50 protein-coding genes (1 of these 50 running past the window's edge) are annotated in these 57,146 nt (G+C 61.1%); 16 read left to right on the forward strand and 34 right to left on the reverse strand.

What is annotated here, in order from left to right:
* Positions 1–452 (forward strand): hypothetical protein (locus tag J4E42_RS29560; RefSeq protein ID WP_259331712.1); only part of this gene is annotated, 452 nt, incomplete at its 5' end.
* Positions 453–588: 136 nt separating this feature from the next.
* Here J4E42_RS29560 and J4E42_RS24560 read toward each other — a convergent pair.
* On the reverse strand, positions 589–1,485 hold the full coding sequence (locus tag J4E42_RS24560; RefSeq protein ID WP_008043389.1) for a LysR family transcriptional regulator: 897 nt from the start codon (positions 1,483–1,485) through the stop codon (positions 589–591).
* Positions 1,486–1,645: 160 nt separating this feature from the next.
* Here J4E42_RS24560 and J4E42_RS24565 point away from each other — a divergent pair, with 160 nt between their 5' ends.
* Both J4E42_RS24565 and J4E42_RS24570 read left to right on the forward strand, forming a co-directional pair.
* Positions 1,646–2,665, forward strand: coding sequence for an alpha/beta hydrolase (locus tag J4E42_RS24565; protein WP_008032696.1), 1,020 nt, complete (start codon positions 1,646–1,648; stop codon positions 2,663–2,665).
* 261 nt (positions 2,666–2,926) lie between these two features.
* Positions 2,927–4,363: a mechanosensitive ion channel family protein gene (locus J4E42_RS24570; protein WP_207286364.1), complete on the forward strand. Its 1,437-nt coding sequence runs from the start codon at positions 2,927–2,929 to the stop codon at positions 4,361–4,363.
* A gap of 128 nt (positions 4,364–4,491) precedes the next feature.
* On the opposite strand, the gene ycaC is transcribed toward J4E42_RS24570, so the two are convergent.
* The 6 genes from ycaC to J4E42_RS24600 form a co-directional block, all read right to left on the reverse strand.
* Positions 4,492–5,118, reverse strand: coding sequence for an isochorismate family cysteine hydrolase YcaC (gene ycaC, locus J4E42_RS24575; protein WP_008032694.1), 627 nt, complete (start codon positions 5,116–5,118; stop codon positions 4,492–4,494).
* Positions 5,119–5,186: 68 nt separating this feature from the next.
* On the reverse strand, positions 5,187–7,025 hold the full coding sequence (locus tag J4E42_RS24580) for an amidohydrolase (protein WP_008043255.1): 1,839 nt from the start codon (positions 7,023–7,025) through the stop codon (positions 5,187–5,189).
* Positions 7,022–7,612 (reverse strand): antibiotic biosynthesis monooxygenase, encoded by a 591-nt coding sequence (locus tag J4E42_RS24585; protein WP_008032692.1) that lies wholly within the window; start codon positions 7,610–7,612, stop codon positions 7,022–7,024. The genes J4E42_RS24580 and J4E42_RS24585 overlap by 4 nt, the downstream gene beginning before the upstream one ends.
* On the reverse strand, positions 7,605–8,021 hold the full coding sequence (locus J4E42_RS24590; RefSeq protein WP_008043253.1) for a DoxX family protein: 417 nt from the start codon (positions 8,019–8,021) through the stop codon (positions 7,605–7,607). The genes J4E42_RS24585 and J4E42_RS24590 overlap by 8 nt, the downstream gene beginning before the upstream one ends.
* A gap of 1,201 nt (positions 8,022–9,222) precedes the next feature.
* Positions 9,223–10,143 carry a LysR family transcriptional regulator gene (locus tag J4E42_RS24595; RefSeq protein WP_008041152.1) on the reverse strand — a complete coding sequence of 307 codons (921 nt, stop codon included), beginning with the start codon at positions 10,141–10,143 and terminating at the stop codon, positions 9,223–9,225.
* Positions 10,144–10,174: 31 nt separating this feature from the next.
* On the reverse strand, positions 10,175–11,158 hold the full coding sequence (locus tag J4E42_RS24600; RefSeq protein WP_008041153.1) for an MBL fold metallo-hydrolase: 984 nt from the start codon (positions 11,156–11,158) through the stop codon (positions 10,175–10,177).
* Positions 11,159–11,367: 209 nt separating this feature from the next.
* Here J4E42_RS24600 and J4E42_RS24605 point away from each other — a divergent pair, with 209 nt between their 5' ends.
* The gene (locus J4E42_RS24605) at positions 11,368–11,784 is read left to right on the forward strand and encodes a helix-turn-helix domain-containing protein (protein ID WP_008041154.1); all 417 of its coding nucleotides are present in this window, start codon (positions 11,368–11,370) and stop codon (positions 11,782–11,784) included.
* Positions 11,785–12,279: 495 nt separating this feature from the next.
* On the opposite strand, the gene J4E42_RS24610 is transcribed toward J4E42_RS24605, so the two are convergent.
* The 3 genes from J4E42_RS24610 to J4E42_RS24620 all read right to left on the reverse strand — a co-directional run bounded on the left by J4E42_RS24610 (position 12,280) and on the right by J4E42_RS24620 (position 15,226).
* Positions 12,280–13,722 (reverse strand): catalase, encoded by a 1,443-nt coding sequence (locus tag J4E42_RS24610; RefSeq protein ID WP_207286365.1) that lies wholly within the window; start codon positions 13,720–13,722, stop codon positions 12,280–12,282.
* A 72-nt stretch (positions 13,723–13,794) separates the two neighbouring features.
* The gene (locus tag J4E42_RS24615) at positions 13,795–14,619 is read right to left on the reverse strand and encodes an alpha/beta fold hydrolase (RefSeq protein WP_008032867.1); all 825 of its coding nucleotides are present in this window, start codon (positions 14,617–14,619) and stop codon (positions 13,795–13,797) included.
* A gap of 31 nt (positions 14,620–14,650) precedes the next feature.
* A complete protein-coding gene (locus J4E42_RS24620; RefSeq protein ID WP_008032866.1) occupies positions 14,651–15,226 on the reverse strand; it encodes a flavodoxin family protein in 576 nt (191 codons plus the stop codon).
* 407 nt (positions 15,227–15,633) lie between these two features.
* On the opposite strand from J4E42_RS24620, the gene J4E42_RS24625 reads away from it, so the two are divergent.
* Positions 15,634–18,438, forward strand: a complete 2,805-nt coding sequence (locus tag J4E42_RS24625; protein ID WP_207286366.1) for a winged helix-turn-helix domain-containing protein — start codon at positions 15,634–15,636, stop codon at positions 18,436–18,438.
* On the opposite strand, the gene J4E42_RS24630 is transcribed toward J4E42_RS24625, so the two are convergent.
* Complete coding sequence (locus J4E42_RS24630) at positions 18,403–19,887, reverse strand: winged helix-turn-helix domain-containing protein (protein ID WP_008041159.1); 1,485 nt, start codon at positions 19,885–19,887, stop codon at positions 18,403–18,405. The two genes, J4E42_RS24625 and J4E42_RS24630, sit on opposite strands and share 36 nt — an antisense overlap.
* Before the next feature lie 176 nt (positions 19,888–20,063).
* Complete coding sequence (locus J4E42_RS24635; RefSeq protein ID WP_192226551.1) at positions 20,064–21,014, reverse strand: GlxA family transcriptional regulator; 951 nt, start codon at positions 21,012–21,014, stop codon at positions 20,064–20,066.
* A gap of 327 nt (positions 21,015–21,341) precedes the next feature.
* Between J4E42_RS24635 and J4E42_RS24640 the strand changes: the two genes are divergently transcribed.
* On the forward strand, positions 21,342–22,064 hold the full coding sequence (locus J4E42_RS24640; RefSeq protein ID WP_008032862.1) for a pirin family protein: 723 nt from the start codon (positions 21,342–21,344) through the stop codon (positions 22,062–22,064).
* Positions 22,065–22,170: 106 nt separating this feature from the next.
* Here the strand turns inward: J4E42_RS24640 and J4E42_RS24645 are convergent, their stop codons facing one another.
* A complete protein-coding gene (locus J4E42_RS24645; RefSeq protein ID WP_207286367.1) occupies positions 22,171–23,046 on the reverse strand; it encodes a LysR family transcriptional regulator in 876 nt (291 codons plus the stop codon).
* Positions 23,047–23,158: 112 nt separating this feature from the next.
* On the opposite strand from J4E42_RS24645, the gene J4E42_RS24650 reads away from it, so the two are divergent.
* The 3 genes from J4E42_RS24650 (at position 23,159) to J4E42_RS24660 (ending at position 26,588) form a co-directional block, all read left to right on the forward strand.
* Positions 23,159–24,370 (forward strand): YbfB/YjiJ family MFS transporter, encoded by a 1,212-nt coding sequence (locus tag J4E42_RS24650; protein WP_207286368.1) that lies wholly within the window; start codon positions 23,159–23,161, stop codon positions 24,368–24,370.
* A 57-nt stretch (positions 24,371–24,427) separates the two neighbouring features.
* Positions 24,428–25,426, forward strand: coding sequence for an NAD(P)H-quinone oxidoreductase (locus tag J4E42_RS24655; RefSeq protein ID WP_207286369.1), 999 nt, complete (start codon positions 24,428–24,430; stop codon positions 25,424–25,426).
* A gap of 205 nt (positions 25,427–25,631) precedes the next feature.
* Positions 25,632–26,588 (forward strand): alpha/beta hydrolase, encoded by a 957-nt coding sequence (locus J4E42_RS24660; RefSeq protein ID WP_192226543.1) that lies wholly within the window; start codon positions 25,632–25,634, stop codon positions 26,586–26,588.
* A 3-nt stretch (positions 26,589–26,591) separates the two neighbouring features.
* On the opposite strand, the gene J4E42_RS24665 is transcribed toward J4E42_RS24660, so the two are convergent.
* From J4E42_RS24665 to J4E42_RS24675, 3 genes are all read right to left on the reverse strand, one after another.
* Complete coding sequence (locus tag J4E42_RS24665; protein ID WP_192226541.1) at positions 26,592–28,406, reverse strand: ABC transporter ATP-binding protein; 1,815 nt, start codon at positions 28,404–28,406, stop codon at positions 26,592–26,594.
* 167 nt (positions 28,407–28,573) lie between these two features.
* Positions 28,574–29,164, reverse strand: a complete 591-nt coding sequence (locus tag J4E42_RS24670) for a DUF6338 family protein (RefSeq protein ID WP_192226539.1) — start codon at positions 29,162–29,164, stop codon at positions 28,574–28,576.
* Positions 29,165–29,334: 170 nt separating this feature from the next.
* The gene (locus J4E42_RS24675; RefSeq protein WP_207286370.1) at positions 29,335–30,363 is read right to left on the reverse strand and encodes an AraC family transcriptional regulator; all 1,029 of its coding nucleotides are present in this window, start codon (positions 30,361–30,363) and stop codon (positions 29,335–29,337) included.
* Between the two features lie 166 nt (positions 30,364–30,529).
* On the opposite strand from J4E42_RS24675, the gene J4E42_RS24680 reads away from it, so the two are divergent.
* The 5 genes from J4E42_RS24680 to J4E42_RS24700 all read left to right on the forward strand — a co-directional run bounded on the left by J4E42_RS24680 (position 30,530) and on the right by J4E42_RS24700 (position 33,830).
* Positions 30,530–31,381 (forward strand): 3-hydroxybutyryl-CoA dehydrogenase, encoded by an 852-nt coding sequence (locus tag J4E42_RS24680; RefSeq protein WP_008032849.1) that lies wholly within the window; start codon positions 30,530–30,532, stop codon positions 31,379–31,381.
* Complete coding sequence (locus J4E42_RS24685) at positions 31,368–31,970, forward strand: TetR/AcrR family transcriptional regulator (protein WP_008032848.1); 603 nt, start codon at positions 31,368–31,370, stop codon at positions 31,968–31,970. Before J4E42_RS24680 ends, J4E42_RS24685 begins: the two co-directional genes overlap by 14 nt.
* A gap of 38 nt (positions 31,971–32,008) precedes the next feature.
* The gene (locus J4E42_RS24690) at positions 32,009–32,680 is read left to right on the forward strand and encodes a hypothetical protein (RefSeq protein WP_207286371.1); all 672 of its coding nucleotides are present in this window, start codon (positions 32,009–32,011) and stop codon (positions 32,678–32,680) included.
* 188 nt (positions 32,681–32,868) lie between these two features.
* Complete coding sequence (locus J4E42_RS24695) at positions 32,869–33,282, forward strand: VOC family protein (protein ID WP_207286372.1); 414 nt, start codon at positions 32,869–32,871, stop codon at positions 33,280–33,282.
* 119 nt (positions 33,283–33,401) lie between these two features.
* On the forward strand, positions 33,402–33,830 hold the full coding sequence (locus J4E42_RS24700; protein WP_207286373.1) for a hypothetical protein: 429 nt from the start codon (positions 33,402–33,404) through the stop codon (positions 33,828–33,830).
* 9 nt (positions 33,831–33,839) lie between these two features.
* Here J4E42_RS24700 and J4E42_RS24705 read toward each other — a convergent pair whose 3' ends face one another.
* The 11 genes from J4E42_RS24705 to J4E42_RS24755 all read right to left on the reverse strand — a co-directional run bounded on the left by J4E42_RS24705 (position 33,840) and on the right by J4E42_RS24755 (position 45,884).
* Complete coding sequence (locus J4E42_RS24705; RefSeq protein ID WP_207286374.1) at positions 33,840–35,066, reverse strand: RtcB family protein; 1,227 nt, start codon at positions 35,064–35,066, stop codon at positions 33,840–33,842.
* A gap of 66 nt (positions 35,067–35,132) precedes the next feature.
* Positions 35,133–37,883, reverse strand: a complete 2,751-nt coding sequence (metC, locus tag J4E42_RS24710) for a cystathionine beta-lyase (RefSeq protein WP_207286375.1) — start codon at positions 37,881–37,883, stop codon at positions 35,133–35,135.
* 23 nt (positions 37,884–37,906) lie between these two features.
* Positions 37,907–38,563: a glutathione binding-like protein gene (locus J4E42_RS24715; RefSeq protein ID WP_207286376.1), complete on the reverse strand. Its 657-nt coding sequence runs from the start codon at positions 38,561–38,563 to the stop codon at positions 37,907–37,909.
* A complete protein-coding gene (locus tag J4E42_RS24720) occupies positions 38,560–39,156 on the reverse strand; it encodes a hypothetical protein (protein WP_008032837.1) in 597 nt (198 codons plus the stop codon). The genes J4E42_RS24715 and J4E42_RS24720 overlap by 4 nt, the downstream gene beginning before the upstream one ends.
* 17 nt (positions 39,157–39,173) lie before the next feature.
* Entirely contained in the window at positions 39,174–40,010 is an 837-nt protein-coding gene (locus tag J4E42_RS24725) for an amino acid ABC transporter ATP-binding protein (RefSeq protein ID WP_207286377.1), read from the reverse strand.
* Positions 39,997–40,785, reverse strand: coding sequence for an amino acid ABC transporter permease (locus J4E42_RS24730; protein ID WP_207286378.1), 789 nt, complete (start codon positions 40,783–40,785; stop codon positions 39,997–39,999). Before J4E42_RS24730 ends, J4E42_RS24725 begins: the two co-directional genes overlap by 14 nt.
* Positions 40,775–41,509, reverse strand: a complete 735-nt coding sequence (locus J4E42_RS24735) for an amino acid ABC transporter permease (protein WP_207286379.1) — start codon at positions 41,507–41,509, stop codon at positions 40,775–40,777. Before J4E42_RS24735 ends, J4E42_RS24730 begins: the two co-directional genes overlap by 11 nt.
* Positions 41,506–42,717, reverse strand: a complete 1,212-nt coding sequence (locus tag J4E42_RS24740) for an aminotransferase class I/II-fold pyridoxal phosphate-dependent enzyme (RefSeq protein WP_207286380.1) — start codon at positions 42,715–42,717, stop codon at positions 41,506–41,508. Before J4E42_RS24740 ends, J4E42_RS24735 begins: the two co-directional genes overlap by 4 nt.
* Positions 42,714–44,132, reverse strand: coding sequence for an FAD-binding oxidoreductase (locus J4E42_RS24745; RefSeq protein ID WP_207286381.1), 1,419 nt, complete (start codon positions 44,130–44,132; stop codon positions 42,714–42,716). The genes J4E42_RS24740 and J4E42_RS24745 overlap by 4 nt, the downstream gene beginning before the upstream one ends.
* Positions 44,129–44,980, reverse strand: a complete 852-nt coding sequence (locus J4E42_RS24750) for a transporter substrate-binding domain-containing protein (RefSeq protein WP_207286382.1) — start codon at positions 44,978–44,980, stop codon at positions 44,129–44,131. The genes J4E42_RS24745 and J4E42_RS24750 overlap by 4 nt, the downstream gene beginning before the upstream one ends.
* 61 nt (positions 44,981–45,041) lie before the next feature.
* A complete protein-coding gene (locus tag J4E42_RS24755) occupies positions 45,042–45,884 on the reverse strand; it encodes a transporter substrate-binding domain-containing protein (protein ID WP_008041181.1) in 843 nt (280 codons plus the stop codon).
* Between the two features lie 254 nt (positions 45,885–46,138).
* On the opposite strand from J4E42_RS24755, the gene J4E42_RS24760 reads away from it, so the two are divergent.
* Positions 46,139–47,008 (forward strand): LysR substrate-binding domain-containing protein, encoded by an 870-nt coding sequence (locus J4E42_RS24760; protein ID WP_008032824.1) that lies wholly within the window; start codon positions 46,139–46,141, stop codon positions 47,006–47,008.
* 8 nt (positions 47,009–47,016) lie between these two features.
* Here the strand turns inward: J4E42_RS24760 and J4E42_RS24765 are convergent, their stop codons facing one another.
* Together J4E42_RS24765 and J4E42_RS24770 are read right to left on the reverse strand one after the other, a co-directional pair.
* The gene (locus J4E42_RS24765; protein WP_008032823.1) at positions 47,017–47,232 is read right to left on the reverse strand and encodes a molybdopterin-binding protein; all 216 of its coding nucleotides are present in this window, start codon (positions 47,230–47,232) and stop codon (positions 47,017–47,019) included.
* 764 nt (positions 47,233–47,996) lie between these two features.
* Positions 47,997–48,191 (reverse strand): hypothetical protein, encoded by a 195-nt coding sequence (locus J4E42_RS24770; protein WP_008032821.1) that lies wholly within the window; start codon positions 48,189–48,191, stop codon positions 47,997–47,999.
* A 233-nt stretch (positions 48,192–48,424) separates the two neighbouring features.
* On the opposite strand from J4E42_RS24770, the gene J4E42_RS24775 reads away from it, so the two are divergent.
* Entirely contained in the window at positions 48,425–48,634 is a 210-nt protein-coding gene (locus tag J4E42_RS24775) for a hypothetical protein (RefSeq protein WP_207286383.1), read from the forward strand.
* A 157-nt stretch (positions 48,635–48,791) separates the two neighbouring features.
* Here the strand turns inward: J4E42_RS24775 and J4E42_RS24780 are convergent, their stop codons facing one another.
* The 5 genes from J4E42_RS24780 to J4E42_RS24800 all read right to left on the reverse strand — a co-directional run.
* The gene (locus tag J4E42_RS24780; protein ID WP_207286384.1) at positions 48,792–50,435 is read right to left on the reverse strand and encodes a fatty acid--CoA ligase; all 1,644 of its coding nucleotides are present in this window, start codon (positions 50,433–50,435) and stop codon (positions 48,792–48,794) included.
* Between the two features lie 32 nt (positions 50,436–50,467).
* Positions 50,468–52,246 (reverse strand): acyl-CoA dehydrogenase C-terminal domain-containing protein, encoded by a 1,779-nt coding sequence (locus tag J4E42_RS24785; protein WP_207286385.1) that lies wholly within the window; start codon positions 52,244–52,246, stop codon positions 50,468–50,470.
* 7 nt (positions 52,247–52,253) lie between these two features.
* Positions 52,254–54,773, reverse strand: coding sequence for an RND family transporter (locus J4E42_RS24790; RefSeq protein ID WP_192418268.1), 2,520 nt, complete (start codon positions 54,771–54,773; stop codon positions 52,254–52,256).
* 16 nt (positions 54,774–54,789) lie between these two features.
* Complete coding sequence (locus J4E42_RS24795; RefSeq protein WP_207286386.1) at positions 54,790–55,866, reverse strand: YCF48-related protein; 1,077 nt, start codon at positions 55,864–55,866, stop codon at positions 54,790–54,792.
* 97 nt (positions 55,867–55,963) lie between these two features.
* On the reverse strand, positions 55,964–57,146 hold the 3' portion of the coding sequence (locus tag J4E42_RS24800; RefSeq protein ID WP_008032811.1) for a DUF1329 domain-containing protein. It continues 176 nt past the right edge of the window; only the last 1,183 of its 1,359 coding nucleotides appear in the window; its start codon lies beyond the right edge, outside the window; its stop codon occupies positions 55,964–55,966.

Genomic DNA, 57,146 nt, shown 5'->3' on the forward strand with positions numbered 1-57,146 from the left:
ACGGTGGCGGCGGCAACGGCGGTGGCCACGGCGGAAGTGGCAGTGGCGGCAATGGCGGCAGCGGTCACGGTGGAAACGGCGGCGGCAATAGCGGCAGCGGTCACAGTGGCAACGACCATGGCTCGGGACATTCCGGTAACACCGCCTCATCCGGTCGCAGCGGCACCCATGCCGAACCGGGAGACGATCACGGCGTTCACCACGCCGGTGAAGTCGGCCACAACCGAGGGGTTCATCACGCCGGTGAAATCGGTGACGACCACGGCGTTCATCATGCCGGTGAAGTCGGCCACAACCGCGGCGTTCATCGCGCCGGTGAAATCGGTGACGACCACGGCGTTCATCGCGCCGGCGAAATCGGCGATGACCACGGCGTTCATGTCGGCGGTGAACCGGGTGACGACCACGGCGTGCACGTCGGTGGCGAGCCGGGTGATGACAAAAGGTCCTGATCACCGCTGATATCAAGAACACCCTAAATCCAGTGTGGGAGTGAGCCTGCTCGCGATAGCAATCTGTCATTCAACATTAATGTGTCTGACACACAGCTTTCGCGAGCAGGCTCACTCCTACAGGGATCGCGTGGACCTAGAGTCCACCCTCGGTCTGATCCAGCCGCTCGCGCAAAAACTCGATCAACGCCTGCACCGGTCGCGAACTCTGGCGATGCTGCGGGTACACCGCCGACAACGTCAGCGGCTGCGGGCGAAACTCATCCAGCACCGGCACCAGCCGCCCATCCTTCAACGCCGCCCCGACAATGAAGGTCGGCAGGTACGTGATCCCCATCCCGGCAATGGCCGCATCCCTGAGCAACTCACCGTTGTTGACCCGCATCCGCCCGGTCACGTTGACCGCCAGCGGCTTGCCCTGCCCTTCAAAACGCCATTGCACCTGGCGGCCATGGCCATACGGCAGGCAGTCGTGCGTGTGCAGGTCCTCGGGTTTACCCGGCGTTCCGCGCTCGGCCAGGTAAGCCGGGCTGGCGCAATACACCCGCTGGATCGAAGCGATGCGGCGGGCGATCAGCGTCGAGTCTTCAAGGATGCCGATGCGCAACGCCAGGTCGTAACCCTCGCTGAGCAGATCCACCGGGCGGTCGCTCAAATCCACTTCCACCGTGACATCGCGATAACGCTGCAAGAACACCGGCAGCAAACACCCCAAATGTGCCACCGCAAACGACAACGGTGCGCTCACGCGAATGGTGCCGCGCGGTTCGGTGGTCTGGCCGGCGATGCCCTGCTCCACCTGCTCGACTTCGCTGAGCAAGCGCAACGCCGACTCGTAATAACTCTGGCCCAGCGGCGTGACGTCCAGGCGCCGCGTGGAGCGGTTGAGCAACCGTACGCCCAGGCGTTCTTCGAGTTGCATCAAGCGACGGCTGACGAACTGCTTGGACAGGCCCAATTGATCGGCGGCCGAGGTGAAGCTGCCGGAGTCCATGACCTGGCAAAAAATACGCATATCTTCGAACGGGTTCATTGTCACTTTCCGGTTGACAGTTAAACGCTTTATAGCCGCTTTTTCCCTTTCGAGCACCCTATTAATCTGTGTCCACGGTGTTGCTGAGGCCTGAGTCCCAGCGCAGCAGCAACCTGACCCTTAGGTAACCAATCTCTAATTAATTAAAAAGGATTTGCTCATGAACCTCGTCAAAAAAACCCTGACCGCTTCCCTGCTCGCCCTCTCCGTCGGCAACGCCTTTGCCGCTGGCAGCCCAGGCGTTGAACACAACACTCAAGCCTTCCTCGAAGCCCTCGCCGCCGGTGGCGGTAAACCGCTTGAGCAGTTGAGCCCGAAAGACGCCCGTGCGGTGCTGACCGGTGCGCAAAACTCGGTCAAGGTTGATCTGTCGGGTGTGGACGTCAGCGATCGTGCAATCAAGGTCGATGGTCAAACCATCAACCTGAAAATCGTGCGCCCGGCCAAGGTCAAAGGTGAGTTGCCGGTGTTCATGTTCTTCCACGGTGGCGGCTGGGTGCTGGGCGATTACCCGACTCACCAACGCTTGATTCATGACCTGGTGGTCGGCTCCGGTGCCGTCGCGGTGTATGTCGATTACACGCCGTCGCCGGAAGCGCACTACCCGACCGCGATCAACCAGGCCTACGCCGCGACCCGCTGGGTGGCCGAGCATGGCAAGGACATCGGCGTCGACGGCAAGCGTCTTGCGGTGGCCGGTAACAGCGTCGGTGGCAACATGGCTGCGGTCGTGGCATTGATGGCCAAGGAACAGAAAGCCCCGGCGCTGCGCTTCCAGTTGTTGATGTGGCCAGTGACCAACGCACAGTTCGACACCGGCTCGTACCAGCAATTTGCCGAAGGCCACTTCCTCACCAAAGGCATGATGAATTGGTTCTGGGACAACTACACCACCGACCAGGCCGAGCGTGCGCAGATCCACGCCTCGCCGTTGCAGGCCAGCGCCGAACAGCTCAAAGGCTTGCCGGCAGCGTTGGTGCAGACCGCCGAGTTCGACGTGTTGCGTGACGAAGGCGAAGCCTATGCCCGCCACCTCGATGCGGCCGGTGTGCCGGTCACGGCGGTGCGTTACAACGGGATGATTCACGACTTCGGCTTGCTCAATCCGCTGAGCCAGATTCCGGAAGTGAAAGCGGCGGTGCGTCAGGCCGCGCTGGAACTCAAGACTCATCTGAACTGAGTTCCCACGCCCCTCCCACGGTCATCGTGCGAGGGGCTTTTCTGTAGGAGCGGCCGGGCGGCGCTCCGTTTGCCGGCGAAGGCGCCCTCAAATACGCCTTCGCCGGCAAGCCTGGCTCCTACAAGGGATCGGGTTTACGCAGGTCAAACTGTAGGAGCCGGCTTGCCGGCGATGGCGTCCGTGAGAGCGATGCAGGGTTTGAGATCGCCTTCGCCGGCAAGCCGGCTCCTACAAAAAAAATCAGTCTTCCGGAGTTCTTCCATGTCCCTCATCTACGGTCATCTGCTGTCCTGGAGTGCGCTGTTGCTGGTCATCGACGCCGTGCTCTGGCACGTAGCGCCGTTCAAGCATCGCGTCACGCGGGTCGGTGTGCGCCTCGCGTTGTTTGTGATGTTCAGCGCGCTCATCATCAACGCCGGCGTCAGCCCGTTGCAGGCGCCGCTGTTGGCAGACGACCGCGTGGCGCAACTGGGCGCGACGGCGCTGGGGATTCTCTGGTGGCTGTACGCCGCACGTGTACTCACCGAAGTCATCGGCCTGCTGCTGATGCGGCGCATCGGGCACAGCGGGCGGTTGCTGCAGGACGTCATCGGCGCGCTGGTGTTTCTGATCGCCATCGTCGCCGCAGCCGGGTACGTGCTGGAGTTGCCGGTGAAAGGTCTGCTGGCGACGTCCGGGGTGGTGGCAATCGTCGTCGGCCTGGCGTTGCAAAGCACCCTGAGCGATGTGTTTTCCGGGATCGTGCTCAACACCACCAAGCCGTATCAGGTGGATGACTGGATCGTGATCGACGGCGTCGAGGGCAAAGTGCTCGACATCGATTGGCGCGCCACTCACCTGCTGACCAGCGCCGGCAGTACGGCGGTGGTGCCGAACTCGGTGGCGGCCAAAGCGAAGATCGTCAACCTGAGCCGCCCCGGCAACATGCATGGCGTGTCGATCAGCATCCAGGTGCCCAACCACATCCGTCCGCGTCGGGTGCTGGAGGCACTGGACCGCACGCTGCAAGGCAGCAGCAGTCTGCTGCTCAACCCGGCGCCGAAAGCCGTGCTGAAAGAGGCCGGCGAAACCATGTCCGAATACGTGGCCAGCGGGTTTATCGCCGAACTCGGCAAGAAAAGCGAAGTGCGCAATCAACTGTTCGACCTCGCCCATCGGCACCTCGAAGCGGCAGGTATTTCCCGACAGCTCGACGGCGTGATCGAACCGACATCCCGCGCGCGGTCCTTGCTGGACGAGGTGAAAGTCTTCCGTTCCCTGAGCGAAGACGAACGCGACCGAATGGCCCATTCGATGGTCGCGCAGCAGTACGCGGCAGGCCAGGTGGTGCTGGAACTGGGAGAAGTGCCGGACAGCCTGATGGTCATCGCCACGGGCGTGGTCAGCGCGACAGTACCGGACGGCGCCGGGCAAACCGAGGCCGGGCGCATGGGGCCGAGCGAGGTGATGGGTGAACAGAGCATCCTCACCGATACACCGTCGCAGGCCACGTTCACCGCGTTGACCTCGTGCATCATCTACCGGATCGACAAATCCCTGACCCGCAGTTGCATGGAACAGCGGGTTGAGGTGGGTCGGGCGTTGAACAAGTTGCAGGCGGTACGGCAGCAGAACAGTCGGTTGGCGCTGCTGGCCAAACCGGTGCCGATCAAGAAAGGTGGATTCCTGAGCTGGCTGCAAAAACGCCAATCGGTGTAACACCTCGCACATTGTAGGAGCCGGCTTGCCGGCGATAGCGCCCGTGAGATCGCCATCGCCGGCAAGCCGGCTCCTACAAAGGCACAAAAAAATGCCCGCAGATCGCGGGCATTTTTTTGGCTGCGGACTTACTTCGAAGTCAACACCGAGTAGCTGTTCATCAGGTTGCGGTAGTTGGGAATACGCGGCGACAGCAGATTCGCCAGGCCTTCCATGTCGTTGCGCCAGTCGCCCTGCAACTCGCACGCAACGGAGAACCAGTTCACCAGTTGAGCACCGGCGGCGGCCATACGCGCCCACGCAGCTTGTTGCACGGTTTCGTTGAACGTACCCGAAGCATCGGTCACCACAAACACTTCAAACCCTTCGGCCAGCGCCGACAGCGTCGGGAAGGTCACGCAAACGTCAGTCACCACACCGGCGATGATCAGTTGCTTGCGGCCGGTGGCTTTGACGGCCTTGACGAAATCTTCGTTGTCCCAGGCGTTGATCTGGCCTGGACGCGGGATGTACGGCGCGTCCGGGAACTGCTCTTTCAATTCCGGCACCATTGGGCCATTCGGGCCGTTTTCGAAGCTGGTGGTGAGGATGGTCGGCAGTTTGAAGAACTTGGCCACGTCGCCCAGGGCCAGCACGTTGTTCTTGAATTCGTTCGGCGAGAAATCCTGAACCAGCGAAATCAGACCGGTCTGGTGATCGACCAACAGGACAACGGCATCGTCTTTGTTCAGGCGTTTGTACGGAACGTTGCTCATGTGAAACTCCTCGATGGATGGGTATTACGTCAGGCACCGACACGCGGGTCGGCGCTTTTTTTTGATCGTCAGAACGCGAAGCACGAGCAGCCGAAGGCGCCCCAGAAACCGGCGAAATCGCTGACCGGCGCGTTCGACAACCGCGCCTTTTCATGACTGTGGGAATGCACCCCGCACGGCCCGCTGCAATGGTGAACCTGCGCCTGCATCGGCGACGTCGGGCGCCAGTGACCCGGCACCTTGACCACCGGCGACCAGTCCGGCAGCACCGGCACACTGGCCGGGCCGAGTTTTTCGAAATCACCGGCGGCGTACACCACCTTGCCGCCGACCACGGTCAACACCGACTCGATCCACTTGATCGCTTCTTCGTCAACGCTGAAAAAGTCCGCGCTCAGGGCTGCGACGTCAGCCAGTTGGCCGACTTTGATCATGCCTTTCTTACCCTGCTCGGAAGAGAACCAGGCGCTGCCGTGGGTGAACAGTTCCAGCGCGGTCTGCCGGGACAGCCCCTCGGCGTGCAGCTCCAGGCCACCGACGGTGCGACCGCTGACCATCCAGTACAGCGAAGTCCATGGGTTGTAGCTGGACACCCGCGTCGCATCGGTGCCCGCGCCAACCGGTACACCTTCGGCCAGCATGCGCTTGATCGGCGGCGTCGCTTCGGCAGCCTTGGCGCCGTAACGCTCGACGAAATACTCGCCCTGAAACGCCATGCGATCCTGAATCGCGATACCACCGCCCAGCGCCCTCACCCGCTCGATGTTCTGCGGCGTGATGGTTTCGGCGTGATCGAAAAACCATGGCAAACCATTGAACGGAATGTCGCGGTTAACCTTCTCGAACACGTCGAGCATGCGGCTGATGGATTCGTTGTAGGTGGCGTGCAAACGGAACGGCCAGCGCTGCTCGACCAAGTGGCGGACCACCGGTTCCAGCTCGTCTTCCATGGTTTGCGGCAGGTCCGGACGCGGTTCGAGGAAGTCCTCGAAATCCGCCGCCGAGAACACCAGCATTTCCCCGGCGCCGTTGTGGCGCAGGAAATCATCGCCCTGATGCAGGGTCACGCTGCTGGTCCAGTTCTTGAAGTCGGCCAGCTCTTCTTTCGGCTTCTGGGTGAACAGGTTGTAGGCGATGCGGATGGTCAGTTGCTGGTCCTTGGCCAACTGCTCGATCACCTGGTAATCGTCCGGATAATTCTGGAAACCGCCACCGGCATCGATGGCGCTGGTCAGGCCGAGACGGTTGAGTTCGCGCATGAACTGGCGGGTCGAGTTGACCTGATACTCCAGCGGCAACTTCGGCCCCTTGGCCAGGGTCGAGTACAAAATCATCGCGTTCGGGCGCGCGACCAGCATGCCGGTCGGCTCACCGTTCGCGTCGCGCACGATCTCGCCACCCGGCGGGTTCGGCGTATTGCGGGTGTAACCAGCCACGCGCAACGCGGCGCGGTTGAGCAGAGCCCGATCATATAGATGCAGGACAAATACCGGCGTATCCGGCGCCGCCTGGTTGAGCTCTTCCAGGGTCGGCATGCGCTTTTCAGCGAACTGGAATTCGTTCCAGCCACCGACCACGCGCACCCATTGTGGCGTTGGCGTGCGGTCAGCCTGATCCTTGAGCATGCGCAGGGCGTCGGCCAGCGACGGCACACCTTCCCAGCGCAGTTCGAGGTTGTAGTTCAAACCGCCACGGATCAGGTGCAAGTGCGAGTCGTTAAGGCCGGGGATGACACAGCGGCCCTTGAGGTCGATGACCTGGGTGCCGGAACCGCGCAGGGCCATGGCTTCGGCATCAGTGCCGACCGCGACGAAGCGGCCATCGCTGATGGCGACGGCACTGGCGCGTGGGTTTTCACGGTCAACGGTATGAAATTGGCCATTGAACAAAATCAGGTCGGCGTTCATCGCGTTTCCTTGGGCTGAGTGGAGGGGGACAGCCAAGGCGCGAACAAACGCGTCGCCATTGGCATGAACAGGTACACCACCGAGACGACGATGGTCAGCGTGATCAGGAACGTGGCGACCACGTAATTGGACAGGAACGCGTTAAGCCGCAACAGCGGGCCCCAGATCAGCGGCACCAGCAAGGTATGCGGCAGAATCACCAGCAACGTCACCACGGCCTGCTTCCAGCGCGGCGGCGGCGAACCGGTTTCAGCCTGCGGCGCGAACCAGAATTCTTTGACCGGGTTGACCTCGGTCTGGTCGCCATCGGCGAGCATCGGCGTGGCTTCGTTGACCAGTTCCAGCCGTTGCGGCGAATCGAGCCAGTGCTGCATCGCGTCGGTGGAGCAAAAGCGCAGCACGCAGGTGTACATGTCGAGGCCGGCGCTCTTGCCGCGCATCACATCCACCCCCAAGTGCCCTTCCTGCTGCCCGGCGATGCTGACGATGTTGCGCAACCAGGCTTCGTAGGGCACTTCAAAACCGGCTTTGACCCGGTGCTTGATTACCAGGGTCACGACTTCCTCGAAACGATTGGATTCAGGCATAACGCAAAGCTCCGGCGAATCGGACATTGAGCGCCAGCCGTCCCGGCCCGGCGATAAAAAGGCTGGTGAACAGAATCAACAGCAGCCAGCCGAACTGCCCTTCCTCGAGGCTCCATTGCGGGTGCACAACCAGCAGCGCGATCCACAACACAGACAAAACCGGCAGGCACGCCAGGCGCACCAACACCCCGGCAATGATCAGTAGCGGGCACAGCACCTCGGCAAAAATCGCCAGCATCAGCGTGACATTCGCGCCAAGGTGGAAAGGGTCTTCGATGACTTGCAGTTGAGCGTTGTAGTTAAGCAGCTTGGGCAAACCGTGCACCCACAGCAGAAACAAACCACCGCTGACCCGCAAAAAAAACAGCCCGATATCCTGGGCCCGTTCATCCCATTGCGAAGCGTTCATGGACTACCTGCACAAATGAAAAACCATCGGCGTCAAAGCGCCGGGACCTCATTCGATAGTGCCGGTGTGGGGGCGGGGAAAATTGAATGTACGTGCTCTTTTTCACGGCATCACACAGCCCCTGTAGGAGCCGGCTTGCCGGCGATGGCGGCCTGATAGCCGACCTATCTTTTATTGATGTACATATCCATTCCTGCGGTAACGGCTGCTATTGGTTTCGCCCTTACGGCGAGTCACTTGCAGAAGCGGCAAGTAACCAAGCGCTCTTGCCCCTTTCGTTCGGTGGCTCGCTAATGCTCGCCATGCCCTCGCTCCGGTCCTGCTCCGTGGGCCCGCCGCCATCGGCCATCCATGGCCGGGGGCGGCTAACCCGGCATCCATGCCGGGTTGCCCACTGCGCAGAACCTGCGCTCGGCCTCTCGAGGGGGCGCTCAGATCAAAAGCTGAAGGCGAGCTAACGCTCGACCTGATGAGTGGTGAAAAGCGAAAGCGTACGCCGATTTCCTGTAGGAGCCGGCTTGCTGCGGGCGGCGTTCCGACGATAGCGGTGGGTTGGGTACATTCGTGGGTGAAGGGTCGGCTGGAAACACGCCATCGCCGGCAAGCCGGCTCCTACAGAGGGTTGGGTACATTCGTGGGTGAAGGGTCGGCTGGAAGCACGCCATCGCCGGCAAGCCGGCTCCTACAGGGGATTGGGGACATTCGTGGGTGAAGGGTCGGCTGTCAGGTCGTCATCGCCGGCAAGCCGGCTCCTACAGGAGATTGGGGACATTCGTGAGTGAAGGGTCGGCTGTCAGGCCGCCTTCGCGAGCAAGCATCGCTCCTACGAAGAGCCAAGCAACGCACCCGCTTTTCACCACTCATCAGGCCGAGCGTTAGCTCGCCTTCAGCTTTTGATTTTGATCTGCCCGCCCCTTCGGGAGGCCGAGTGGAGGTTCTGCGCAGTGGGCAGCCCGGCATGGATGCCGGGCTAGCCGCCCCCGGCCATGGATGGCCGATGGCGGCGGGCCCACGGAGCAGGACCGGAGCGAGGGAACACCGAGCCTTAGCGAGGGGCCGGACGCCGGGGCAAGACTTTTTGGTTCCTTTTGTGGCGTTTGACAAAAGGGACTCGCCGTAAGGGCGAAACCACCAGCAGCCGTTACCGCAGCAATGGATATGTACCCCCAAAAGAAAATGGTCGGCCCAAAGGCCGCCACGTTCAACCCGATACAGGCAAAGGCCTGGACATAAACTCACTGATCCGCGACCGCAACCACCGCTCCGCCGGATCATTGTCATGCACCCCACTCCAAGCCATCGAAAGCTGCGCAGCATCAATGGGAAACGGTGGATCCTCAGCCCGCAACGCACACCCCTCAACCAGCGCACACGCCGCATAATCCGGCACCGTCGCAATCATCTCCGTGCCGGCCAGCAACGCACGCAACCCACTGAACTGCGGAACACCCAACACCACCCGACGACTGCGGCCAACCTTGGCCAGATCCAGATCGATATTGCCGCTCAGGTCGCCAGAGAACGACACCATCGCATGCGGTCGCTCGCAGTATTCATCCAGCGTCAGCAACCCCGGTCGCTTGTCCCCACGCAGCACCTTGCAGGGGATGTCGCGCAATTTCTTGCACTTCGCATTCGCGGGCAAATCCGTGGTGTAACTCACCCCCACAGAGATCTCTCCCGAAGCCAGCAATGCCGGCATCAGCAAATAGTTCGCACGCCGCACCACCACAACAATCCCCGGCGCCTCTTCTTGCAGTTGCCGCAACAACGGCGGAAACAAACCGAATTCGGCGTCGTCCGACAAACCAATGCGGAACACATCGCAGCTGCTCGCCGGATCAAATTCCTTCGCCCGACTGACCGCCCCGGAAATCACATCCATCGCCGGCTGCAATTCCTTGAGAATCGCCAGCGCCCGCGTTGTCGGCTCCATGCCACGGCCATTACGCAACAGCAACGGATCGTCAAACAGATCCCGTAACCGCCCCAGCGCCGCACTCACCGCCGGTTGGCCCATGAACAGTTTTTCAGCCACCCGGGTCAGGTTCTTCTCGAACATCAAGGCCTCGAAAATCACCAACAGGTTCATGTCGACGCGGCGCAGATCGTTACGGTTCATAGGCACGGCTCCCTTGTGAATGCGTCGGACTTTACTCGATCAGCGGCACTTTCGCCGCACGTTTATAAGGACCGTATTCGACCGGTACCCATTGGAAATGTTTGCCCTCAGCGGCGATATGGCCAATGCCCGGAAACGGCAAATGCGCTGCCGTCACCCAGGTTTTACCGGCGGCTGCATCGCTGAACACCTTGGCGCGGCTTTTGATCGCTTGCTGACTGTTGACGTCAAAGCCGATCGAGACTTCCGGGTGCAAGAACTGCACCGCGAGGTTATGCACCAGATCGCCCATGAACAAAATGCTCTGCCCTTGAGAGGTGAAGCGGTACGTCGTGCTGCCCGGCGTGTGCCCGGCTTCCAGCGTGGCCTCGACCCCCGGCACAGGCGACTGGCCGGCGTCGAACGTCTTGAAACGTCCCGCCGCGACGTACGGTGCGGTGGAGTCCTGGGCGATTTTGAAATACGGTTTGGCGCCCTCGGGAGCTTTGGCCAGCGCCTGAGGATCAAGCCAGTAATCGGCTTCGGCCTTCGCGGCGTAGACCGTGGCGTTGGCAAAAACCGGTTTCTGCTGGCCATCGACCAATCCGCACACATGGTCCAGGTGCAAGTGAGTCAACAGAATCGTGTCGACCTGCGAAGGCTCGTAGCCGGCGGCTTTCATGTTGTCCGAGAGCATGCCCGCCGTCGCACCGATGCATTGACCGGCGCCGGTATCCACCAGGATCAATTGCTTGCCGGTGTTGATCAGGAAGGCGTTGAACGCAGTCTGCACCCCCGGCGTTTCAATCGAGCGACGGGCCAGCAGTGCGCGAATCTGGCTTTGGGTCAGGCCCTGGAGCAGTTTGGGCGACAGGTCGTTGTAGCCGTCGAACAGCGCCGTCACCTCAAAGTCGCCCACCGCCAGGCGGAAGTAGCCCGGCACCTGAGTGCCGACCTGTGCCGGTGCCTGAGCCGAGGAGATTCCGGACGCCAACGCCACCGCGAGGCCCAACGCGCCAACCAGAGAATGTTTCATGCCGTCACCCTTGATCAAGTCAGAAGAGCGGCCATGCACAGGCCCGCCACAAGACGTCGATCATGCCTCGCCCGGCACCGCAAAAATTGCAGCCATGTGCTGAGTCAGCGCTGTTGTTCACCACTGCGCATCGGCGAAATTAACAACGTTTAACTCGCCTGCCAGAGCCCCGCGACCAAGAATGAAGCTCACCGAAACGGACATTTGTCATGGCTCATTCTCAGCAAAACGTCGCCCGCGCGACTGCCACTGAAACGCGAAAGAAAACCACCGGCGGCCTGACCCCGTGGCGCGAAAGCCTGGTCAAGCAACTGATCCTCGAACGCCTCGGTGAAACCGTCGAAGTCACCGAACTGGCACGCGCCTGCGCCCTCTCGCGCAGTCATTTCTCCCGTGCATTCAAGTGCAGCACCGGCCTCTCGCCGCAAGACTGGATTCGCCACCAACGCATCGCCCGTGCCAAGCAACTGATCCAGAACACCGACCTGAGCCTCACGCAAATCAGCCTCGAATGCGGTTTCTGCGATCAGGCGCACTTCTGCCACATCTTCACCCGCAGCGAAGGCATCAACCCATTCGCCTGGCGCTGCCGAGCCGTGCGCGCGCTTCCACGCGTCAACCTGTAGGAGCCCGGCTTGCTGGCGATGGCGATTTCATGGGCGCCATCGCCGGCAAGCCGGCTCCTACAGGGATTGTGGGGGTGTTCGGGGATTGAGGATCGACACAAAACCTGTAGGAGTCGGCTTGCCGGCGATGGCGATTTTACGGACGCCATCGCCAGCAAGCCGGCTCCTACAGGGATTGTGGGGTGTTCGGGATTTGGGGATGACGCAAAACCTGTAGGAGCCCGGCTTGCTGGCGATGGCGATTTTACGGACGCCATCGCCAGCAAGCCGGCTCCTACAAGGATTGTGGGGTGTTCGGGATTTGGGAATGACGCAAAACCTGTAGGAGCCCGGCTTGCCGGCGATGGCGATTTCGTGGACGCCATCGCCGGCAAGCCGGCTCCTACAGGGATTGTGGGGGTGTTCGGGGATTGAGGAATGACGCAAAACCTGTAGGAGCCGGCTTGCTGGCGATGGCGATTTCATGGGCGCCATCGCCGGCAAGCCTGCTGCCTTTTACCCTAACGGCACCAACCGCTCCAACGCCTCGGCCACGCCAAATCCGTACGCCGGATCGGCCTTGGTGCAGTTGTCGATATGACGCTGGCGGATTGCCTGCGGTACGCCGTTCATGGCGCGTGCGGTGTTGTCGAACAGCAACTGCTTACGCACCGGATCGAGCAGTCGAAACAGGTTACCCGGCTGTTCGTAATGATCCTCTTCCAACCGATGATCATAATGCTGGGCAAAGCCTTCCAGCGGCAGCGGCGGCTCGGCCAGTTCCGGCGAGTCCTGCCATTCACCGACACTGTTCGGGAAGTAACTGGCGGTACCGCCGAGGTTGCCGTCGGTGCGCATGGCGCCGTCGCGGTGGTAGCTGTGCGCCGGGCAGCGCGGCGCGTTGACCGGGATGTGGTTGAAGTTCACGCCGAGGCGATAACGCTGGGCATCACCATAGGAAAACAGCCGCGCCTGGAGCATGCGGTCCGGTGAAAAACTCACGCCCGGCACCACGTTGGCCGGCGAAAACGCTGCCTGTTCGATTTCGGCAAAGTGGTTTTCGGCGTTGCGATTGAGCTCCATGACGCCCACTTCAATCAGCGGGAACTCAGCGTGCGGCCAGACCTTGGTCAAGTCGAACGGGTTGTGCCGATAGTTGAGCGCCTGTTCTTCCTCCATCACCTGAATGCACAATTTCCAGCGCGGGAAGTTGCCCTGCTCGATGACTTCATAAAGGTCGCGCAGATTGCTTTCGCGGTCCTTGCCGACCACCGCTTCGGCCTCCGCGTCCGAGAGGTTTTCGATGCCTTGCTGGCAGACAAAATGAAACTTCACCCACACCCGTTTGTTGTCGCGGTCGATCAGGCTGAAGGTGTGACTGCCGAAGCCGTGCATGTGACGGAAACTGGTGGGAATCCCGCGATCGCTCATCACGATGGTCACCTGGTGCAGCGCCTCGGGCAGCAGGGTCCAGAAGTCCCAGTTGCTGGTGGCGTTGCGCAGGCCGGTGCGCGGGTCGCGTTTGACCACGTGGTTGAGGTCGGAGAAACGCAGCGGGTCGCGGAAGAAAAACACCGGCGTGTTGTTGCCGACAATGTCCCAATTGCCTTCGTCGGTGTAGAACTTCACCGCGAAGCCACGGATATCACGCTCGGCATCCGCCGCGCCGCGTTCGCCGGCCACCGAGGAAAAACGCACGAACAGCGGCGTTTCCTTGCCCACCGAGCTGAAGATGCTGGCTTTTGTATAACGAGTGATGTCATGGGTGACGGTGAAGGTGCCGTAGGCGCCCGCACCCTTGGCGTGCATGCGCCGCTCCGGGATCAGTTCGCGGTCGAAGTGGGCGAGTTTTTCCAGCAACCAGATGTCTTGCAAGAGCGCCGGTCCACGGGGGCCGGCGGTCTGGATATTGAAGTTGTCGGCCACCGGTGCCCCGGTGGCGTTGGTCAGCTTTTTCATGGTCAGGTTCTCGAAGGATTCGGCTCATCAGGAGCGAGAACGGCGCGGATCTACGCCCGCGCCGTGGGCACATCAACCCTTGAGGAACGCCAGCAGATCAGCGTTGAGCTGATCCTTGTGGGTATCAGTCAGGCCATGGGGCGCGCCGGGGTAGACCTTCAGCGTAGACCCCTTGACCAGTTTTGCCGAAGCAATGCCGGCGGCCTCGATCGGCACCACCTGGTCCGCGTCGCCATGCACCACCAGCGTGGGGATGTCGAATTTCTTCAGGTCTTCGGTGAAGTCGGTTTCGGAAAACGCCTTGATGCAGTCATAAGCGTTCTTGTGGCCGGAGGTCATGCCCTGCATCCAGAACCAGTCGATCATGCCTTGCGACGGTTTGGCGTCCGGTTTGTTGAAGCCGAAGAACGGACCGCTGGCGAGGTCGATGTACAGCTGCGAACGGTCGACCAGGGACGCCTGACGAATACCATCAAACACCTCGATCGGCAGGCCACCGGGGTTGGCTTCGGTCTTGAGCATCAGGGGCGGCACCGCTGAAATCAGCCCGGCCTTGGCCACGCGCCCGGTGCCGTGGCGACCGATGTAGCGCGCTACTTCACCACCGCCGGTGGAGAAACCGAACAGCACGGCGTCTTTCAGGTCGAGTCGTTCGATCAACTGCGCCAGGTCATCGGCGTAGGTGTCCATGTCGTTGCCGGTCCACGGCTGACTGGAACGGCCATGGCCGCGACGGTCGTGGGCGATCACCCGGTAGCCTTTGGAGGCGAGGAAGATCATCTGCGATTCCCAGCTGTCGGCGTTCAGCGGCCAACCGTGGCTGAAGACGATGGGCTGGCCGGTGCCCCAATCCTTGTAATAAATCTCGGTGCCGTCTCGGGTGGTGAACGTGCTCATGCGATGTTTCCTCAGGAGGGTTGGGGGTGATTCAAACCGGTGAGTGGCTCAGGCGTTCAGCCAGCCGCGCCACGCGTTCACCCAGGTGCGCGGCGGTGCAGCGATCTTCCGGGGGCGGTGCGAATTCGGGGGACTGTTCGACATTCGACTGCGCCATGGCGCCCAGCGAACTGCCGAGGCGATTGAGCTGCCCGTCGAACACGCCGGTGCCGGAGCGTGCCGGCAGCAGGTCGAGGCCGACCCAGATCATCGAATGCTGCGCGGCGAACACCGCCATCTGCAGCAAGGTGTTGAGTTTGTCGCCACACAGGCAGCCGGAATTGGTGAAGCCCGCCGCGAGTTTGTCGCGCCAGGGTTGGGTCAGGTAGAACGCCGCCGTGGCTTCCATGAACCCCTTGAAGCGTGCCGAGGCGCTGCCCATGTAGGTCGGCGCACCGAAGATGATCGCGTCGGCGTTGTGCAAACGGTCCCAGTGCTGGTCCACGTCCTCGACCGAAATCAGCTGGCAGGTACTGCCCAGGTGCCGTTCCACACCTTGGGCCACGGCTTCAGCCATGACCCGTGTGTGCCCGTAGCCACTGTGATAGACCACCACCACGTTGCTCATTCCGGCGTCCTCATGACAAATAAATCCCTTTTCACAACACGGCCCCCCCTGTAGGAGCCGGCTTGCTGGCGATTGCGATGTACCCATCGCCGACAACTTCGGCTGAAATACCGCAATCGCCAGCAAGCCGGCTCCTACAGTTTGAGCAGTTGCGGTGCTGGAGTTTTGGGCGTAGACCGGACGCAGGACGAGTTAAACGTTGTTAATTTTCCCTGGCGCGCCAAAAGCCCCGGCGCCTTCTACACAAGCGCCGCGCCCAGTAAAAACGCAAAGAACAGGGAGGATCGTAAACCGGCAGTCCAAGTGAACACCCGGCAGTCAGTTGGCCAGCGCATTGCGCGAATGAACAAACCTGACGAATATGCTCGGTAACCGCGTACCAGACGGCTGCAAGCAGGAGTGACCCGTTGACCCTTTCCCCCGAACAGGCCATCCATTTCGGCCCTTACCGGATCTATCCCGGACAACGCCTGGTGATGGAGGCCGACCAGCCCCTGCGCCTGGGTCGGCGTGCCATGGATATTCTGTTGATCCTTCTGGAACACGCCGGAAATGTGGTCAGCAAACAGGAACTGATCGCCGGGGTCTGGCCCAAAAGCGTTGTCGAAGACATCAACCTGCGGGTGCACATGGCGGCGTTGCGCAAAGCCCTCGGCGACGGCCAGAACGGCCAGCGTTACATCGTCACCGTGGCCCAGCGCGGCTACAGCTTTGTCGCGCCGTTCTCTTTGGAGCACATCGAGCAACATCCGGCGAATGAAGCCCCCGCACCGAACGGCCACAACCTGCCCGTGCGACGTACACGCATGATCGGTCGCCAGTCTCTCGTCGACAGCCTGGTGGTCCAGTTGTCACGCCAGCGTTTCATCACGCTGGTCGGCCCCGGCGGCATCGGCAAAACCACCGTGGCCCTGCGCGTTGCCGAGCAATTGATCGGGCGCTACCGCGATGGCATTCGTCTGCTGGACCTGGCGCCGATCAACGATCCATCGATGATCAGCGCGCATCTGGCGACGCTGCTCGAACTGTCGTTGCATGACACCGACCCGATGAGCGGCCTCCCCGCATTTTTGCGCGACCGGCAGATGCTGCTGGTGATCGACAACTGCGAACACCTGCTCGACGCCATCGCCGTGTTGAGCGAAAGCATCCTGCGCGCCGCGCCCGACGTGCACATTCTGACCACCAGCCGCGAGAGCCTGCGGGCCGAAGGCGAGTTCGTTCAACGTCTTGAGTCACTGGACTGCCCGCCGCCCATTGCCGTGCTCGACCGCGCGCAGGCCCTGAGCTTTTCGGCCTTGCAGTTGTTTGTCGAACGGGCGATGGCCAGCCACGACAGTTTCGAACTGCGCGATGACGAGCTGCCGCTGGCGATTGAAATCTGCCGGCGCCTGGACGGTATTCCCCTGGCGATTGAACTGGCGGCGGCGCAAGTCGGCGGCCTCGGCGTGGGCGGCTTGCTCACGCAACTGCAAGGCAGTTTTCGCCTGCTCACCCAAGGCTGCCAGACCACCTTGGGTCGCCATCAAACCTTGCGCGCCACGTTGGACTGGAGTTTCGAACTGCTGAGTGCCTGCGAACAAACCTGCCTGCGCCGACTGAGCGTGTTCAGAGGCGGCTTCACCCTGGAGTCGGCAGCAGCAGTGATCGTCGGCGAACATATCGAACCCTGTGAGGTGTTTGGCTCGATCACACAACTGGTGGCCAAGTCGCTGCTGAACGTCGAGGTCGGCGACGAAGAAGTGTTCTACCGCCTGCTCGACACTACGCGCAGCTACGCCCTGGAAAAACTCGACCAGGCCGCCGACCTGCCGGGCACCCGCGAACGCCACGCCGAGCGTTGCCTGGCCTTGATGCATCAGGCCCAGCAGGACTGGGAGCTGATCGCGACGGCGACGTGGATCGAGCGTTATGCACGCAGTCTGGAAGATATTCGCGCAGCCCTCGATTGGGGCTTGGACGCACAAGGGCCGCAGACGTTGGCGATCCGCCTGACCGCGACATCGACGCCGCTCTGGCAGGAAATGTCGCTGCTCAAGGAGCACGGCGTGTATGTGCGCAAGGCGCTGGCCCTGCTGGATGCCGCGCCCGAGCCCTGCCCCCGGCTGAAAATGGCCCTCAAACTGGCCCTCGGCAGCGCCTGCTACCACACCCAGGGCGGCACGGCGGAAACCGTCGAGGCCTTCGTCAGCGCCAGAACGCTGGCCAGGCACTGCAACGACGTGGCCGGTCAGTTGCGTGCGGTGTCCGGGCACATGGCGGTCAACCTCTGCTGTGCCAACTATCAAATGGCCCTGGAGCAGAGCCAGCAGTTCGACCGGTTGGGGTTGCACGGCGACGAAGTGTTGTCCCTCAGCACCCACCGTTTGCGGGTGCTGGCGCTGCACTTTGCCGGGAATCAGGAACAGGCGCGGGTGAATGCCGAAGAGGTGCTGCAGCGCATGGCCCAGAGCGGCCACCTCAACCGCTTCACCCACGGTTTTGGCGTGCAGTACGACCAGAGCGTCGCCGCCCTGACCATTCTGGCGCGCATCCTCTGGCTGCAAGGCCGGCCGGAACAGGCGTGGCGCACCGCCCGGCAAGCGCTGGACATCGCGATGCAGATCAACCACGGCACGTCCATCTGCTACACCCTGGCGCTGGCCGGTTGCCTGATCGCCCACTACAACGGCGACACCCGCACCGCGCGCGAACTCTTGCGACTGCTGCTGGAACAAGCGCAAAAACACTCGGTGCTGCTGTTCTACACCTGGGCCATGCACTACGCACAGGTCATCGATCACACCGAGCTGCGCTCCTCCCTTCTGCCCGGCGAGGGGTTGATCAAGGACATCATGGTGACGCTGGACACCGGTTTCGTCGATGACGACTTGTCACAACGGGCGGATACCGGCATGGCGGGCTGGAACACGGCGGAGATCCTGCGAGCCAGGGCTGAGGCGCTTCTGGCGCAAGAGTGCCCGTTGAACACCGACGCGGCCGAGGCCTTGCTGATCAGGGCCTTGAACGTCGCCAACCATCAGGGCGCCCTGGCCTGGGAACTGCGCAGCGCTACCTCGCTGGCACAGCTTTGGCAGCGTCAGGGCCGGCACCGACAAGCCCATACGCTGTTGGCGCCGATCTACAACCGGTTCACCGAAGGTTTTGCCACACCGGACCTGACGAAAGTCCGCCGGTTACTCGATGAGTTGCAGCGCCACTTGCCCGCTTGATACCCACCGCGCCCGGCTGATGTAGCGGGCGTAACGCATTTCAACGGTACGCAATTCACCACTGCCCTCGAGTTTCTCCAGGGCGTAGGTGCGGGTGGTGTTGAGGAAACGGTAGCGGGCCAGTCCGCCGCCCTGCTCCAGCGATAGCAACGATTTGAGCGCCAGACTTTCCACCCCTTCAATCAAGCGGGCAGGCAGCAATGCCGCGCAACTGATCACGCCAATGGCGGTATCCAGCGTAAAGGCCATCTTGAACACCGACAGACGCTGCAACACGGTTTGCTCCAGCGGGCTCAGTTGCTCATAGCTCCAGTCCAGCGCCGCTTTCAAGGTTTGATGCCGGGGCACGGCGGTGCGCCGGCCCTGGGTCAGCAGCTGAAAACAATTGTCCAGTTGAGCTTGCAGGCCCACCAGCGCCAACGCATCAATCTGCGCCGCCGCCAGTTCGATGGCCAGGGGCAGACCATCGAGCCGGCGACAGATTTCGCGCACGACCTTGAGGTCTTGTTCGCGCAGCACAAAGCCTTGCTGACGAGCACGGGCACGGCTGACGAACAGTTGCACCGCCGAATAGCCCATCGCTTCGGCCACACTGTGCAACGCCGAAGCCGGAGGCACCGCCAGTGGCGGCAAACGCTGGACCGTTTCCCCCTGCGCCTGGAGCGGCTCGCGACTGGTTACCAGGATCGACAGGCGTGGCGCCGCCATCAGCAGGTCCTCGACCAGTGTCCGGCAGCGTTCGAGCAGGTGCTCGCAATTGTCGAGCACCAATAACGCATGACGTTGCGCCCATGTCTCCAGGGTGGTTCCGACGCCCAGCTCAAGCGCCCGGGTCAGATGATCGACCACCTGCGCAGGGTCATCGATCACCGCCAGATCCACCAGCCAGACCCCATCCTGGTAATGCTGCAAGAGCAGTTCGGCGACGCGCAACGCCACGGTGGTCTTGCCGATGCCGCCGGGACCGGTCAGGGTCATGAGGCGCCGAACCGGTAACTGCCGGACCAGACTGCCGACCAGCGAATCGCGCCCGATCACCGGCGACAGGCGCGCGGGCAGGTTGTGTTGAGGTTTCTGAACGGTTTCGATCGAGGCCAGCGTACTCGCCGGCACCCGCTGCACGGCTGCGATAAAGCTATAACCGCGCTGGGGAATGTTGACGATGTAGCGCTGCCCGTCCTGCCCGTCGCCCAGTGCGCGACGCAGCGCGGCGATGTGCACGCGCAGGTTGATCTCCTCGACCACCGAAGTCGGCCAGACGAGTGCGATGAGTTCGTCCTTGCTGACCACGTTGCCCGCGCGCTGGACCAGCACCTGCAAGATATCCAGGGCCCGCCCGCCCATGCGCAGCGGCCGGTCCCCGTCGAGGATCAGCCGTTGCCGCAGGTGAAACGCATAAGGGCCGAATCGCAGCACCGCTTCGTTGTTCAAATCACTGACGCTGTTCATGCAGGTCCACGTGCGCAAACCCTAAGCGGCTCAACGGATTGTCATTTCCATTGCGCGCCAGGCTCGCGCCTCCATTACAAAGAGTTCACGGGTATCTTCGCAGGCCTCGGTGACGGAACAACGACCATGGTGGGAGCGTTACAGCCATCACGGTGCGCAGAACGGACAAAAAGGCACTAGCTGAACTGTTCGCGGTACTGGGACGGGGTCAACCCGAGTTTTTCACTGAACAAAAACCGCATGTGCCGCACACTGCCGAAACCACTTTTGAAAGCCACGGTCTTGAGGGGCAAGTCACTGGTTTCCAACAGATTTCTCGCACAGTCGATACGTGCGCTCTGGAGAAATTCCATCGGCGTCATGTTCACTTCCCGGGCGAACACCCTGGCGAAATGACGCGGACTCATGGTGGCCAGGCCGGCCATGCGCTCGATGCTGAAGGCTTCGTCGAGGTGGTCGAGCACATAATTCTGCACGCGCGTCACCGGTGTTTCGTGAGGGGCCACCGTCGCCATCAACGGACTGAATTGCGCCTGTCCGCCCTGACGTTTCATCACCACCAGCAACACCTTGGCCACGTCCTGGGCGACTTTCTTGCCATGGTCTTCGGCAACCACGGCGAGTGCCAGGTCAATGCCGGCAGTGACGCCGCCGGAGGTGATCAGGTTGCGGTCCTGAACAAAGATCTGATCGGTCTCCACCGTCGCCTTCGGGAACCCCTTGATCAGCCGTTCGGTGTAATGCCAGTGGGTGGTGACACGGTAGCCATCAATCAGGCCGGCATGCCCGAGCACGAATGCGCCGGTGCAGATCGAGCCATAACGTCCGGCCCGCTTAACCGCACCTTTGAGCCAGCCGAGCAACGGCGGGTGTTTTTCGTTGTAGGCCCCGGGGCCGCCCGGCACCAGCAACAGGTCATACGCCTGATCCGCCTGATCGATATGCACATCGGCCTGCACGTTGACACCGTTGGAGGCACGCAACGCGCCGTGCTCGGTGCCGATGGTCGACAACACGTAACGCTCGGCCGGTTCCAGATAACGATTGGCGATGGAAAACACCTCCATGGGCCCGGCCATGTCGAGCAGGAGAAAATCAGGGAACAGCACCATTGCCACGGTTTTCATGGGTTCAAAATCACTGAAATCAAAAAAAGAATACTGGCCGTACACGTAACCCCTGTAGGAGCCGGCTTGCCGGCGATGGCGGTACATCAGCCGATATTGTTAGCGACTGACACACCGCTATCGCCGGCAAGCCGGCTCCTACAAGGTTACGTGCATGGCATGAAGACTGTGCTGTGCATTATGGCCAAGTGCGGGGGGATCAGTCTGCTTATTATTGTCAACCCATACGGGACAGTATTTCAATTTTCATCTACTTATTGCACTACAGGATAAACATTAACCTTCTCCTCACTCGGACGAATCAACGTCCCCACAGGAGATTTCATCATGCTGACCCTTCGCAAAGCTTCCGATCGCGGCTTGGCCAATCATGGTTGGTTGAAGTCGTTCCATACCTTTTCCTTCGCCAACTACCGCAACCCGAAAGAGCAGGGTTTTTCCGACCTGCTGGTGATCAACGATGACCGCGTCGCGGCCGGCAAAGGCTTTGGCCAGCACCCACACCGTGACATGGAGATTTTCTCCTACGTGCTTGAAGGCGCCCTGGAACACAAGGACACCCTGGGCACCGGTTCGGTGATCCGCCCTGGTGACGTGCAACTGATGAGTGCCGGCAGCGGCGTGGCACACAGCGAGTACAACCACTCGGCGACCCGTGGCGTGCACTTCCTGCAAATCTGGATCGTGCCGGACGTCAGCGGCGCCAAACCGCGCTATCAGCAAGAGCATTTCAATACACAGAAGAAACGCGGGCGTCTGCAACTGATCATCTCCCCCGAGGGGAAAAACGGTTCGTTGAAGGTGCGCCAGGATGCGCGGGTGTATGCCGGCCTGATCGATGGCAAGGAAAGCGCCACGCTGGAACTGGCCGCCAATCGTTATGCCTACGTGCATGTGGCGCGCGGCAGCGTCGAACTCAACGGCCTGCAATTGCAGGAAGGCGATGGCGTGCGGGTTCGCGATGAACAGTTGCTGACCCTGAGCAACGGCGTGGATGCCGAAGTGCTGGTGTTCGACCTGCGTCCTCAGGAATTGCCTGAAATGCCGTAATCCTGTGTGAAGTAATCGCCACCTCGCTGCGCTCGATAGCTCCTACAGGGATTTGCGTGTACCTGTAGGAGCTGTCGAGCGCAGCGAGGTGGCGATCTTTCAGCCGTCACTCCCCTGTCCCCGCAAACCCCGCCACAATCTCATCGATCACCACCCGCACCCTCGCGGTATGCCGCAAGTCCTCGTGCGTCACCAGCCATATGTCGTACGGCACCGGCCGTGTGCGTTCCGGCCATAGCCTGACCAGCCCGTCGCGCTCCCCCATGTACACCGGAATTTCCCCGAGCCCGATCCCCGCGGCAATCGCCCGGCGCACCAGCAGACTGGAACTCAGGCTCGAAACGATGCGCCCGCGCCCCAACGGTTCCGAGACCAGCGTGATGTCTTTGTTGCTCTGCAAATACGGCTGATACACCACCAGGTCATGCCCCTCGAACGCCGAACCCGGTGCCGGCACACCGTGGGTGTCCACATACTCCCGGGAGGCAAACAGGCCCACCGGCCAACGCGCGATGCGTCGGGCGATCAGGTCCGGATTGTCTGGCCGGGTGTTGCGCACGGCGATGTCGGCTTCGCGTTTCGACAGGCTCAGAATCTGCGTCGAGGCATCCAGTTGCACGCGCACGTCGGGGTGCTGTGCGTGCAAGCGGGCAATCGCCGGGATCAGGAAGTCGATGGCCATGGAGTCCGTGGTGCTGACCCGAACGATACCGGTCAGCCGGTCGTCGAGCCCTTGAATCTGGCGCTGCATCTCCAGTGCGGAGTGCTCCATTTTCTCCACGGCTTTCAACGCTGCTTCACCGACGGCTGTCAGCGCGTATCCCTCCGAAGTGCGCAGAAACAGCGTCGCACTCAAGGACTTCTCCAGTGCCGTGATCCGCCTCCCGACGGTGGCCTGATCGACCCCCAGCACCCGCGCCGCGCCACGTAACGTCGATTCCCGGCATACGGCCAAAAACACCCTGGCGTCATCCCAATTCATAGGTTTCTCCACTGCTGCATATACGCATCACCATAACGCAAAATCGCTGCGTTATTGCATCAATGAATCTGGATAAGCTGGGCACCATAGATAAACCTGGAGGACGGCTCCCATGCCCAGCACATCAACCACCCCGCGCAGCGCCATCTGGCTGCCTATTTTCGCCGGCCTCTGCGCCAGCCTGGTCAGCATCGGCCTGGCGCGGTTCGCCTACACGCCGTTGATTCCCTCATTGATCCAGGCGCACTGGTTTTCTGCCAGCGACGTGGTGTACCTCGGCGCCGCCAATCTGGTGGGTTACCTGATTGGTGCGCTGATCGGCCATCCGCTGGCCCGTCGGACCTCCAACAAAAGCGCCCTGCGCCTGATGATGCTGGCGGTGACGCTGTCGTTTTTCGCGTGTGGCTTTCCGTTGTCGGTGAGCTGGTTCTTCGGCTGGCGCTTGCTGTCGGGCGTCGCTGGCGGCGCGATCATGGTGTTGGTGGCCGCGACCGTGCTGCCGCATGTGCCGGCCTCCCGCCGAGGGCTGGCCAGTGGTGCGATTTTCCTGGGCATCGGTTTGGGTATCGCCGGCTCCGGGACGATTGTGCCGCCGCTGTTAAGCCTGGGTTTGCAGAACACCTGGTTCGGTCTCGGCGCGCTGGCATTGGTGCTGACCGTCGCCAGTTGGTTCGGTTGGCCGTCAGCCACGCACTCGGCCATCGCGGCACCGTCCGCCGAACCCTCGACGATGCCGACTGACCCGAACGTTTACCTGCTGTTCGCCCAATACGCGTTCATGGCTGCCGGACTCGTGCCCGCCATGGTGTTCCTGGTGGATTACGTTGCCCGCGGGCTCGGGGCTGGCGCGCACATTGGCGCTCTTATCTGGGTGATGTACGGCCTCGGCGCGATTATCGGGCCGGTGAGTTATGGTTTTCTGGCTGACAAACTGGGCGCACGGCTGAGCATTCGCCTGGTGCTGGTGGTGCAGGCAGTTGCGGTCGGTTTGCTGTCGATTTCAAGTGCTTTCACTGCGCTGGCCTTGCTGGCGGTGATCCTCGGCTCGTTCCCGCCGGGTATCGTGCCGCTGGCATTGGCCCGGGTTCACGAACTGATCCCGAACCATCATCAACAGCAGATTGCCTGGAGTCGCGCCACCGTGTCGTTCGCCACCTTCCAGGCGATTGCCGGGTTTGCGTATTCGGCGTTGTTCAACGCCAGCGGCGGGCATCATGCGCTGTTGTTCATCCTCGCAGCGGGCGCCATTGTCATAGCCCTGCTGCTGGAACAGGGCATGCGCTTGCTGAATCGTCGCGGCCGGCTGCAACCTGTATTGAGCTGAGTCAACGACGGCTTGATGTGGTCCCACTTACTGAACATTTCCAGACAGGACACTCACATGAATCTGCCCCACACCATGACCCTGATCGAAATCACCGAACCCGGCGGCCCTGAGGTATTAAAGCCACGCCAGGCGTCAGTACCAACCCCGGGGCCGGGCGAAGTACTGATTCGCGTACACGCTGCCGGGGTCAATCGCCCCGACGTGATTCAACGTGCCGGCAAGTACCCGATGAAACCCGGCATGAGCCCGATTCCGGGCCTGGAAGTGGCCGGTGAAGTGGTGGCGGTCGGTAAAGGTGTCAGCGAATTTATCGTCGGCGACAACGTCTGCGCGCTGACCAACGGCGGCGGTTACGCACAATACTGCGTCGCGCCGGCCGGCCAGACGCTGCCGATTCCTCAAGGCATGGATTGGGTGCACGCGGCGGCGGTCCCGGAAACCTTCTTCACCGTGTGGGCCAACCTGTTTGACATGGGCGGCGCTGCCAAAGGTCAGCGCGCATTGATCCATGGCGGCACCAGCGGCATCGGCACGACCGCCTTGATGCTGTGTCGCGAATTCGGCGTCAAGGCCTTCGCCACGGCGGGCAGTGAGGAAAAGTGCGCGGCGATCCGTGCGTTGGGCGCCGAAGCGATCAACTATCGCGATCAGGATTTCGCCCAGGTCATCCAGGAAAAAACCGCCGGCAAGGGCGTCAATGTCATCCTCGATATCATGGGCGGCTCGTACCTGAATTCGAACATCGCGGCGCTGGGCATGGAAGGTCGACTGGTGATGCTGGGCTTTCTCGGCGGCGCCCACGCCAAGGACGTCGACCTGTTGGCGATCATGAGCAAACGCGCCATCGTGACGGGCTCGTTGCTGCGCCCACGCACCGTGGAAGAAAAAGCCTCGATTGCCGAGCAGTTGCGCGAATACGTGTGGCCGGTGCTCGCTGCCGGGCGTTGCTTGCCGATGATCGACAAGGTTTATTCGTTGGCCGAGGCGGCACAGGCGCATGCGCGGATGGAAGGTGGCGAGCACATTGGCAAGATTGTGTTGCGGGTGGATTGATCCGCAATCGTGGCGCCCCCTCTGTAGGAGCAAGCTTGCTCGCGATAGCGGTGTGTCAGTCGACAGCATTGCTTAATGTGCCCCCGTCATCGCGAGCAAGCTTGCTCCTACAAGGAGGGTTGGTGAACGGCTGTCGAAAATGTTCCCCCCGCCGACACGCTTCTGTTAAAAACCGGACTTCAGTTTTTTACCGACGGACCATCCGATGCCCTCCTCCCCGCTCACACGTCTGCGCCGACGCTGGCTGCCCTTGCTGTGCATGGCCGCGCTGATTGTCGGTCTGCCGGTGAGTTGCGGCGTACTTGAGCACACCGAGCGCGAGCTGCTGTTCCGTATCGAGCCGGGCACAGCGGGCTGGTATCGCGGTTTGCCGAAGGACGTTCAAGAATTCGACATCCAGCCCGCCAGTTTCAAGGATGGGCAAAACCTGCATGCCTGGTGGTGGCCGGCGGCTCGTCGTGATGCGCCTTCGATCCTCTATTTGCACGGTGTGCGCTGGAACCTCACCGGCCAGGCGTTTCGCATCGAACAATTGCGCGCCATGGGCTATTCCGTCCTGGCGATCGACTACCGCGGGTTTGGTCAGAGCAAAGGCGATCTGCCGTCGGAAGCCAGTGTGTATGAAGACGCGCGAGCAGCCTGGGAACGCTTCACAACGATGCAACCGGACGCCAGCAAGCGCCTGATCTACGGCCATTCCCTCGGAGGTGCGGTAGCCATCGACCTCGCGTCAGACCTGGCCGCACAGGCGAAAAAGAACCATGCCGCCGTCCCGGTGCGCGGTCTGGTGATCGAGTCCACGTTCACGTCACTGGGCGATGCCGTGGCCCAAGTGGCCGAAAGCAACTTGCCGGTGAAATGGCTGCCGGTGCGCTGGCTGCTGTCGCAGAAATTCGATTCCATCGACAAGATCGTCGACATCGACATGCCGCTGCTGGTCGTGCATGGCCTGGCCGATACATTCATGCCTTCGCGCTTCAGCCAGCAGTTGTTCAACGCGGCCAGCGAGCCCAAGCGCCTGTTGTTGGTGCCGGGCGGCACGCACAACAACAGCATGAGTTTGGGCGGCACCCAGTATCGCCAGGCACTTGAAGGCCTGATGAAAGCAAAACCGCCGCAGATGGCCGGTCCTGCAATCTCACGCGGCTCTCAGGACTCCTGACGTTTAGCGATAACCTCGCGCCTGCAAGTTGAACAATTGCGCGTAACGCCCTCCGGCGGCCACCAGACTGGCGTGATCGCCGCGTTCAAGGATCGCACCCTGATCCAGCACGATGATGTGGTCGGCATTACGCACGCTGGAAAAACGGTGGGAAATCAACAGCGTCATGCGGCCTTCGGTGTGCTGACTGAAATGCTCGAACACCGCCGCTTCCGCCGCCGGGTCGAGGGCTGAGGTCGGCTCATCCAGAATCAGGATATCGGCGTCACGGCGCATGTAGGCACGGGACAAGGCAATCTTCTGCCATTGCCCGCCGGACAGTTCCTGGCCGCCGGCGAACCAGCGGCCCAATTGGGTGGCATAGCCGCGATCCAGACGCTCAATGAAAGGCGCGGCCATGCCCTCGGCGGCAGCGGCTTGCCAGCGCTGCTCATCGTTGAACGCCAGGGTGTCACCGACACCGATGTTCTCGCCCACGGAGAACTGGTAGCGAATATAGTCCTGGAAAATCACGCCGATACGCCGACGCAGCGCATCTTCGTCCCATGCCTGCAAGTCACTGCCGTCCAGCAGGATGCGCCCCTGGTCGGGACGGTACAGGCGGGTCAGCAGCTTGATCAGCGTGGTCTTGCCCGAACCGTTCTCCCCCACCAGCGCCACGCTGTGCCCCGGCACGAGGTGCAGATCGATGCCCTCCAGCGCCGCGCGGCTCGCGCCCGGATAGCTGAACCCGACGTTTTCGAACCGCAGACCATCGCCGGGCAGCGCGCCTACGGTCAGGCTGCCGGAGTCGGCCACCACGGGCTCAGCCAGGTATTCATAGAGGCTGGACAGATACAGTCCGTCTTCGTAAAGACCACTGATGGCGCTCAAGCTGCTGCTCACTGCGGTCTGCCCCTGCTTGAACAGCACCAGGTACATGGTCATCTGGCCGAGGGTGATGCTGCCGTGGACGGTGTCGACCACCACCCACGCGTAGGCCAGATAAAACGCCCCCGTGCCCAGTAATCCCAGAACAAAACCCCAGCCATCGCGGCGCAGGGTCAGCCGACGATCTTCAGCGTAAAGACGCGCGAACGTATCGCGATAACGCTTCAACAGCAGTGGCGCGAAGCCGAACAGTTTGACCTCTTTGATGTAGCCCTCGTGGGAGAGCAGCGTCTCGATGTAGTTCTGTTGCCGACTCTCCGGCGCACGACGGGTAAACAGCCTGAAGGCGTCCCCGGAAAAATGTGCTTCGGCAAAAAATACCGGCAACGCACCCACCACTAACAACACCAGCGCCCACGGCGAAAAATGCACCAGCAACACGCCAAAACTGATCAGCACGATCAGGTTCTGGATCAACCCCAACGACTTCATCACCAGCGCCAACGGCCGGGTCGACGCCTCGCGCCGGACCCGCACCAGCTTGTCGTAGAACTCGGAATTCTCGAACTGGACCAGCGACAACGTCTGGGCTTTCTCCAGAATCATTGTGTTGACCTTCTGCCCCAACTGCACTCGCAACAGCGATTGCTGAACCGACAGCGCCCGCTGGGTCCCGGACAGCAACGCGAGCACGCCGGCTTCAAACAGCACGTAACGCACCACCGGCCACAACGGCGCACTGCCCTGCTGCGCGTGCAGTTGCATGGCGAAAACCACCGCGTCGACAATGCGTTGGCCCAGCCAGGCAGCCAATGCCGGGAGTACGCCTGCGATCAGGGTCGCCAGCACCAGGCCCAGAAACAACCCGCGAGAAGTTGCCCAGACCAGGAGCAAAGCGCGTCTGGCCTGATCGAGCAATGAGGTGACGCGGGAAAGGGCCGCTGGCATGTTTATCGGTTGCGCTTGCGCGGTTTCGTCATTTCTTTTCGTAAAGGTGAAGGCCCGATGGGGAACACCAGCCCGGGGGGAAGAGGGCCACCATTTTCCCACTCTTCCATCATCCGCCTCAGCTCAGGCGGCATTTCAGTCGGCGCTTTGCATGACATTTGATCACCCTATTGTTTTGCGAATTCGACACAACTCACTTTTGATACATCAATAACCAGGGCCTTTGCCCTACCAGGTAACAGATTGCCGTCGCTATCGATCCAGCGAGGGAACTCCAGAACGAATTGTCCGTTAGCAGGCTCCGATGGCCATTCGCTTGGCCAGCCAAACAGACGTTTCCCTCCGATCAAATGCAATATCACGAAACCCGGTCTCGATGAAAAAGCACTGTACCACTCGCAAGGGAACGATTTTTTAGCCGTTATTTTCAGTTTCCTGAGTAACGCATGAAGCCTGTCGCCATGAGCGATATGACAGGAAAGAACCCCCATCACCAGCGCAATCACTGCCGACCATAACGCCTCCGATTTCCTGTCCCACACGCCGATCGAAAAAAATCGTTCTCCCGCCAGTAGCAACAGTCCTTCCAAACCGACCACCAGCGACTGAATCACAAACGTAAAAATCAGTGCCTGGACAATCTGTCCAAAAGTGTCCGGGCGCTTGAACGCCGTGAGCGAGTAAAAAATCCACGCCGCTAAAAACCCCGGAAGCAGATACTGCAGTAGCGGGATCACGTCCTTGATCAAGCTGTCCATTGCCCTTTCCAATCCATTGAAAATTCGTCCCGGAGCAAATAAATACAGCACCTCTACAGCCTGTGTCATCCACTGCTGAAGCGCTGTCGTCACAAGAGATTTCGGGACTACAGGCGGGACTACAAGCGAAAAATCCTCCTACATTCAACAAGGAAAAACTGGACAAAAACTCAATCCAGATCCGACGTCACGTGCTCCAAAAACCGCGCTCGATAACGCCCCGGACTCTCCCCCGTCCACTTCTTGAACGCCCGGTGAAATGCACTTGGTTCTTGAAAGCCCAATTGCTCGGCAATGTCACCGATGCTGGCCTTGCTCTGCCGCAATTGCTCAAACGCAACCCCGCGCCGCACCTCGTCCTTGATTTCCTGATACGAACACCCTTCCCGCTCCAGCTTGCGGCGAAAGGTGCTGGGGCTCAGATGTTGTTCCAAAGCAAAGGCCTGCAAGGTCGGCCATTGGCTGTAGTGGCTGTTGCGCAAACGCTGGTGGACTTGCGACGCGAGCCCATGCTGGTTGCGGAAGCGAATCACCAGCCAATGCGGCGCGGTGCGCAGAAACACTTTCAGCGAAGCCAGGTCCTGGACCACCGGCAAGCGCAGGTAGTGGCTGGCGAATTCGATTTCGGTGCGCTCGGCGCCGAAGGTCAGGTTCGGCCCCCAGAGCAAACGGTCATCGCTGAGGGACACGCGCTTATGGCGGAAGTCCGCGCGGTCGATGGGGATGCGCCGACCACCCAGCCAGCACATCAGGCTGATCATCAGCACCAGAAAAGTCTCTTCGCCAAAACGCGCAACATCATCGTTTTTCGCGCAGCTATCCAGGCTGATGACTGCACGTTTGCCGCGCACCGTCAGCGTGCCGCGAAAATCGCGAAGGAACAGGGCAAAGTTGTTCAGGCACTGGCGCATGGCTTTGTGCAGGTCTGGTTCCTGAATCAAGGCCCGGCAAATCAGGGCGAAGCTGCCCGGCGGCATGCCGTGGGAGTCGAGCCGGAAGAACTCGTCATCGAGCTCGCGGATCTGGATCAACCAGAGTGCAGCAAACGCACTGGCCGGCACCCGCGACACGGGCTGTTCGATCAACACCGGGTCGATACCTGCCTGTTCCAGCGCAGCCCGCCGCCGCTGAGGATTGTCCCCCAGCCCATGGATCATCGCCTGCACAAAGTAGGCGGCCACCGAATCCTTTTCCCGCATCTGAACGCTTCGCTCCCCATCACCCGAATGGCAAAAAACACCAGCACCGTTGAACAGTTCCGGCATAGGACAACCGCCCCGCCGGTTCTAGACTCGCGGCCAATAGTACGCCTTCGGCCGCTGTGGCGGCCAAGGTATCGCGGGGTTTGACCGGAAGGACGTGTACATGAATCTGCAAAACATTGGCGTGATCGGCGCAGGCACCATGGGCAACGGCATTGCACAAGTCTGCGCCCAGGCAGGGTTCAACGTGACCTTGATCGATATCTCCGAGAGCGCCCTGCAAAAGGCTGTTGCGACCGTCGGCAAAAACCTCGATCGGCAAGTTGCCAAGGACACGCTGACAGAAGCTCAAAAGCTCGCCGCCCTCGACAAGATCCGCACCAGCACCGACTACAGCAGCTTGCACAACGTGCAACTGGTGATCGAAGCCGCCACCGAAAACCTCGACCTGAAACTGCGCGTGCTGCAACAAATCGCCGCACAGGTCAGCGCCGAATGTGTGATCGCCTCCAATACGTCGTCGCTGTCGATCACCCAACTTGCCGCCAGCGTCAGCCAGCCCGAGCGCTTCATCGGCCTGCACTTCTTCAATCCGGTGCCGGTGATGGGCCTGATCGAAGTGATTCGCGGCCTGCAAACCAGCGACGCAACCCACGCCCTGGCGCTGGACATGGCAACCACCCTGGGCAAAACCGCGATCACCGCCGGTAACCGTCCGGGCTTTGTGGTCAACCGGATTCTGGTGCCGATGATCAACGAAGCGATCCTGGTGTTTCAGGAAGGCCTGGCCAGCGCCGAAGACATCGACGCCGGGATGCGCCTGGGTTGCAACCAGCCCATCGGCCCGCTGGCACTGGCCGACCTGATTGGCCTGGACACCGTGCTGGCGATTCTTGAAGCCTTCTACGACGGCTTCAACGACAGCAAATACCGCCCCGCGCCACTGCTCAAGGAAATGGTTGCCGCCGGTTATCTGGGACGCAAGACGGGGCGTGGCTTCCATGCCTATGCCTGAGCGTTGCTCACGTTTCGCCGAGTACCGCGACAAGGTGCTGGAGCTGTTTGCCAGCAAAGGTTTCGGTCAGGTCGGCATGCGTGAGCTCGCGACGTGCCTGGGGCTTTCCCCGGGTTCGTTGTATCACCATTACCCCAGCAAACAGCACTTGCTGCTCGACCTGATCGAGGAGTTCTACGAAGAGCTGTTGGCAACCCTGGGGCGCATCGAGCAAAAGTCTCCGGCCAAGCGCGACAGGCTCAACAGCCTGATCCGCGCGCATTTGAATCTGCATCAGGAAATGCCCTGGCATTTTCGTCTGGTGGAACGCGACAGCGGCTGCCTGAATGACGAACAGCAGGCGCGCGTTCGGCAGTTGCGCGAACAGTACGAACGCACATTGCTGCTGATGCTCGGGACCAAACCCCGTCTCAGTGAACAGGCGCAACAGGCCGCCGGACATGCCATCGCCAATCTGCTGAACAGCGCGCCCTGCTGGCTGGCGCACCATCTGCTGGATGAGCCTGAGCGTAATGAACTGCTGGAAAACCTCGTGGCAGGGGCCATTGAGCGTTTGCTGCGGCCCTCGGTGCCTCGCGCAGCGGCCTGAGAAACCGGACCGGTTTCAGTGGATCGAGCGAGCCACCGATGCAAAGCGTAAACCCACGCCGCATAATGGCGCGCCCTCAAACACAAAAAGGAATTCGTGTGTTATCCCGCCCCCGCACCCTCTGGTCATGGCTCTACTACCCCCTGAGCGCTATCGCCGTCTTCGTACTGATTCTGCACATCGCCGCCTTTGACTGGTTGCTGATAACGCCCATCGATGTCGGCGGCACTTTTATGGGGGGAGGCATGGCAACCCAGCTTTATCTGATGGGCTGGGGCGCTGCCAGCGTCGGCCTGTTGCTTGCCGTTGTGTGTCGTTTGCCCGGATCAATCTACGGCTGGATCAGCGCCGGACTTTTGCCCGTGGGCATTGGCGCCTGGTGGCAACTGAACTATCCGGCCAACGCCGACCAAATGATTTTGAGTACCAGTCGACAGGAGATCGGCGTGGCCATGCTGATCGGCGCAGTGTTGCTGTGCAGCGGCCTGTATGCCCGCTCGAGGATCAAAAGCCGCGCCTCAAAAACATCGCCGTCACGCTCGGCAATGTCGGGGCGAATGGCCGTGGCGACCACGCTGCTCATCTTGTTTGTCGGTGTGCCCATGGCCATTTTCAAGCAACAGTCGTTACCGAACTGCGCCTTCAACAAGGCCGGTCAACAGTTGACGGTCTGCCTGGGCGAAGACGATATCCCGGTGGTCGTGGATTGAGCGATAACCCGCACCGTTTCAATAGAAAAAACATCTAAACGATTTTTGCCAATCACCACCTCTAAGGCTTTGCTAATGCCGTTGTAGGAGCGTGCGGTCTGGATAAACGCGGCGTTCTGGAAACCATCGCGAGCAGGCTCGCTCCTACAGGAAAACCCACCTCCGTCTGTTGGCAACGGGAGCAAACAATGAAAATCAATCCCTACCTCATCTTCAACGGCGACTGCAAAGCCGCGTTCACTTTCTATGCCCAGGCCCTTCAAGGCCAGCTCGACGTCATGATGACCTTCGGTGAAAGCCCGGCGCGCGAGCACTTTGCGCCGGACCTGCACAACCTGATCATTCATACCCGCCTGTCGGTGGGCGATCAGGCGATCATGGGGTCGGACACCACACCTGATCGCCCCACAGATGACATGGCCGGTTGTTCGGTCTCGCTGAACGTCGACAGCATTGCCGAGGCGGAACGGGTCTTCAACGCATTGGCGGAAGACGGCAGCGTGCAAATGCCCCTGGAAGCGACCTTCTGGGCCGCACGTTTCGGGATGCTGGTCGACCGGTTTGGTGTGTCGTGGATGGTCAATTGCGAAAAGGATCAGTGACTTTACCGGCAAGCAAACGCCCAACCTGAAAAGGCTGGGCGTTCTGGACACTCCCGGACCGTCTGCTACCGTCAACAGGCCACCCCGCCTCGCAGCAGAACCGTCGGAGGAAACCCACCATGCCTGCCCATGACGCGCCCTGGTCCACCCGTTTGAAAATATCGCTGCTGGCGACAGCGCTCGCCGGAACCCTGCTGGCGTTGAGTGGTTGCGCCACGGTCGATGCCCAGACCACTGCTTATGTGGGTGTCGAGCATCCCGCGCCGACGCTGGCCAGTGAAGTCGTGGTGTTGCGTACCGAACCCCTTCGCCCTCACATTCGATTGGGTGAAGTGCTGATCGATGCCAGCGTTGATCCCGCCCCCCCGATCACCCAGGTAGAAGGAAAACTTCGGGACGAGTCAGCCAAGCTCGGTGGCGATGCCGTGGTGGTGGTCTACGACCATATCCAACCGATGGGCGCTTATGTCAACGGGCCGCTGTGGGCTCGCGATGTAAGAACCATTGAGGGACGCAAACTCAAAGGGATCGTGATCAAGTATCGGTAGCGGCCGCGCCTAACCCTTCACGCACACCACCTGACGCAAGGTATGCAGCACTTCCACCAGCTCGCGTTGGGCGTGCATCACGCGGTCGATGTCTTTGTAGGCCATCGGTATTTCATCGATCACCGCCGCATCCTTGCGGCACTCGACGTGGGCGGTGGCGCGGATCTGATCTTCGACGGTGAACAGGCTTTTCGCTTTGGTACGGCTCATGGTGCGGCCAGCACCGTGGCTACAGGAGCAGAACGATTGCTCGTTGCCGAGCCCGCGAACGATGAAGCTTTTCGCGCCCATCGATCCCGGAATGATCCCCAGCTCCCCCTTCTGCGCCGACACCGCGCCTTTGCGGGTGACCAGGATTTCCTGACCAAAATGCCGCTCTTTCTGCACGTAGTTGTGGTGACAGTTCACCGCCTCCAGGGCGACGTCGAACGGCTTGCCGATCACTTTCCGTGCCGCCTGAATCACCGATTGCATCATCAACGCACGGTTCTGCCTGGCGAAATCCTGGGCCCAACCGACGGCTTCAACGTAATCATCAAAATGCCGGCTGCCTTCTTCGAAGTAAGCCAGGTCACGGTCCGGCAAATTGGCGATGTGCTGGCGCATGTCGGCCTGGGCCAGTTGAATGAACAAGCAGCCAATGGCGTTGCCAACCCCGCGTGAGCCGCTGTGCAGCATGAACCAGACCCGATTGGCCTCATCCAGGCACACCTCAATGAAGTGGTTGCCGCTGCCCAACGTGCCCAAGTGCCCTCGATTGTTGGTGCTGGCGAGTTTCGGGTACTTGTCGGTAATCGCCTTGAACCGTGGGTTCAAGGCAGACCAGGCATGATCGGCCTGTTTCGGAACGCTGTCCCAGGCACCTTTGTCCCGCACCCCACGACCAACGGTGCGCCCATGGGGCACCGCTTTCTCTATCGCGCAACGCAAGCCATGCAGGTTGTCCGGTAAATCAGCGGCGGTCAGCGACGTGCACGCGGCGATCATGCCGCAGCCAATATCCACCCCGACTGCGGCGGGGATGATCGCGCCCACGGTAGGAATCACACTGCCGATGGTCGAGCCCTTGCCCAGGTGCACGTCGGGCATCACCGCCAAGTGCTTGAAGATGAACGGCATCTTCGCGGTGTTGATCAATTGCTGCCTGGCTTCGTTTTCTACCGGAACGCCTTCGGTCCAGAGCTTGATCGGTTTGCCGTTGGCGACTTCCAGCAGTTGATAGGTACGGTCTTGCATGATTCGGTTCTTTCCGGTGGCCGATGATCCGGCGCTGTGCTGAAGACTCAGCCGTGCGTTGAGTCTTCATGATATCGCAGCGAAACCACGTTGCAGATCCTCAATCAACGCCTCGACATCCTCCAGCCCGATGTGCAAACGCAGCACCGGATTCAATGAACGGTCCGCCGCACTCTGGCGATCCTGGGTGTCGGCCACGGTGATCAGACTTTCGAAACCGCCCCAGGACGCGCCCAATCCGAACAACTGCAACGCATCGATGAAGCGCTCGACATAAGCGGCGTCCGCCCCGTTCAGCTCAAAGGACAGCAAGCCGTTGCTGCCCTTGAAGTCCCGTTGCCACAAGGTGTGGCCAGGGTGGTCGGGCAAGGCCGGATGGAACACCCGTTTCACCTGCGGTTGCGCTTGCAGCCAATGGGCGATTTCCAGCGCCTGGCGCTCATGCACCTCCAGCCTCGGTGCCAGGGTTCGTGCGCCGCGCAATACCAGATAAGCGTCATCCGGGCTGACGGTGACGCCAAAGGTGTCGCTCATGGAGGCCAGCGGTTGCCAGGCATCTTCACGGACGCAGACGCTGCCCATGACCACATCGCTGTGGCCGCACAGGTATTTGGTCAGCGCCATGATCGAGATGTCTGCGCCGAGGGTCAGCGGTCGGTACAGGTAACCCGAGCCCCAGGTGTTGTCGACGGCCAGCAGAATGCCTCGCGGTTTGCACAGGGCGGCGATGGCCGGCAAGTCGCAGAGCTCGTACAGCAAGGAGCCCGGGACTTCGGTGTAGACCATTTTGGTGTTGGCTTGCAGTTGCGCCTGCAAGTCGCTGCCGTCGGGGACGAAGTAGCTGACCTGGATGCCGAACGGCTCAAGAAATTCCCGGGCCAGACGCCGCACCGGTGCGTACACCGCATCGGTGATCAGCACATGATCGCCGGGGCGCAGGTAGGCCAGAAACGTCTGCGCGACCGCCGCCAGCCCGGTGCCGAACAGTCGCGTGCGATAACCGCCTTCCAGTTCGGTGACCAGGTCTTCGAGGGCGAACGCGGTCGGATTGCCGCGCGCGCCGTAACTCAACACCCGCTCGGTGTCACGGCGGGCACGGGCGTCACGCATTTGCGCGAGGTTGTCGAACAGTACCGTGCTCAGACGGGTGACCGGCACGTTGACCGAACGACCGCCACTGCCCTGCTCCGTGCGTGCCGAATGGACCAGGCGTGTGCGTACCCGCGCGTCCTCGGTGGCGTGAGGTTGCAGCGGTTTGAGACTGGCGATCTCATCGTCGCTCATCTGCGCCAGCAAGCCGATTTCCCAGGCCAGGTACTGCCGCGCCGCGTCCTTGTTGCCGGAGTGCCGATCATGGGTGAAGAACAGGAAATCGATGCACTGTTCATTGGCCGGCGTGTCCGGACTTTCCTGCACGGTGAATCCGGCCGCACGCCAGGCAGCGAGTCCGCCTTCCAGCAGTCGCAGTTGTGCGCGCTGGGTTTCCGGCAATTCCTGCGCCGCGAATGCGGCCAGCAATGGATCATCGGCCACCAAGACCAATGGCCGGTGCTCACCGGCTACGTGCGTCGCGAGCAGCGAACGAATCGACCAGCGAAAGCCGGCAATATGGCCCTTGCGAAAGGTCATGCTCGGGCGCAAATCGATCAGCGCGACGGTGTCGTCCTTCAACGCGTCAGACAGTGCCTGCACCGAGATCGATGGCAATGCCTCAGGGGCGGCAACTTCGGCCTCGGGCAACGCCAGATCGCTGCTCACGCCACCTTCAAGCACATACGCCTCATGCCCCAACTGGCGCAGCCAGCTCGCGACAATCGGCGCACGCACACCATCGCTGTCGATCAGCACCAACCGCGCCTGACGCACGCCGACATACAGGTCGGTGGATTGAATCAACTGCCCGCCCGGCGTGTGTTGTGAACCGGGCAGACTGCCAGCGGCAAACTCCTCGGCAGTGCGCACGTCGCACAGAAACAGACTGCGCCCGACCTCTTCGGCCCACTGCGCGACTTGCTGGGCCACAACGGTTTTCACCCCAGACCGCTCCGCCAGTCCGGCAGCGGCCACACGCTGTGCGGCCAAGGGCGCAACAGACACGGCATCGGCATAACGACGGCTGCTGCCGTGCTCCAGCTGAAAATCTTCGAGGTACCAGCCCTGAGTACCGTTCTCCAACGCGTAGACCGGATTCTTCAAGCCCAGGTTGATCAGCGTTTGCGCGCCGATAATGCTGCGGGTCCGGCCGGCGCAATTGACCACGATTGGCGTGGTGTCATCCGGCACCAGATCGTGGATGCGATAGCCCAGCTCACCGTTCGGGCAGCACACGGAACCGGGAATGGTCATCTTGCGGTATTCATCGAACGGCCGGCCGTCCAGCACCACCAGCGGCTCGCCACGGCCTTGCCATTCGGCCAACTGCTGCGCGGTGACATGCGGCGTGTGGCTGGCCTCTTCCACCAATTCGCCGAACGCCTTGGACGGCACATGCACGCCGGCAAACAGCTGATAACCGGCAGCCTGCCAGCCATCGGCGCCACCCTCGAGAACGTGCACGCGCTCATACCCCAACGCCTGAAGACGCTGGGCAGAACGCGTAGCGACATCGCCGCCACTCTGGTCATAGATCACCAGCCGCACCTGAAGGTTCGGCGCCAGCCGCCGAGCCTCCAGTTCCAGTCGGCTGTAGGGCAGATTGACCCCGAAAAACAGATGGGCCTCGCCATACTGGCCGTGTTCGCGCACATCAAACAGGGCGATTTCCTGCCCGTCGAACAGCCACTGTTGCAATTGCCCTGGGGTTACGGTCTGGCTCATGGAAGTCCCGCTTGAAAAAGAAATTATTGAAGCGCCAGAGAGCGCTCATTGGCCGCCACGTCGCGGCCCTTCGCATACGCACGCTGAATCGCCGGCCGTGCCTTGAGGCGTTCGCGCCAGGCGTGGATGTGCGGGAAGTCCGCCAGGTCCTGGCCCTGACGTTGCGGCTGGATCCACGGGAAAATCGCCATGTCGGCAATGGAGTACTCGCCCGCCACATACGGCACGTCAGCCAGGCGCGTTTCCAGCACCCGATACAACCGCGTCGCTTCGGCATTGAGCAGGTCGAGGGCGAACGGAATCGGCTGCGGCGCCTTCTCCTTGAACACCTGCAACTGACTCAGGTACGGCGTGATATGCCCCACCTGCCAAAACAGCCACTCCTGGACTTTCTGCCGCTCGACACTGCCGGCCGGCGGCAGAAAACGCCCGGCCTTATCGGCCAGGTAATTGAGAATGGCGCCGGATTCGAACAGGTTCAGCGGCTCGCTCAAACCCTCGGGTGCATGGTCGACAATCGCCGGGATCCGCCCATTGGCGCTGATCCGCTGGAACGCCACCTGCTTCTGCTCGCCCTCACGGATATTGATCGGCACCACCCGGTAATCCAGCCCAAGTTCTTCAAGCAGGATGCCGATCTTCAAACCGTTGCCGGTCGGCCAGTAGTACAAATCGATCATGCGTAGGCCTTGATCGACGGCGCCATTTGCGAGGCGTTGTAATTGAGAATGCGCCCGTCCGCTTCGACGCCGTAACGACCGTTGAGCGATTCCAGCGGCAAGCCGTAGAGATGGAAATGCAAGGTCGCACTCTCGCCTTCAACGCGAATGCCGTGCAGGTCTTCACCGAGAAACGAAATCGACGTGCCGGGTTGCACGATCACTTCCTTTTGCAGATGCAAAGTGGTGAAACCTGGCTCGCGACCTTCGTCATCACGACCATAGACGTAGTTGATCTCCTGGCCTTCGACGGCGCTGATGATCGCCCAGGTTTCATGGTTGTGCGGGAGCGTGCTTTTGCCCGGCAACAACGAGTTCAGGTACAGCGTCGGCGTGTCGCCGTCGTCATTCAGACGATAGCGAAACGCGGTGCTGCCCTGCCCCGGCACTGGCGCGGGAAAAGCGTCGAAATTGAACAGATCGCGGCGCTCGGCCAGGGCTTCCAGCAGGGAGACGATCTCCACCAGCGCGGCGCGGTCGACGCCGCGTTGGTTGATGACGCGGATTTTCTTCAGGAAATCCTCGATGACGGCGGCACGGTTTTCGGTACTCATGGACAGGCTCCTCGGTATTAGACGGACAGGCTGTAGCGACCCAGGTTGGTCAGCAGATACGGATCGTTGGCAACGGCGGGACGGCGTCCCGGATCACCCAAGGCATGGCGCAGGAATTCCTGGGTGCGCTCGCTGCTCGGGTGCTGGAAAATCTGTGCGGCGCTGCCGTGCTCGACGATCACGCCGTTTTCGGTGAAGTAGACGATGTCGCTGATCTCTTCAGCGAAGCGCATTTCATGGGTGACCAGCACGCAGGTCATGCCCTCTTCGGTCAGCTCGCGAATCACCGTCAGCACTTCGCCGACGGTTTCCGGGTCAAGGGCCGAGGTCACTTCATCGAACAGGATCAATTCCGGGCGCATCGCCAGCGCCCGGGCTATCGCCACACGTTGTTGCTGGCCGCCGGACAGTTGCCCCGGATAGGCATCGGCCTTGTGCTCCATGCGCACTTTCGCCAGCAGGGCACGCGCTTCTTTTTCGGCCTCGATGCGGCTGCGCCCCAACACCTTGCGCGGCGCAATCACCAGGTTCTCCAGCACCGACAAATGCGGGAACAGGTTGTACTGCTGAAAGACAAACCCCACGCGCTTGCGCAACTCGATGCGCTGGGCTTCCTGCGCCAGCGTGTGCACCTCGGTGGTGCCGACGCGGATGCTGCCGCGCTGGGGCTGCAACAACCCGGTGATGCAGCGCAGGATGGTCGATTTGCCGGAACCGGACGGGCCGATGATCGACACCGCCTGCCCACGATGAACGTCGAGGTCGATGCCTTTGAGCACCGGATTATTGGCGAACGACAGGTGCAGATCGCGCAGGCTGACCAGAGGCTCGGCGACGGTTTCAGTAGAAGGCATAACGTCGCTCCAGGCGTTGGGTGAGACGGGAAATCGGGTAGCAATAAGCGAAGAACAGCACCAGCAGGCTCAGGTAAATCACCACGGTGAAGCCGGTCATGTTTACGGTGTTGCTGGCGATCTGCGCGGTGTCGATCACGTCATGCACACCCACCAGCGAGGCCAGCGCCGTGCCCATGGTGATCACCGCATACAGGTTCATCCACGGCGGCAACATGCGTTTGAAGCACTGCGGCAGGATGATCGAGCGGAAAATCTGCCCACGTGTGAACGCCAGCGAACGGGCCGCTTCCCACTGCGTGCTCGGGATCGAAGCGATGGCGCCACGGAAGATTTCCGCGACATTGGCACTTGCCGGCAAGGCCAGGCCAATGGTCACCTTGACCCAGTCGGGGAACGAGACGTAGGCGCTGCCGATCTTGATCTCGAACGGGAACACATAGGTGGTGAAATAGATCAGCACCAGCCACGGCGCATTGCGGAAAATCTGCACCCAGATCCGTGCCGGGAAACGCAGCAGACGCAGCGGCGACAACGCCAGTGCACCCACCAGCAACCCCAGCACCGACCCCAGCGCGATGGCGACCAGACTGATCAGAATGTTTTGCCCGAAGCCCACGGCCAGGGCTGGCGACCATTGCAGCAGCGCCTTGAGCACCGGGCTTTGCGGGGCCAACCACAGCAACCCGGGCACAACGCAGATCAGCAGCAACAATTTGCCGACGTGCCGCCGTGGCCAGGTCACCGGTGCGGTGACGGACGATTCAATGGCCATAGCCGGGCATCCTCAGGCGCGCTTCCAGGTAGCGCCCCACACAATTGACGATAAAACTCAGCAGACCGAAAAAGCTCAGAATCAGGATCATCAGTTCCAGCACGTTATCGCTCTGGGTCCAGATCATGATCGACGCGTAGGTGATATCGCCCACGGCAATCGCCGAGGCGACGGCGGTCATTTTCACCAGGTCGATCAGGTTGTTGATCAGCGATGGCAAGGCGAAGCGCAAGGCCAGCGGCAGTTGCACGTTCCACAACAACTGCCGAGCGTTGAACGCCAGGGAACTGGCCGCTTCCAGCGTCACGCCCGGCACCGCCTCGATGCCGGCTCGCAAGGCCTCGGCATGGAATGCGCCCTTGTGCAGCGAGATCACGATCACCACCCAGGCGAACGGCGTCAGCGGGTTCGCCGCGCCGACGGCCTGGGTCAGCAACATGTTCAGCACCAGGAAGGCGCAATACAGCTGCACCAGCGTCGGCGTGTTGCGGGTGACTTCGACGAACACCCGCGCCGGCTTCGCCAGCCACGGCTTGCCCGACGTCAGCATCGCCGCCAATCCCACGCCGGCCAGCAAACTGCCGACGATGGTGAACAGGCACAACAGCACCGTGGTCAGCGCGCCCTGCACCAAGGTGCCGCGTTGGTAGGCGTCCAGCAGAAAGCTGTAGCTCAGGCCGAACCCGGCGCTCCAGTGGACGAAAAGCTCCAGCCAGTGACTCATGCCGTACCCCGCAGTTGCGCGCAGGCCCGGGCAATGCGGCGTCCGGCTTCAGCCACGCTGTCGGTCGCGGTGGCGATGGACAGGCGGAACCACGGCGACAGGCCATAGGCACTGCCCGCTACGCCAGCCACCCCTTCCTCCAGCAAATAGGCGACGACGTCGGCGTCGCTGTTCAGGCGCACGCCGTCAGGACGATAACGCCCCAGCAACCCGGCGCAGCGTACGAACACGAAGAATCCGCCCTGAGGCTCAAGCACTTCGAGACCGTCTACGTCGCGCAACGTGCTCACCAACACATCCCTTCTCAGTTGATAAGCCGCCACTTGCTCGGGCAGGAAATCCAGCCCTCCGTCAAAGGCCGCCAATGCAGCCGCTTGCCCCACCGAGGAAGCCCCGGAAGTCGACTGCGACTGCACGACCGCCATTGCGCTGGTCAACACTTGCGGCCCGGCACCGAAACCGATGCGCCAGCCGGTCATTGCGTAGGTCTTGGACACACCACCAACCAACAGGCAGCGAGCTTGCAGATCCGGCGCGACATTGAGCAGGCTCTGCGGCGGCTGACCGTCAAAACGGATGTGCTCATAGAGTTCATCCAGCAGGATCAACACCTGCGGATGACGGCGCAGCACCTCGGCGAGCGCCTGCAACTCGGCCGCGCTGTAAACCGCGCCGCTGGGATTGCCGGGGCCGTTGAGGATCAACCAGCGCGTGCGCTCGCCGATGTGTTGCTCCAGTTGCGCGGCTGTCAGCTTGCAGCCCTGCTCCAGACCGCATTCGATAAACACCGGCTCGCCACCGTTGAAACGCACGCTGTCCGGAAACGACGGCCAGTACGGCGTGGGCACCAGCACTTCATCGCCCTCGTCGAGGGTCGCGGCAAAGGCGTTGAAGATGATTTGCTTGGCACCGTTGGCAATCACGATGGAGGGCAGCGAATACTCCAGGGCGTTTTCGCGCTGGAGCTTGCGTTGCACGGCAAGTCGCAAAGCCTTCACGCCCGGCGTCGGCGTGTACTTGGTGGCACCGGCGGCGATGGCGGCATATGCCGCCTGCTTGATGTGTTCAGGCGTGTCGAAATCCGGCTCGCCGGTGGTCAGGTCGAGAATGTCACGACCGGCTTCGCGCAACTCGGTAGCACGGGATTTGGCGGCGGCGTTGGCCGACAAGGACACACGCTGCACACGCCTGGAAAGTCTTAGCGTCATGGCTGGGCAACCTCCAAGACCTTGCCCGGATTGAGCAGGTTTTTCGGGTCCAGCGCTTGCTTGATGCGCCGCATCAGATCCAGCTCCACCGGGCTTTTGTAGCGATCCAGCAGGCCCAGCTTGCGTTGGCCGATGCCGTGTTCGGCGCTGATCGAGCCGCCGTGGGCATGGGCGCTGTCGTGAACCAGCAGGCTGAGCGCCGCGTAGTTCGCCATGTGCGCATCCACCGTCGAATCCAGCGGATGAGCGACGTTGTAATGCAGGTTGCCGTCGCCCAGATGGCCGAAGGTGAAATGCCGGACACCGGGAAAGTGCGCCTGCAACAGCGCATCGGTGTGGCTGACGAACGCCACGACCTGGGAAATCGGCACCGAGATGTCGTGCTTCATGTTGCGGCCGGCACGTTTCTGCGCCTCGCTCATGTTTTCGCGCAACAGCCACAGCGCTTCACTTTGTGCGAGGCTTTCGGCGATCAGCGCATTGGCCAGCAAATCCTTTTCGAACGCATCGCCGAGCACCACTTCAAAGGCTTCGCGGGCGTGAGTTTCGCTGTGGTTATCCGAGAGTTCCAGCAACGCGAACCAGGGTTGGCTGACACCGAGAAAAGGTTGCGGTCCCTCGGGAAATTGCTCGCGCAGCAGCGCCAGGCAATCGGCACTGAGCAGTTCGAAAGCGGTGAGGCTGGCGCCAAACCCGGCGCGGGCATGGGACAGGAATTGCACCGCTTGCGCCAGCGAGTCGAAGGCCAGCAACGCCGTGGCTTGCGCCTTGGGCAGCGGGAACAGTTTCAGCGTGGCGGCGGTGATAATGCCGAGGGTGCCTTCACTGCCGATGTACAGGTCGCGCAGGTCATAACCGGTGTTGTCCTTGCGCAGACCGCGCAGGCCATTCCAGATTTCACCCTCGGCGGTCACCACTTCCAGCCCCAGCGTCAGCTCGCGGGTATTGCCGTAGCGCAACACGGCGGTACCGCCGGCATTGGTGCCGAGATTGCCACCAATCGTGCAACTGCCTTCGGCGCCCAGGCTCAGAGGAAACAAGCGACCGGCCTTACGGGCGACGTCCTGCACGTTTTGCAGAATGCAGCCGGCTTCGACGGTCAGCGTGTCGTTGTCGGTGTCCACGACGCGCACCCGGTTCAGACGATCCAGCAACAGCAACACCGCACGGCCGCTAGCGTCCGGGGTGGCGCCGCCCATCAGCCCGGTGTTGCCGCCCTGCACCACCACAGGTGTATCGGTGGCCACGCAGGCGCGGACCACTGCCGCGACTTCTTCGGTATTGGCCGGGTGCACGGCGGCAATGACCTGGCCGACGTAACGGCCCTGTTTATCGGTCAGGTACGGCGCGGCCTCTTCGCTGCTCTGCACATGGCTGGCGCCGAGCAGTTGCTGCAAGTCTGCGAACAGACTCACGGAAGCACCGCCAGCGGCGCGGCGTTGCGATATTTTTCGTGCAAGTCACGCAGGGCCTGAGACGGCGCCATGCCGGTGCGTTCGCCCAGTTCGATCAGCCAGCCACTGCGGTGCCAGTCGCGCACGATGGCATCGAGTTTCGTCTGGGTATCGTGCTCGCCTTTGCGCAACCAGATCACCGAGTTGGAGGGGATCAAATCACCCGGCAGCGGGATTTCATAACCGGCCCACTCGGCATCGCTCAACAACGCATGCATGGTCGGGCTGACATGCACCGCCGCCACGCAGCCATTGCCGCGCAGCGACAACAACGACTCGGACTGGCTGCGGAACGCCTTGATCTCGGCGCCGTAGGTTTCCTGCAACGGCTTGATGAAGTTGCTGCCCTGGGACACGCACACCGGCTTGCCCTTGAGGTCGGCCCATTGGGTAATGCCCGAGCCTTTGCGAATCAACGCCGCGCCGCCCACCTCTTCATAAGGCGTGGGCACGTAATCGAGGATCTCGGCGCGCTCGTCGGTGAACTGCATGTTGGCGATCAGGATGTCGACCTTGCCCTGCTGCAAAAACTGCACGCGGTTCGGCGCCAGGACCGAGACAGTGTTGGCTTCGACGCCCAAGGCCTTGGCAACGCCTTTGGCCAGTTCGACGTTGTAGCCCAGGTGCTCGCCCGTCTTCGGGTCGATGGTGCCGAACGGCGGCCCGCTGAGAATCACCCCGACACTGATGGCGTGGCGCTGCTCGATCTTGTCCAGCGTGGCATCGGCTTGAGCCAGGTTCGCGCCCAACACGACAGCGCCGGCCAGGCACAGCGAGGACAGGTTTTTTACGGATAAATAGCGATTCATGCGCGACTACCTTGAACAGCCGTCGCGCAATGCGCCGGCGTAGTGAAGACGATGAGTTGAATCAGGCGCCGTTGGCCTGAAACTTCTTTTGCAACTCGACCAGCGCCGGTGACGCGGGCGTGATGTGGTTGCGGGTCTGCGCCTCGATCAGCCAGCCGCTGCGGTGCAGTTCCTTGACGATCGGGTCGAGCCTGGCCTGGGTGTCGCTTTCGCCACGACGGGTCCAGATCACCGAAGGCGCCGGGTTCAGTTCCGGGGAGATCGCCCGGTAGTCTTTCCATTCGGCACTGTCGGCGATCAACGGATTGACCAGCGTGGCGTCGTGCACTGCGGCGACGCAGTTATTGCCGCGCAACGCCAGCAAGGATTCCGACGAGCTCTTGAAGGCTTTGATCTCGACACCCAACTCGGTGAGCGGCTTGACGTAGCTGCTGCCTTGCGAAGTGCAGACCGGCTGCCCCTTGAGGTCTTCCCAACGGCTGATCTTGCTGTCCTTGAGCACCGCCGCGGTGCCCCCGACCCGGTAAAACGGCGTCGGCACAAAACCGAGAATCTCGCCGCGTTCCGCCGTCCATTCCATGTTGGCGATCAGCAAATCGACTTTGCCCTGCTGCAAAAACTGCACGCGGTTGGCCGGCAAGACAGGCACCAGTTCCACTTCAGCGCCCAACTGGCGACCCAGTTCCTGAGCGAGTTCGACGTTCAAGCCGCGTGGCTTCTGGGTAGCCGGATCAATCCCGCCAAACGGGCCGCCCGACAACAGCACGCCGACCGCCAGCGCATGACGCTGCTCGATCTTGTCCAGCGTCGCGTCAGCCTGGGCAGCCGTGCTGGCGGCCAGTGAGACCAGGGCGCCCAACATCACAGGCAATATTCGTTTTACAGGTGTGCGCTCGAACAACATGGTTTTTCCCCCTCATGGATGATCGGCGTCCCCCGACCTGATGTGGGGGATCCTAGGTACAGCGTTGGCGTAACGGAAATTCAAATATCTAATATCGTTATAACTTGGCGTTTAAGCCTGAATACCGAAATGGCTATAAACCCAGCAATTACTGAGCATTAACCATGTGTCTCTAAATAACTCAGCAAAAATACATAAACGTTCTTTATGCTTATGTTTAAACTCGTGATGTAAAAACAGCCCTGGAAACGCCCATGTCGACCCTGCCCACGCTTGACCTCGAATTGCTGCGCACTTTCATCGCGGTAGTGGATCACCACAGTTTTGCCGAGGCCGGCGCGCAACTGGACCGCACGCAATCGTCAGTCACCCAACACATGCAACGCCTGGAGCAACAGGTTGGGGTGAATCTGTTCGAGAAACGCGGGCGGCAAAAACAACTGACGGAAGCCGGGCTGCAGTTGCTGCGCCACGCCAGACAGATGCTCTCGCTTAACGACGAGGCCTTGAGTTCCCTGCGTGAAAGCAGCTTGAGCGGTGTGTTGCGCATCGGGTCGCCCCATGACATCGCCGACACGATCCTGCCGCCGATCCTCAGCCACATCGCTCGCTCGGCACCGCGCTTGCGTCTGGAAATCGACGTCGGTCGCAGCCCGTTCCTGATGGAAGACCTGCATCGGGGCAAGGTCGACATGGTGATTTCCACTCGCGAAGACCCGAACCTCGAAGGCTTTGCCTTGCGCACCTCGCCGGTGTGGTGGATTTGCTCGGCGCAATACCTGCACAACCCCGGCGAACCCTTGCCGCTGATTCTCGTGGATGAGCCGAGCATCTATCGACGCTATGCGCTGGAAGCGCTGGAACGCGCGAACATTCCCTGGCGTCAGGCGTACCTGGCGTCGAACCTGATCGGCATTAAAGCGGCGACACGCGCGGGACTGGGGGTCACCCCCCGAAGCATGGAAATGCTCGGCCCGGACATGCGTGTGCTGGGTGAAAATGATGGATTGCCGCGACTGCCGGACGTCACTTACTACCTGTGGATCCGGCCTAACACCGCCAACCTGATCGCGCGCAAGGCCTATGACCTGATCCGCGCGAGCCAGGGCCTGTCGTTTTCTTGAACGTCGATTCAGAGCTTGGCAATCGATACCTCGGTGGATTTGACGAAGGCGATGACTTCGCTGCCCACCCTCAATTCGAGGTCGCGCACCGAGCGGGTGGTAATCACCGAAGTGACGATCCCGGAAGCGGTTTGCACATCGATTTCCGAGACCACTTCGCCTTCGACGATTTCCTTGATGACACCCTTGAACTGGTTGCGAACGTTGATCGCTTTGATGGTCATGATGCGGCTTCCTGTGTGATGTCGAACGCATCCGAACGGATGTGCAGGCGCCCAAAGTGCACTTCCCGGAACAACATTAAAAGGAATATATAATTATCTATTTATATCTTTTAGAAATATAAGACCTCGCCCGCATTTGCAGCGCACGCCAACCCTGTAGGAGCCAGCTTGCTGGCGATGGCGATCTCACGGACGCCATCGCCGGCAAGCCTGGCTCCTACAAAATCGCGGGGGGATTCGGGATTGGGGTTCACGCCAAACCTGTAGGAGCCCGGCTTGCTGGCGATGGCGATCTGGCGGACGCCTTCGCCGGCAAGCCTGGCTCCTACAAAATCGCGGGGGGATTCGGGATTGGGGGGGGGCTCGCCAAACCTGTAGGAGCCAGCTTGCTGGCGATGGCGATTTCACGGACGCCTTCGCCGGCAAGCCTGGCTCCTACAACATCGCGGGGGTGTTCGGGATTGGGGGGTTCACGCTAAACCTGTAGGAGCCGGCTTGCTGGCGATGGCGATCTGGCGGACGCCTTCGCCGGCAAGCCTGGCTCCTACAACATCGCGGGGGATTCGGGATTGGGGTTCACGCTAAAAACCTGTAGGAGCCGGCTTGCCGGCGATGGCGATCTGGCGGGCGCCTTCGCCGGCAAGCCTGGCTCCTACAAAATCGCGGGGGTGTTCGGGAGTGGGTTTACGTCGGGTTGAGACAGGCATGAAAAAGCCCAACCTGAAGAGGTTGGGCCGAGGTATTGAACAGGCATGTGTTTCCATTCACTGGCGCGTATCCATCATTTTGTCGGCGAGCGCCTTGGCTCTTTCAATCAACAGATTCTGCCTGTCCTCATGAGTGGCCCCTCCTACAACCGGCGCCGTCAGATTGCTTTCCGCAATCAGCGCAGCGCAAAAATATTGATCCCAGACAGCTTTGTCCGCGGACGTCTGTGCGGTCATTCGGTCGGCAATCATCTCCGGCTCCTCCTGATGAAGTAGCACTGCCAGTTTACGCCCGATTCAAGCACATCCAAATGTCACCATTCGTCGCTAATGTAGACGCGACAAAGAATTGCCACAGCCTCTGGCGCAGGGATTGCAATCGCCGGTCGTAATCGCCCGGAAACGACGTAATTCTGACGCGACAACCATCAAATCAATATTTTGGACGCCAGCCATGCGCTGGGTCTTTTACCCGGAGATGTAACGTGTCAACTCTCAACGAAATCGCAGCGAACCACGCGAAAATGGCGAAAAAACTGGCGGGAGAGTCGACCGAAATGTGTGAGCGACAGCCGCTGGTAGTGGGTGGGTTTGAGGTCACTTCCGTTGTTGATGAGCAACCCCATGTGCCCATGCACCTCATCGTTGCCGGGCAGGACAACCACCTCGCCCAGGCTGTGGGCTATTTGCCTTGAGCTATTGCGACAGATTCAACGACATCGCCGCGACGTTTACGCAGACCTGAAACGAAAAAAGGGATCAAGCATCTGGATGCATGATCCCCTTTGACGGATATGAAACAGCGGACTTCGCGATCAGTGGTCAGGGTTGACGTAGTATCTGCCGCGCCTTTCAGCTCGATTCGCTTTCCCGGATGAGCTTCTTGTTAATCTTCCCGACGCTGGTTTTAGGGATCTCGGCGACGAACCTGAACCGCTTGGGGATCGCCCATTTATTGATACGGCCACGCTCGACAAACCCTTGCAGGTGCACCTCCAGCATCTTGCGGTCGAGGTATTGCCCAGGCTCGCACACCACCAGCGCCATCGGCCGTTCGCCCCATTGCTCGTCCGCAATGCCCACGACCGCGACCGACATGACGGCCGGGTGTTCGCTGATCAGGCTTTCCAGTTCCAGGGAGCTGATCCACTCCCCGCCCGTCTTGATCACATCCTTGATTCGATCTTTGATTTCCACCCCTCCCAAAGGGTCAATGGAGGCCATGTCGCCGGTGTGCAGCCAGCCGTTGTGCCAAAGCTCTGCCCCCTTTTCAGGCTCCTTCAAATAGCCTTGGGTCAACCAAGGCGCGCGCACCACAATCTCGCCCAGGGACTCTCCGTCATGGACAACTTCATTGCCATTGGCATCGATGATTTTCAGGTCGACCATCGGTACGGTTGTGCCAGTCTTGATGCGGGTAACCAGTTGGGCTTGCGTGGATTGTGCGAGGTCTTCGTCGCGCAGGTAAGTCAGGCACAGCAACGGGCAGGTTTCCGACATGCCGTAACCGCTGTGTACCTGAATACCTTTGGCACTCGCTTCACTGGCGATGCCCAAGGTCAGCGCGCTGCCGCCCAGGAGCATTTTCCAGCCATCAAAACGAGTCCGTTGCGCTTCCTCGCAGTTCAGGATCATTTGCAGAATGGTCGGCACACAGTGGGAGAACGTGACCTTCTCCTCTCGATACAGCCTGACCAGGCTGTTGGGCTCGTAGCGGCCGGGATACACCTGCTTGATGCCCATCAGGGTGGCGACATAGGGCACACCCCAGGCGTGCACGTGAAACATCGGTGTGATCGGCATGTAGACATCATCGGAGCGCAGCAGCGGCAACCCCTGGTAGACGCCCAAAGTGCCCACGGCATTCAAGGTGTGCAAGACCAATTGGCGGTGGGTGAAATACACGCCTTTAGGGTCGCCGGTAGTGCCCGTGGTGTAGAAAAGGGTCGCCACCGAGTTTTCATCGAAATCGGCAAAGTCGTACTGGTCTGCGGCCCCGGCCAACAGGTTTTCATATTCCCCCAGCACCGGCAGCGACGTGGGAGTGGCTGTGTCGTCCGTAAGCTGCAAGTAACCTTTGACGGTGTTGAGCTGCCCCTGAATCTGTTCAACCAGAGGCAGGAAATCGTCATGCACGAGCACCAGGTCGTCCTCGGCATGGTTCATGGTGAAGAGCACCTGATCCGGCGAAAGACGGATGTTCACGGTGTGCAGCACCGCGCCGATCATCGGCACGGCAAAGAAACATTCCAGGTAGCGATGGCTATCCCAGTCAAGCAGGGCCACCGTGTCCCCGGCCTTGACGCCGGCAGCGGTCAAGGCGTTGGCCAGCTTGCGTATCCGCTGGTTGAGCGTCTGGTAGCTGTAGCGCAGCTTGTCGGCATACACGATTTCCCGGCCCGGCTCATAGCGCACGCCGGACAACAACAATTGCTTGATCAGCAAGGGATAGGCGTAGGCGCCGTCGGCGGGCGGAATTATTTTTGTCGCCATCATGGTTGTGGTTCCCGGTCCTTTTTTACGTGAGCTCAGAACTGCTCTGCATCCAATTTATAGAGGCATTCGCTGCCAGCCTTGGCCGACGCGCTCAACGAGTGGATACGTGGCAGCAGACGGGCGAAGTAGAAGCGTGCAGTGGCCAGTTTGCTGACATAGAACGCGTCCTTGGAATGCGTGCTCATGGCGGCTTTGGCCATTCGCGCCCACATGTAGGCGTACGCGGTGTAGCCGAACACGTGCAGGTACTCGACCGAAGCCGCGCCGATTTCATTCGGGTTGTTCTGGGCTCGGTCCAGCAACCATGCGGTCAGTTCGTCGAGGGTGTCGACGGCGGCGTTCAACGGTCTGGTGAACTCGCCGAGGTCAGCGCAGGCATTGGCGGTAAAGTTGCGGATTTCCGAAGCGAACAGCCGGTAGAGCGCCCCGCCGCTGCCGACGATTTTGCGCCCGGCCAGGTCCAGTGACTGGATACCGTTGGTGCCTTCGTAGATCTGGGTGATGCGCACATCGCGAACCAATTGCTCCTGGCCCCATTCGCGGATATAGCCATGGCCGCCGAAGATCTGCTGGCCATGCACGGTGGTTTCCAGCCCCATGTCGGTGAGGAACGCCTTGGCCACAGGGGTCAGAAGCGACACCAGTTCCTGGGCGCGGCTGCTGATTGACTCGTCTTCGCTGTATTTGGCGGTATCCAGCTGCAGGGCCACGTAGCTGGAAAACGCCCGACCGCCTTCGTTCAAGGCCTTCATGGTCAACAGCATCCGGCGTACATCCGGGTGAACGATGATCGGATCGGCGGCTTTGTCCTTGTTCTGCGCGCCCCTCGGCGAACGGCTTTGCAGACGGTCACGGGCGTATTCGACGGCGTTCTGGTAAGAGCGTTCGCCTTGCGCAAGGCCCTGAATACCCACGCCCAGACGTTCGTAATTCATCATGGTGAACATCGCCGCCAACCCTTTGTTAGGTGCGTCGACGATCCAGCCGGTGGCGCCGTCAAAGTTCATCACGCACGTGGCGGAGGCCTTGATGCCCATCTTGTGCTCGATGGAACCACAGGACAGCGAGTTGCGCTCGCCCAGCGAGCCATCGGCATTGACCAGTACCTTGGGCACCAGGAACAGCGAAATGCCTTTCGGTCCCGCGGGTGCATCCGGCAAGCGCGCCAGTACCAGGTGAATGATGTTTTCGGTCAGGTCGTGCTCACCGCCGGTGATGAATATCTTGCTGCCGCTGATCTTGAAACTGCCGTCGGCCTGAGGTTCGGCACGGGTGCGAATCAGGCCCAGGTCTGTGCCGGCATGCGCTTCGGTCAGGCACATCGAGCCGGTCCAGGTGCCGTCGTACAGGTTCGGCAAGTAGGTGGCTTTCAGTACTTCGCTGGCGTGAGCATTGATCGACAGGCACGCGCCGGCCGTCAGCATCGGGTACAGGCCGAAGGACAGGCTGGCCGAATTGACCATCTCTTCGACCTGGGCCGAAATGGCCTTGGGCATGCCCATGCCACCGAACCGTGGATCGCCACCTACGCCTACCCAGCCACCTTCGGCAAAAGCCTTGTAGGCGGCGGAAAAACCATCCGGTGCCGTCACCGAGCCATTGCTCCAGGTGCAGCCTTGTTCATCGCTGCTGCGGTTCAGCGGTGCAATCACTTCGGCGCTGATCTTGCCGGCTTCTTCGAGGATCGCGGCGGCCGTTTCTTCATCGATCACCTCGGCCAGGCCAGGCAATTTGGCCCACAACCGGGACACCTGGAAAACCTCGTTGAGTACGAAGTGCATGTCACGCAAAGGAGCTTTGTAATCAGACATCGTTGGCTTACTCGGAAGTGGTCAGGGCATGAGGCATGCCCGGACGTTGAGAGATTTCGGTGTTGTCGGCTTGCGCAACAGGGCCGGGCGCCAGCGCCCGTTCGCGCAACAGGAAATAAGACAGGGCAGGAATCAGCACCAGCGCACCCAGCATGTTCCACAGGAACATGAAGGTCAGCAGGATGCCCATGTCGGCCTGGAACTTGATCGGCGACCAGACCCAACACACCACGCCAGCCGCCAGGGTGATGCCCACCAGCCCGACCACCCGGCCGGTGAAGGACACCGCGTTGCGGTAGGCCTGGGACAGCGGCAAACCCTGGCGCTGGAAGTGCAGTTGCACGCTGAGCAGGTACAAGGCGTAGTCAACACCGATGCCCACGCCGAGGGCGATCACCGGCAAGGTCGCAACCTTTACGCCGATCCCCATGGCGACCATCAGCGCTTCGCAGAGGATCGAGGTCAGTACCAGCGGCAACAACGCCACCAGCGTGGCGCGCCAGCTGCGGAAGGTGATCAGGCAAAACAGCGTCACTGCCGCGTAGACGTAAAGCAACATGGTGCGATTGGCTTCGCGCACGACGATGTTGGTCGCTGCTTCGATGCCCGCGCTGCCGGCCGCCAACAGAAACTGACGATCTTCGGTGCTGTTTTCCTTGGCGAACTTGTCGGCAATCGCCACCACCGCATCCAGCGTTTCAGCCTTGTGATCCTTGAGGAACGTGATCACCGGCATCAGCGAGCAGTTGTTGTTGAACAGCTCAGGCGAGTTGACCGAAGCCTGCTGCGCGGCGTAGTTGAGCACGTCCTGGTTACGCTGGATGCTGTTGAGCTTGGGGTTGCCTTCATAGGTGCCGGCAGTGATCTGCCGCACGGCGTTGACCAGCGAGGTCGTCGCCTGCACGCCTGGATACTGTTGCAGCTCCCAGGCCAAACGATCGGCAAGAACCAACGTCTTGTAGTTCAGGCAGCCTTCCGGCGCAGTCTTGATCATCACCGCAAACAGGTCGCTGGACAGCGCGTAATGCTGGGTGATGTAGGCGTTGTCGCGGTTGTAGCGCGAGTCGGCACGCAGCTCCGGCGCACCGCTTTCGAGATCGCCGATCTTCAGGTTGAGGCTGACCATGAAGCCGCCGATGCCCATCAGCACGGCGACCAATACTGCGCCGGTCGCCCACTTGGCGGTGGTGAAGCGGTCGAGCAGGTCCCAGAGTTTGCCGAAGCCCTTGTGGTGTTCGGCGCGGGTGTCGATTTTCAGCGCGCGTTCGGCAGCCTTGGCGCCAACACCGACATAGGACAGCGCCACCGGCATCAGCAACAGCGAGGTGAAGATCAGCACGGCGACGCCGATGCTGGCGGTGATCGCCAGGTCCTGGATCACCGGTATGTCGATCAGCATCAGCACCGCAAAACCCACGGCGTCAGCCAGCAACGCGGTGACGCCGGCGATGAACAGGCGGCGGAAGGTATAGCGCGCGGCGATCAGTTTGTGAGTGCCTCGGGCGATGTCCTGCATGATGCCGTTCATCTTCTGTGCGGCGTGGGACACACCAATGGCGAAGATCAAAAACGGCACCAGCACCGAGTACGGGTCGATGGCATAACCGAGCCAGGCGACGATACCCAGTTGCCAGACCACCGCAATCAGCGAGCAGCCGACCACCAGCAACGTACTGCGCACACAACGGGTGTAGGCATAGATGATCGCCAGCGAAGTGATGACCGCCAGGCCGAAAAACATCATCACCTGAATCAGGCCATCGATCAGGTCGCCCATCAGTTTGGCGAAGCCGATTACCCGAACCTTGTATTGGCCCTTGCCCTCTTCCCCGGATTTGCGCGCCGCGCTGTCACCGGCGAATTCGATCTTGTCGCGCAACTGCTCTTCGAGCATCTGCGAGAACGCGTGATAGTTGATGGGCTGACCACCGGCGGCGGCTTTGTCCAGCAGCGGCACGATCAGCATGCTCGACTTGAAGTCACTGGCCACCAGGCTGCCGACCAGACCGGCGCGGGAGATGTTCTGGCGCAGTTGTTCGATTTGTTCAGGCTGGCCGGAATAGGTATCGGGCATCACCGGGCCACCCTGGAAACCATCCTCGGTGACTTCGGTCCAGCGCACCGCCGGGCTCCACAGGGATTTCATCCACGCGCGGTCGACGCCTTCAGTGAGGAACAGCTGGTCGTTGACCTGCTTGAGTACGTCAAGGTAAGCGGGGTCGAAAATATCACCCTGGGTGTTCTCGACCACCACGCGCACCGAGTTGCCCAGGCCACGCAGCGACTGGCGGTTTTCCAGGAAATTCTGGATGTACGGCTGGCTCTGCGGAATCATTTTTTCGAAGCTTGGGCGCAGCTCCAGGCGTGTCACGGCCATGAAGCCCAGCACCACGGTGGCCAGTGCCATCAGCAGCATGAACAGCGGCCGATAGTTGAACACCCACCGTTCGAGGAGGTTGCCGGAGTGCTGGTCGAAATCCCGCAGGTCGCGGATTACCGGCATGGCGTCTTGTTTGATATTGCCCATGTCTGGGTTCTCGCTCTTAGGGTTCGAGGGCTAGCGTCTGGGCGCCACGGCTGCCCGCGACCACCAACGCACCAGCGGCGGACTGGGTAACACCGGCGACCGGGGTCGGCACCGGTTGGCGCAACAGGTGCAATTGCGCGCCCGTGCCCTGGCTGACCAGCATCTGCCCACCCTGGGTGAACAGACGGTAGTCGCCACGGGCATCGATCAGGCCAGCGGTGATGCTGACGTGCAGGCCGGTGTCGAGTGCCGTCCAGTTTTGGCCGCCATCGGTGCTGCGCAGGACGTTGCCGCGCAGGCCATAGACGAGCGCTTCGCCAGGCTTGCCGAGCACGCCGAAAAAGCTGCCTTGATACGGCGTCGGCACGGCGGTAAAGCGTTGGGTGTGCTCATCCCATTTGAGCAACAGGCCTTGTTCGCCGGCGATGTATAACGCGTCGCCGGTGGAAGCGATGGCGTTGAGGTGGAAACCTTGCGGGTTGTCTGTGCGATCCTGAAAAGGCGTCCAGCTCTGGCCACCGTCCTCGGTGCGCAGGATCAGGTTGAACACGCCGATCACATAACCGACTTTGTCGTTGGCGAACCATGTGTCGAGCAGCGGTTTGTCTGCGCCCTGCTCGATCAACCGCTGGCCTTCGGCAACCAGCAACGGCCATTGTTCATTGCCCGGCTCGGCACTGGCCAACGCCGTGTAATGCTTGACCAGCAAGGCGCCGATCTGACGGCCGTCGAGTTGCTTTTGCCAGGTCGCGCCGGCGTCGCTGCTGTGCAGCACCACACCGTCGTTGCCCACCGCCCAACCTTGGGTGGTGGTCGGAAAATTCACCGCCGTGAGATCGGCACTGACCGGTACCGCTGCCTGCTGCCAGTGCTTGCCGGCATCATCGGAAAACAGAATATGGCCACGCTGACCGACGGCGACCACGCGTTCACCGGCGCGAGCCATGCCGGACAACGGACTGTTGATGGCCAAGGCACTGACCCTGGCGGGCAGGTCCAGCACATCGACGTAATCAGCCGCGAGGGTGACGCCCTGCAACAGGCCGAGCACAACGCCAAACGCCACCTGCAAATAATTCTTATACGAACACATACCGCGTCCTCTTCGGAAAACCTGGCGCCCACGCCGTCGGCGCACGGTCCACCGCCTTGTGAGCGGTGGACCTTGTAGGCGCTTTTTTGCGGTTGGCTTAGCGAATGCCGCTGCCGGCCAGGGATTCCGAAGACCACTGGGCCTTGGAAAGCGGATCGATGTACTTGATGCCGCCATAAGGCCCGACCACGCCGTTGATGTTGTAAGAACCACCGACCAGGTCGTAAATCATGAAGGGCGTGGAGTCCGGGACCTGCTTGTCGTAGCTCTGGCTGAGGAAGGCGAAGGAGCCACGGTACAACTGACCACGAGCGTCGTATTGATCCGAGGCCAGAGCGGTCCAGCTGTCTTCATCAAGGTAGAAGCGGCGCTTCTGATAAATGTGGCGGGAGCCGGCCTTGAGGTTGCCCTCCACCACCCAGACGCGGTGTTTTTCCCAGCGCACGAAGTCCGGTGCCAGGTGATTGGCGGTGGTCAGCGACTTCGGATCCTGGGCGTAGGTCAGCTTGTAGGTGTTGTAGGGCACAATCATTTCCTGCTTGCCCACCAGCTTCCAGTCGTAACGGTCCAGCGCGCCGTTGAATACGAAAACGTCGTCGTAGGTGCCCGCGCCGGCGGTGCCTGGGTTAGGCGTGTCGTAAGCCAGGTTCGGTGCCAGTTTGACCCGACGCTGACCCGGCAGGTACTGCCAGGCGCGGCGCGGTTGCTGCAGCGGGTTAGCGGCGTCCTTGAGCATCACCGCTTCACCGGCCCGGCGTGCAGGGCCGGTGTACGACAGCTTCATCTGGTAGTACACGTCGGCGCTGCTGATCGGTTGCGCTAGGTTTTCGTAGATCGGGTAGGAGATGAATGCCTGCCCGGTGGTGGCCAGGCTCGGCACGCCGGCGGAGTCAACGTTCCAGGAGTCGTACTTGGAGTTGATGCTCACGCCTTGATAGCGCAGCAGGAAGTTCCACATCGCTTCGCTGCCCGATTGCGGGATCGGAAATGGCACGCCCGGCAGCACGTTATCGATGGCCAGACCGCCTTCGAGGGACTTGGCGCCGCTGGCATTCTTCACGCCGTTATCGAGGATGGCTTTTGGCAGCGAAACGGTGCGGTGGGTCGGGTATACATCGACACGGTAAGTCGGGAAACGCTTGGCCAGTTCCACCGTGGTAGCACTGAGCATGCCCTTGTACTGATCGACGTTTTTACCGTCGATCACCAGCAACGGTTTTTCGCTGGCATACGGATCCGGGCGCATGCTGTCACCGGATTTGAAACTGGCCGGCGGCGTG

This window comes from Pseudomonas sp. FW300-N2A2, assembly GCF_017351735.1.
GTDB lineage: Bacteria > Pseudomonadota > Gammaproteobacteria > Pseudomonadales > Pseudomonadaceae > Aquipseudomonas > Aquipseudomonas migulae.

What these genes read in the sequence shown, in the direction of transcription:
- J4E42_RS24560 (WP_008043389.1), bottom strand. Translation starts at nt 1,485, where the DNA reads ATGAACCCGTTCGAAGATATGCGTATTTTTTGCCAGGTCATGGACTCC.
- J4E42_RS24565 (WP_008032696.1), top strand. Translation starts at nt 1,646, where the DNA reads ATGAACCTCGTCAAAAAAACCCTGACCGCTTCCCTGCTCGCCCTCTCC.
- J4E42_RS24570 (WP_207286364.1), top strand. Translation starts at nt 2,927, where the DNA reads ATGTCCCTCATCTACGGTCATCTGCTGTCCTGGAGTGCGCTGTTGCTG.
- ycaC (WP_008032694.1), bottom strand. Translation starts at nt 5,118, where the DNA reads ATGAGCAACGTTCCGTACAAACGCCTGAACAAAGACGATGCCGTTGTC.
- J4E42_RS24580 (WP_008043255.1), bottom strand. Translation starts at nt 7,025, where the DNA reads ATGAACGCCGACCTGATTTTGTTCAATGGCCAATTTCATACCGTTGAC.
- J4E42_RS24585 (WP_008032692.1), bottom strand. Translation starts at nt 7,612, where the DNA reads ATGCCTGAATCCAATCGTTTCGAGGAAGTCGTGACCCTGGTAATCAAG.
- J4E42_RS24590 (WP_008043253.1), bottom strand. Translation starts at nt 8,021, where the DNA reads ATGAACGCTTCGCAATGGGATGAACGGGCCCAGGATATCGGGCTGTTT.
- J4E42_RS24595 (WP_008041152.1), bottom strand. Translation starts at nt 10,143, where the DNA reads ATGAACCGTAACGATCTGCGCCGCGTCGACATGAACCTGTTGGTGATT.
- J4E42_RS24600 (WP_008041153.1), bottom strand. Translation starts at nt 11,158, where the DNA reads ATGAAACATTCTCTGGTTGGCGCGTTGGGCCTCGCGGTGGCGTTGGCG.
- J4E42_RS24605 (WP_008041154.1), top strand. Translation starts at nt 11,368, where the DNA reads ATGGCTCATTCTCAGCAAAACGTCGCCCGCGCGACTGCCACTGAAACG.
- J4E42_RS24610 (WP_207286365.1), bottom strand. Translation starts at nt 13,722, where the DNA reads ATGAAAAAGCTGACCAACGCCACCGGGGCACCGGTGGCCGACAACTTC.
- J4E42_RS24615 (WP_008032867.1), bottom strand. Translation starts at nt 14,619, where the DNA reads ATGAGCACGTTCACCACCCGAGACGGCACCGAGATTTATTACAAGGAT.
- J4E42_RS24620 (WP_008032866.1), bottom strand. Translation starts at nt 15,226, where the DNA reads ATGAGCAACGTGGTGGTGGTCTATCACAGTGGCTACGGGCACACACGG.
- J4E42_RS24630 (WP_008041159.1), bottom strand. Translation starts at nt 19,887, where the DNA reads ATGAACAGCGTCAGTGATTTGAACAACGAAGCGGTGCTGCGATTCGGC.
- J4E42_RS24635 (WP_192226551.1), bottom strand. Translation starts at nt 21,014, where the DNA reads ATGAAAACCGTGGCAATGGTGCTGTTCCCTGATTTTCTCCTGCTCGAC.
- J4E42_RS24640 (WP_008032862.1), top strand. Translation starts at nt 21,342, where the DNA reads ATGCTGACCCTTCGCAAAGCTTCCGATCGCGGCTTGGCCAATCATGGT.
- J4E42_RS24645 (WP_207286367.1), bottom strand. Translation starts at nt 23,046, where the DNA reads ATGAATTGGGATGACGCCAGGGTGTTTTTGGCCGTATGCCGGGAATCG.
- J4E42_RS24650 (WP_207286368.1), top strand. Translation starts at nt 23,159, where the DNA reads ATGCCCAGCACATCAACCACCCCGCGCAGCGCCATCTGGCTGCCTATT.
- J4E42_RS24655 (WP_207286369.1), top strand. Translation starts at nt 24,428, where the DNA reads ATGAATCTGCCCCACACCATGACCCTGATCGAAATCACCGAACCCGGC.
- J4E42_RS24660 (WP_192226543.1), top strand. Translation starts at nt 25,632, where the DNA reads ATGCCCTCCTCCCCGCTCACACGTCTGCGCCGACGCTGGCTGCCCTTG.
- J4E42_RS24665 (WP_192226541.1), bottom strand. Translation starts at nt 28,406, where the DNA reads ATGCCAGCGGCCCTTTCCCGCGTCACCTCATTGCTCGATCAGGCCAGA.
- J4E42_RS24670 (WP_192226539.1), bottom strand. Translation starts at nt 29,164, where the DNA reads ATGGACAGCTTGATCAAGGACGTGATCCCGCTACTGCAGTATCTGCTT.
- J4E42_RS24675 (WP_207286370.1), bottom strand. Translation starts at nt 30,363, where the DNA reads ATGCGGGAAAAGGATTCGGTGGCCGCCTACTTTGTGCAGGCGATGATC.
- J4E42_RS24680 (WP_008032849.1), top strand. Translation starts at nt 30,530, where the DNA reads ATGAATCTGCAAAACATTGGCGTGATCGGCGCAGGCACCATGGGCAAC.
- J4E42_RS24685 (WP_008032848.1), top strand. Translation starts at nt 31,368, where the DNA reads ATGCCTATGCCTGAGCGTTGCTCACGTTTCGCCGAGTACCGCGACAAG.
- J4E42_RS24690 (WP_207286371.1), top strand. Translation starts at nt 32,009, where the DNA reads ATGCAAAGCGTAAACCCACGCCGCATAATGGCGCGCCCTCAAACACAA.
- J4E42_RS24695 (WP_207286372.1), top strand. Translation starts at nt 32,869, where the DNA reads ATGAAAATCAATCCCTACCTCATCTTCAACGGCGACTGCAAAGCCGCG.
- J4E42_RS24700 (WP_207286373.1), top strand. Translation starts at nt 33,402, where the DNA reads ATGCCTGCCCATGACGCGCCCTGGTCCACCCGTTTGAAAATATCGCTG.
- J4E42_RS24705 (WP_207286374.1), bottom strand. Translation starts at nt 35,066, where the DNA reads ATGCAAGACCGTACCTATCAACTGCTGGAAGTCGCCAACGGCAAACCG.
- metC (WP_207286375.1), bottom strand. Translation starts at nt 37,883, where the DNA reads ATGAGCCAGACCGTAACCCCAGGGCAATTGCAACAGTGGCTGTTCGAC.
- J4E42_RS24715 (WP_207286376.1), bottom strand. Translation starts at nt 38,563, where the DNA reads ATGATCGATTTGTACTACTGGCCGACCGGCAACGGTTTGAAGATCGGC.
- J4E42_RS24720 (WP_008032837.1), bottom strand. Translation starts at nt 39,156, where the DNA reads ATGAGTACCGAAAACCGTGCCGCCGTCATCGAGGATTTCCTGAAGAAA.
- J4E42_RS24725 (WP_207286377.1), bottom strand. Translation starts at nt 40,010, where the DNA reads ATGCCTTCTACTGAAACCGTCGCCGAGCCTCTGGTCAGCCTGCGCGAT.
- J4E42_RS24730 (WP_207286378.1), bottom strand. Translation starts at nt 40,785, where the DNA reads ATGGCCATTGAATCGTCCGTCACCGCACCGGTGACCTGGCCACGGCGG.
- J4E42_RS24735 (WP_207286379.1), bottom strand. Translation starts at nt 41,509, where the DNA reads ATGAGTCACTGGCTGGAGCTTTTCGTCCACTGGAGCGCCGGGTTCGGC.
- J4E42_RS24740 (WP_207286380.1), bottom strand. Translation starts at nt 42,717, where the DNA reads ATGACGCTAAGACTTTCCAGGCGTGTGCAGCGTGTGTCCTTGTCGGCC.
- J4E42_RS24750 (WP_207286382.1), bottom strand. Translation starts at nt 44,980, where the DNA reads ATGAATCGCTATTTATCCGTAAAAAACCTGTCCTCGCTGTGCCTGGCC.
- J4E42_RS24755 (WP_008041181.1), bottom strand. Translation starts at nt 45,884, where the DNA reads ATGTTGTTCGAGCGCACACCTGTAAAACGAATATTGCCTGTGATGTTG.
- J4E42_RS24760 (WP_008032824.1), top strand. Translation starts at nt 46,139, where the DNA reads ATGTCGACCCTGCCCACGCTTGACCTCGAATTGCTGCGCACTTTCATC.
- J4E42_RS24765 (WP_008032823.1), bottom strand. Translation starts at nt 47,232, where the DNA reads ATGACCATCAAAGCGATCAACGTTCGCAACCAGTTCAAGGGTGTCATC.
- J4E42_RS24770 (WP_008032821.1), bottom strand. Translation starts at nt 48,191, where the DNA reads ATGATTGCCGACCGAATGACCGCACAGACGTCCGCGGACAAAGCTGTC.
- J4E42_RS24780 (WP_207286384.1), bottom strand. Translation starts at nt 50,435, where the DNA reads ATGATGGCGACAAAAATAATTCCGCCCGCCGACGGCGCCTACGCCTAT.
- J4E42_RS24785 (WP_207286385.1), bottom strand. Translation starts at nt 52,246, where the DNA reads ATGTCTGATTACAAAGCTCCTTTGCGTGACATGCACTTCGTACTCAAC.
- J4E42_RS24790 (WP_192418268.1), bottom strand. Translation starts at nt 54,773, where the DNA reads ATGGGCAATATCAAACAAGACGCCATGCCGGTAATCCGCGACCTGCGG.
- J4E42_RS24795 (WP_207286386.1), bottom strand. Translation starts at nt 55,866, where the DNA reads ATGTGTTCGTATAAGAATTATTTGCAGGTGGCGTTTGGCGTTGTGCTC.